Here is a 54,515-nt window from a genome sequence, read left to right as displayed (position 1 = left end):
CCGCGTAGTTCGACGCTTCGGCGTAGGCGGTCATTCCCTCATTGGCGCGAATCACCCGCAGGTGCTGCTGTGGCTGTTCGAAAAAGCGCGTCACTTGCAGGCCCATGGCCATGGCCAGTGACCACAAGGTCTCGATGCTGGGGTTACCGATGCCGGACTCCAATTGCGATAGCGTCGATTTCGCCACACTGGCCCGTTTGGCCAACTCCGTCACAGACAGGCCCGCCAGCTGTCGTTCGCGCTTGATTGCCAATGCCAACAGGTCGATGCGGCTGAGCGGATTGCTGGCTGGTTGGTTCGTTATGTCATTCATTTGTTCTTTAAATCATCCTTAAATGGGTTGACGACCTGAAATGGCTTGTTCAGTATGTTGGTCGTTAGTTCATTATATTGATCTGTTCGTCAGCCGTTGGGCCAGCATGAAGATGGCTTAGGTTACGTCATCACCCGCAGCAAGGAAGCCGTATAGATGAAGCCAGACGCCCGTGGCGCTGTAGAAATGATATTGGCCATGATGATCTCCGGCACAGTGGGCTGGTTTGTCGTCATGTCCGGGCAATCGCCACAAGCCGTCGTATTTTGGCGCTGCCTGTTCGGCGCCTTGGCAATGCTGGTTGCGTGCCTGGCGCTGGGTGTTTTCCGGCGCTCGCGGCTGGGCCTGCGGCAGTTCGCCCTGGTCTGTCTGGGGGGCGTGGCGCTGATGCTCAACTGGGTGCTGCTGTTCAGTGCCTACGGTCATTCTTCGATTGCCATCGCGACGGTGGTCTATCACATCCAGCCCTTCATGCTGGTTGGCCTGGGCGTAGTGTTCTTCGCCGAGCGGCTGAGCGCGGCAAAAGTGGGCTGGTTGTTATTGGCCTTTGCCGGCCTGGTGCTGATCGTCGTGGCCAGGCGCAGTGGTCAGGCTGTGGGCTCCGATTACCTGGTGGGTATCTGCCTGGCACTGGCCTCGGCGTTCTTCTATGCCGTGGCGGCGGCCATCACCAAGCGCTTGAAAGCATTGCCCGCGCACCTGATCGTGCTGATCCAGATGGTGGTCGGGGTGTTGTTGCTCGCCCCCTTCGTGGACGTAACCGCGGTCGACATGAAGGTCGATGCGTGGAGCTACCTGGTGATCATCGGGGTGGTACATACCGGCGTCATGTCGACGCTGCTCTACAGCGCTATCCAGAAGATTCCCACGGCGTTGGTGGGGGCGCTGTCCTACATCTATCCGATCGTTGCAATCCTGGTCGACTGGATTGCCTTCGGCCGCCCCTTGGGGATCCTGCAGATGGCTGGCGCCGCCGCCATCCTGCTGGCCGCAGCGGGCATGAATTTCGGCTGGACACTGGCGCGGCATGGCGCCGACCTGAGCAAGTCTTCATCTAATCAAGGGAGTTGATCGTGGCTGTGATCCTGTGTGGTCTTGGTGGCTGCCTGCCGCCCCAGGCAATTGACAATCAGCAGATTTCCAACGGGCTGGATACCACCCCCGAGTGGATCGAATCGCGTACCGGCATTCGTGAGCGGCGCATGGTCAGCGCCGGCATTGGCGTGCGCGAACTGGCCATTAAGGCGGGCGCACGGGCCATCGCTTCGGCGGGTGGCCCTCGCATCGATGCGCTGGTGGTCGCCACCACCTCCCCGGAGCGGATCTGTCCGGCCGTGGCGCCGGAAGTGGCCGCAGCGCTGGAGCTCGGAGACATCGCCGCCTACGACATGACCTCCGCCTGCAGCGGTTTCGTCTATGGCCTGGCGACGGCTGCCGGGCTGATCGCTGCCGGCATTGCCGACACGGTCCTGCTCATCGGCGCCGAAGCCTTCACCACCTTCGTCAATCCGCACGACCGCAGCACGCGGCCGATTTTCGGCGATGGCGCCGGTGCCGTGGTGCTGCGCCGCGGTGAGGCCGACGAGGTCGGCGCGCTTGGCTGCTTCGACCTGGGCAGCGACGGTGGCCGTTCCGACCTGCTGGCGATTCCTGCCGGCGGTTCGCGGCAACGTGCGGCCAGTGCCGGGCTTGGCCATGACGCGGTGGCGGCGAGTGAGTTTTTCCTGCACATGGAAGGTCGCGCCGTCTACGAGCAGGCCGTTGCGCGCATGGCGGCCTCGGCCCAGGCCGTGCTCGACCGCTCGCAGTGGTCGATGGCGCAGGTCGACTGGTTCGTCGGCCATCAGGCCAACGTGCGCATCCTGCAGACCGTTGCCTTCGAGCTGGGCCTCGAACCCGACAAGGTCGCCGTCAACATCGAGCGCCTGGGCAACACCCTTACCGCCTCGATCCCCTTGCTGCTCAACGACCTTGCCCTGCGCGGCGACTTGCAGGCCGGCCAGCGCGTACTGGTGAGCGCCTTCGGCGCGGGCCTGTCGTGGGGCTCGACGGTTTTGCGCTGGCCGCAGCTGACTACCCGCGACAGCGAGTGGCAGGACTGATCCCGCTTTTTCCAACCCTAGCACCACCACAAAACAGGAGTCATGTGATGACCGTTAGCAATGAAGCAATCGCCCAGGCTATTTCCGTGCGTTTCAACATCGAGGAAAGCCGCATCGTACCGCAAGCTTCCCTGGAGGACCTGGGCTTCGACTCGCTGTCGCAAGTCGACCTGGCGCAGTTGCTGCGCAAGAAACTGGGGGTGCAGATCAGCGATGCCCAGCTGTCGGATGTCGCCACGGTGGGTGACGTCCTGGCGCTGGTCAACGGTAAAGCGTGATGAGCGCTGATTCGGTGGTGGTCACCGGGATTGGCCTGGTGACACCGGCGGGTATCGGGGTCGAGGAAAACTGGCAGCGGATCCTCGCCGGCCAGACTACGGCGGTTACGGACAAGACCCTCGAAGGGCTGCCGGTGGAGATTTCCTGCCGGGTGCCGAGCTTCGACACGGCGCTGCTGGGGCTGAAAAATCCCTGGCAGTGGGATCGCTATGCCCAGTTCGCCTTGCTCGCGGCGCGTCAGGCGCTGGCCGATGCTGGCCTTGAACCCAGGCAGTGGCGCGATGAAAGCCGCGTGGCGGTGATCATCGGTTCGGGGGCTGGCGGCACGGCCACCCTCGAACAGCAGCATGCGCTGCTGTTGAGTGAAGGCGCCGACGAAGTCTCGTCGCTGACCTTGCCCATGGGCCTGCTGAACATGGCCGCCGGGCAGGTGGCCATCGAATTGGGTGCCCGTGGCCCGTGCCTGGCTCCGTGCTCTGCTTGCGCGTCGGGTGCGTCGGCCCTGGGCATGGCCAAGGACCTGATCGACCGCGGGGTGTGCGACATTGTCGTCGCCGGCGGTGCCGAGGCGCCGATCACGCCGCTGTACGTGGCGGCGTTTTCCCGCATGCGTGCGCTGTCCGCCAACCCTGATGCGGCGACGGCATCGCGCCCGTTCGATGCGCAGCGTAACGGTTTCGTCATTGGAGAAGGCGCCGGGGTCTTCGTGCTCGAGTCTGCGGCGCATGCCCGGGCTCGCGGCGCCAGGAGCCGCGGGCGCCTGCTGGGCTATGGCGCGTCGGCCGACGCCCACCACGTCACCACGCCGCACCCGCAGGGGCTTGGGGCGCGCCTGGCGATGCAGGGGGCCCTGCGCGATGCGGGTATCGAGCCCGCCGAGGTCGACTACGTCAACGCCCATGGGACCTCGACGCCGGGTAATGACGTGGTCGAGTCGAAGGCCATCGCCGAGGTGTTCGGCAACCGCATGCCGGTCAGCTCGACCAAAGGCGTCACCGGCCACCTGCTGGGTGCCGCCGGCGCCATCGAGGCGGCTTACACGCTGCTGGCGCTGGAGCACGGGCAGCTGCCCGCCACGGCCAACCTGCGCAACCCCGACCCGCAGATCACGGTCGACCTGGTGCGTGGCGCACCGCGCGCGCAGCCGATCAAGGTAGCGCTTTCCAATTCATTCGGATTCGGCGGGCAGAACGTTTCACTGGTCTTCGCCGCCTGAAGACCGCCCGTTCATTGCAAGGACCAGCCATGACCCAATCAAGCACTGCGCAGGCGAGCGACGAGCTTCGCGACCTGCTGTTCGCCGGTACCTTTGAAAGCCATCATCGGAGCATCCGTGATGCGCTGTTCGATCCTGTCTTCGCCCCTCGGCAAGGCCTGAACATGGAGCAGGCCGGGCGCCTGGCCTATGCACGCAGCCGCCATGTGCATGGGGCACTGGAGCGCCCGCTGCAGATCCTGGCCAACCCGCGCCGGCTGTTCGCTCTGGCCGAATGGCCGAGCCTGCTGGACGTCGCCAGCTTTTCCTTGCTGATGGTCCACTACAATCTGTGCCTGGGCACCGTCTACGACCACGCAGCCGGGCGCGAAGACATCGCCGATCTCACCGAGGCGCTCGATTCGCTTTCATCGTTCGGCCCCTACATGGCCACCGAGCTGGGTTACGGCAACAACGTTGCGGCGCTGGAAACCGAAGCGGTATACGACGCGCACAGCCAGACCTTCACCCTCAACACCCCGGGCGTGCAGGCTCAGAAGTACATGTCCTACAGCGGCTTTGGCGACATTCCCAAGGTTGCCACGGTCATGGCCCGCCTGAAGATCGACGGCAAGGACCTGGGCGTGTTCCCGTTCCTGGTCAGGCTGTCGACCGAGGCCGGGCTGTGCCCCGGGATCCGTGCTGCACTGTGCCCCGAAAAACCCGTGCAAGGGTTGGACAACGGCCTGACCTGGTTCGACAACGTGCAGGTTCCGCGTAGCGCGCTGTTGCACGGGGACATGGGGCACTTTGCCGAGGATGGCCGCTTCCTGCTCGGTGCCGGCAATGCCCGCGCCCGCTTCCTGCGCGCCATGTCGAGGATCGTTCCCGGCCGCCTGTGCGTGGCCAGTGCCGGCCTTGGTGCCAGCCGCGCCAGCCTCTACATCGCCTTGCGCTATGGCCAGCAGCGCCTGACCAACGCGCCGGGGACCAATGCCATGCCGGTCATCGAATACCGCAGCTACCAGCGTCCGATGTTCTCGGGCCTGGCCAGTGCCTATGCGATGACGCTGCTGCTCAACGAAGCCAAGGCACGCTTCCTGGCCTGTGAGGGTGAGCCCACGGCCGAGGTGGTCAGCCTGATCAACATCACCAAGGCCCTGGCCACCTGGGACGCCACCGAGGTGATCGCCGAGTGCCGCGAGCGCTGTGGCGCCCAGGGCATCTTCAGCGCCAACCGTATCGCCGACTACGGCTCGCTGCTGCAAGGCCTGGTGACGGCCGAGGGCGACAACCTGGTGCTGCTGGGCACCGTTGCCGGTCAACTGCTGGCTCAGGACTGGCAGGGCGAGGAGCCGGCGCGGCCGGGACGGGTGAGCAACTTGGCCGAGCCGGAGTGGCTGATCGCGGCATTGGCCTACCGTGAGCACCAGCTGTGGCAGAGCATTCGCGAGGAGATGGGCGCCGATGAGCGCGGCTACTTCGAGGTCTGGAACGACGCCATGAACCCGGGCCTGGAGCTTGCCCGCCTGCGCGGTGAGCGGATCGCCCTGGAGCAGTTGTACAACGCCAGTCTGCATGCCCGCCAGGACCAGGCCAAAGCTGCGCTAGCGGCGCTGGCAAGCCTCTACGGGCTCAACCTGCTGCAGCGTGACGCGGCCTGGTTCCTGGCCCACGACCGGATCGATGCCAGCCAGACGCTGTCGCTCGATGGCTTGATCGACCGCCAGTGTGCGGTGATCCGCCCGCATGTGGTGACGTTGATCGATGGCTTCGCCCTGTCACCCGAGCTGCTGCGCGCGCCGATCGCGCAGGACGATTACATCCAGGCATTCTGCAAAGAGGTCAATGCCAATGTCGACTGATACCCGCCGCCCAGGCACGGCGCCGCTGCCTGCCAATGTACACACCTATCGATGCCCGGTGCGCTGGTCCGACATGGATGTCTATGGCGTGGTCAACAATGTTTCGTTCCTGCGTCTGCTCGAAGAGGCCCGGGTGGATTTCATCTGGCGTCTGGGCGCCGAGCAGGGCGACGCGTTCTTCAGTGGCGGTTCGGTGGTGGTGCGCCATGCCATCGAATACAAGCGCCCGCTGGTACATCGGCATGAGCCTGTGGATATCCACATGTGGGTGTCGGACATCCGGGCGGCGGCGGTCACCATCGAGTACCAGGTGCGCGATGGCGAAACCCTGTGCGCCCAGGCCAGCACCACCATGGCACCGTTCAATTACGAAGGGCGCTATCCGCGCACCATGAGCGATGAGGAAACCGCGTTTTTCGAGCGTTTCCTCGACCCGCGCAAGGCGGTCGCATGAGCGGGGTCATGGTATGCGCCTGCTGAGAGTCGGGGTCGCCGGCCAGGAGCGACCCTGTGCGCTGGCCGGCGATGGTTCGGTGCGTGATCTGGGCAGCTGGGTCGACGACTGGGCAGGGTCAGCGCTGGAGATTGACGCGCAGCGCGAGCTGGCCGGACGCTTCGCGCGTCTCTGGCAAAGCCTGCCGCTGGTGGACGTGCAGCGCGAGCGTATCGGCCCTGCGCTGCGCCCGGGGCAGATCTTGTCCATTGGTCTGAACTATCACCGGCATGCCGGTGCCGGACGAGCCGATCGTGTCGAGCAAATCGGTGCATGCCCTGGGTGGTCCTTACGACGTGCTGCAGTTGCCGCGCGAGGGCAGCAAGACCGACTGGGAGGTGGAGCTGGGGGTGGTGATTGGCTGCCGCACGCAGTACCTGGCCAGCCCCGAACAGGCGCGTGCCTGCATCCTGGGGTACTGCACCGGCAATGACCTGTCCGAGCGTAGCTGGTTGCTCGAACGGGGTGGGCAATGGATCAAAGGCAAGTCCTTCGATGGTTTCGCACCGTTGGGCCCTTACCTGGTCACGGCCGATGAAGTGCCAGCGCCGCAGCGGCTGGAGCTAGTGTGCAAGGTCAACGGTGTGGTCATGCAGCAGGACAGCACCGAGGACATGATTTTCGACGTCGATCGGCTGGTGCATTACCTGAGCCAGTTCATGACCCTGCACCCCGGCGACGTGATCCTCACCGGTAGCCCCGGCGGCATGGCCCTGGGGCGGCCCGACCAGCCGTTCCTGCGCGAGGGTGATGTGGTCGAGGCCGAAGTGGTCGGCCTCGGCGCCCAGCGCCAGGTGTGCCGTGCGCCGCACGGCTGAACGTATACAAGGAGTTGAGATGAGCCTGTCTGCCAAGGTGTGTGCCAATACAGCGCTGCGTGAAGCGCCCCCCCGTCTGATCGCGGCGCTGGCACAGCGTTTCGGCGAGCGGTTTTCCACCGCACGTGCGGTCAGGGAGCAACATGGCCGTGACGAGTCGGCCTATGTCGATGCGCCGCTGCCACAGGGCGTGGTGTTTGCCCGCAACAGGGACGATATCGTTGACACCGTGCGCCTGGTGGGCGCCGATGGGGTGCCATTGATTCCCTATGGGGCGGGTTCATCGGTCGAGGGGCACTTGCTTGCGGTGCAGGGCGGCATCAGCCTCGACCTCAGCCAGATGGACCGGATTCTGGCGATTCACCCAGAAGACATGACCGTGACCGTGCAGCCCGGGGTCACCCGCAGCCAGCTCGATGAAGCACTCAAGGGCAGCGGCCTGTTCTTTCCCATCGATCCGGGCGCCGATGCGTCGCTGGGCGGCATGTGCGCCACCGGTGCCAGCGGGACCAATGCGGTGCGCTACGGCACCATGAAGGAGAATGTCCTGGCGCTGGAGGTGGTCACTGCCCAGGGTGAGGTGATCCGTACCGGTACCCGGGCCAGGAAGAGTAGCGCCGGCTACGACCTCACCCACCTGATGGTGGGCAGTGAAGGCACGCTGGGCATCATCAGCGAAGCGACCTTGCGGCTGCACCCGGTGCCGGAGTCTATCAGCGCAGCGGTGTGCTCGTTCGACACCCTCGACCAAGCGGTCAATACGGCGATCCAGGTCATCCAGTGCGCGATTCCGGTGGCGCGCATCGAACTCATCGATGGCAACACCGTGCGCATGGTCAATGGCCACAGCAAACTGGCGCTGCCCGAGTCACCCATGCTGCTGATGGAATTCCATGGCAGTGCCACTGGCGTTCGTGAGCAGGCCGAGGCGGTGCAAGCCATCGCCTCCGAATGGGGTGGGCAGGCGTTCCAGTGGGCGACTCAGGCCGAAGACCGGCGCCGCCTGTGGACGGCCCGGCATCATGCCTATTTCGCTGCGATTCAGTCGTACCCCGGCTGCCGGGCGATCAGTACCGATACCTGCGTACCCATCAGTTGCCTGGCCGAGTGCCTGCTCGACTCGATTGCCGAGGTGGACGCCACCGGGCTGCCGTATTTCCTCGTGGGTCACGTGGGCGATGGCAACTTCCACTTCGGTTACCTGGTGGACCCTGAAGACAGACGGCAATGGGAGCAGGCCGAGTCGCTGAACGATCGCCTGGTGGCACGGGCGATCCGCCTCGGCGGGACCTGCACCGGCGAGCATGGCATCGGCCTGCACAAGCAGGGGTACCTACTCGATGAGGCCGGTGAGGGGAGCGTGGCGATGATGCGCGCGATCAAGCGCACCCTCGACCCGCACAACATCCTCAACCCCGGTAAGATCTTTACTTTCGACTGAACCGCCAAGGAAGGTACGCCAATGAACCAACTCTCTACCTGCGCCCCGCGCACACTGCTGGTCACCGGCGGCTCGCGCGGTCTCGGCGCCGCCATGGTGATGGAGCTTGCGGCACGTGGCCACAACGTCTGCTTCACCTACCTCAATAGCCGTGAACAGGCCGAGCATCTGGCCGCCTCGTTCAAGCCAGGCCAAGTGATGCCGGTGTGCGCCGACGCCCGTGACCCCAGTGCCATCGAGCAGGCCGTGAAATGCTGCGTCGAGTACTTCGGCAGGCTCGATGGGCTGGTCAACAACGCCGGGATCACCCAGGACCGCAACGCCTTGGCGATGTCGGCCGAGCAATGGCATGGCGTGATCGATGGCAACCTGCACAGCGCCTTTCATGCCTGCAAAGCGGTATTGCCCCTGTTCGTTGAACAGGGGCATGGCGCAATCGTCAACATAGCCTCGGTGTCGGGGCTGATCGGTGTGCCGGGTCAGGCCAACTATTGCGCCAGCAAGGCCGGGCTGATCGGCATGACTCGTTCGTTTGCGGTCGAGTTCGCGTCGCGCGGCGTGCGCTGCAACGCCGTGGCGCCCGGCTTCATCGACACCGACATGACCCGCAAGCTGAACGAGCGCAGGGTGGCCCAGATGCTCGAACGCATCCCGATGCGCCGTTTCGGTGATGGTCAGGAGGTGGCCAAGGTAGTGGCCTTCCTGCTGTCCGATGATGCGGCCTACATGACGGGCCAGGTGCTGGCGGTGGACGGTGGCCTGGTGGCCTGAGGCCTTTCGCCGCGTTTTGCGATTACCCCCTTGTGGAGATTGTCGAAATGACCCTGGATGCCAGTCTCACCGGCCTGCGCACGGAAGCCGCGCTGCTGTTGCCCGCCGACATCGACCCTGAAGAAACCTCCGAATGGCTTGAAGCGTTCGATGGCGTGGTCCGCCATGTGGGCGTGGCACGCGCCCGCTATCTACTTCACCGCCTGATCGGTCAGGGCTTGCAGCACGGTATCGAGCCGGCTGCGGCGATGCGAACCGCTTACCGCAATACCGTGCACCACCTCCAGCAACCAGCGTTTGCCGGTGACTTGGCGCTGGAGGCCGAACTGGCGGCGCTCGTGCGTTGGAATGCACTGGCCATGGTGGTTCAGGCCAATCGCCGGGAGGGCACACTGGGTGGCCATATCTCCAGTTATGCCTCGGCTGCGGACTTGTTCGAAGTGGGCTTCAACCACTTCTTCCGCGCCGGGCCACCCGGCAGCGGCAACGACCTGGTGTTCTTTCAGGCGCACTCGGCACCGGGGATCTATGCCCGAGCCTTCCTCGAGGGGCGGCTGACCGAGCGGCAGCTGGCCAACTACCGCCGTGAGGCCGGCGGCGATGGGCTGAGTTCCTATCCGCATCCGTGGTCGATGCCCGAGTTCTGGCAGTTCCCCACCGGTTCCATGGGGCTGGGGCCGATCACCGCGATTCACCAGGCGCGTTTCATCCGCTACCTGCAGCTCCGCGGCTTGGCCGAGCCATCGGGGCGTCGCGTCTGGGGCATCTTCGGCGATGGCGAAATGGACGAGCCCGAATCGCTGGCCGCACTGGGGCTGGCCGCGCGCGAAGGGTTGGACAACCTCACCTTTGTGATCAACTGCAACCTGCAGCGGCTCGATGGCCCCGTGCGCGGCAATGGCAAGGTGATCCAAGAGCTGGAAGGGGTGTTCCGTGCCGCCGGCTGGAATGTGCTGAAAGTGCTCTGGGGTAGCGAGTGGGACGCACTGCTGGACCAAGACCCGCAAGGGCTGCTGCAGCACTGCCTGGAACGGGCGGTCGATGGCGAATACCAGTCGCTTTCGACGCTGGACGGCGCGGCGCTGCGCCAACGCTTCTTCGGCCAGCATCCGCAGCTGTTGCAGCAGGTTGCCCATCTGGATGATCGACAGCTCGAACGAATGCGCCGGGGGGGCCACGACCCGTTGAAGATCCATGCCGCCTTCAGCGCCGCCGTGGCCTGCCAGGGGCGCCCGACGGTGATCCTGACCAAGACCGAAAAGGGCTACGGCATGGGCCGCTGGGGGCAGGGCAAGATGACCGCCCATCAGCAGAAGCAGCTTGATGATGAGGCCTTGCTGGCATTTCGTGACCGCTTCGCATTGCCATTGACTGACGACGATGCGCGCAGCGCACGACTGTTCAAACCGCATGCCGACAGCGCGCCGATGCGTTATCTGCATGCTCGGCGCCAGGCGCTGGGGGGTTATCTGCCCAATCGCAGCTGCCAGGCAGCAAGGCTGTCGCCGCCTGCTGCCGACAGCTTTGCCGCGTTTGCCCGGCAGAGTGACGGCAAGCCGATGTCCACCACCCTGGCGTTCGTGCGCATGCTCGGTGCGCTGCTGCGTTCGGCGCCGCTGGGCAAACGTATCGTGCCCATCGTCGCCGACGAAGCACGTACCTTCGGGATGGCCAACCTGTTCCACAAGCATGGCATCTACGCACCCGGGGGCCAGCTGTACGCGCCGGAGGACCAGGACTCGATCGTGTCGTACCGGGAAGCGCAGGACGGCCAGATTCTTGAGGAAGGCATTACCGAGGCGGGCGCAATGGCCTCGTGGATCGCCGCTGGCACGGCCTACAGCAACCACGGCCTGGCCATGCTCCCGGTGTACATCTTCTACTCCATGTTCGGTTTCCAGCGTGTGGGCGACCTCATCTGGGCCGCTGCCGACCAGCGCAGCCGTGGTTTCCTGATCGGCGCCACCTCGGGGCGAACTACCCTTGCCGGGGAAGGCCTGCAACACCAGGACGGTTCCAGCCTCCTGGTTGCATCCACCGTACCCAATTGCATAGCTTACGACCTGGCATTTGCCGGAGAGCTGGCGGTCATCGTCGAGGACGGCCTGCAACGCATGCTGCAAGCGCAGGAAGACGTGTTCTACTACCTCACGGTGACCAACGAAAACTACCAGCAGCGACCATTGCCCGCCGGTGCCGAAACCGATGTGCTCAAGGGCATGTACCTGCTCGAGAGCCACGATGCCTCAGCCGGTGCGCCCGAGGTGCGCTTGCTGGGCAGCGGTGCCATCCTCAATGAAGTGCTGGCAGCGGGGCAGGCGCTCAATGCGGGTTGGGGGATCAAGGTGCAGGTATGGAGCGTCACCAGCTTCAGCGAGCTGGAGCGTGACGCCCGGTCTGCAGAGCAGGCACGCCTGGCGGGAGCGGTGGGGCGGCCAACCCATGTGCAACGCTGTTTGCCGGGCCCCTCGCCGGTGGTCGCCGCCACCGACTACGTGAGGGCCTGGCCGCAGCTCATCGCCCCTTATGTGCAGGCACCGTTCAAGGTGCTGGGTACCGATGGCTTTGGCCGCTCCGACACCCGGCGCACGTTGCGCCGGGTGTTCGAAGTGGACTGCCAGGCGATCTGCCTGAGTGCCTTGCAGGCGCTGGTGGACCAGGGACGTCTGGCCTCTTCGGTGCTCGGCGAGGCCCGGGCGCGCTTGGCTGGCGCGGATGAGCCCGATGACTGACGGCAAGAGGGGTTGCCCGTGAGCCTGGTTCTGCTCATGGGCATTTATCATGGGGCATGCCTGTTTTGGCAAATGCTGCCTATCGGCCTTGACGACCTGCAGGCCTGGCTGGTCGCCGGAAATTTGGGCGCACAGCAGTGCCCGCGGATCAACTGCGGGCCGTTCTGAAGGAATGCCCTGAAATAAACCGCTTGGCCCGGCGTCCTGGCGGAAATCAGACTCCCTTCTATTTATGCCAGCGCCGAGCCACCTCCATGATCGACACCGCGCCGCCCCCGGAGCCCGGCCTGCCGCGCTCTACCGCCAGCATCGCAGCTAGCTGGAAAGCGGCGCGCGGCTGGCGCCAGGCGATTTTGGCACGGGCCATTCGACCATCACGCGACTGGCCCACATTCCCGTTGCGCGGGCCAAGCTTGACGCGGAATTCGTTGCCCATTCTGCGGCTGGGCTGACGCTCTATGGTGCTTACCGGCTTTTTCTCTGTGTATGGCGCAGCTTGCGGGCTGGACAAATTTCTGCAGGGATTGTGTAAAGCTTGGGTTCTGCACTGAACCTGTGCGAGCTGGCTTGCCGGCGAACACCGGCGCAGCCGGTGCCATGCACCGCGTTGCTTTCTTTGCGGGCATGCCCGCTCCGACAGGTTTTATTGTAGGGTCACCGGCTTCATGTCATCCGGTAGTTGCCGAATAGCCGCCTCGATCCGCGCGATCGGTGCCGCGAGTTCGTCCGCTTCCTTGTCCTTGCCCTCCCTTCTCAGGCGATCGCGCTCAAGGCGCAGGTTAAGCAAATTTTGCTGCAGTTTCAGGGCCGAGGCATTGAACGGGTCCATGCTTTTCTCATGCTGTAGGCTTCCATGCCGTTGTAGGAAGACAGGACCGTAACAGCCCGAATTTGCGGGAGATACTGATGTTTCATACAGGAAAATCCCGCCGACTCGAATTCTCCTACATCGTGCGGTAAAAAATCCTACAAGTCGCGTTTCAAATCGTGTCTTTCCAACCCTCCTCAACACCCCGTGGTAGGTGGCCGCAAGTGGTTTTCGATAATGCACGCCCTCAACGCTGCTCAATCCAGCGCCTGCCGTGCTTTTCGAAATCTTATGTAGCAATTGCCGCCCTGGAAGCTACAGGTGATCCGCATCCACCAGCGCCTGGGTGAACGCCTGCGGCAGGTTGTGGCCGATGCCTCCGCTGATCAGCCGGTACTCTTACTTGCCGGTAGAGCGATCAGTACCTGCTCCGTGGGCAGGATGCGCGCGTAATCCAGAGCCAGGTTGCTCAATGACAGCGCATGTACATCCTCCGCGGGCCAAAGCCGGCCTTGCAGGTCGTGCTGGTCAAAGGTGAAGCAGGCATCTTCAACCACCACCACATCGAAACCGAGATTGCCCGCCGAGCGTGCGCTGGATTCCACGGAATTGTTGGTAATTACCCCGGCGATGACCAGTTCGTTGATACCGCGTGCGTGGAGCCAGCGCTCCAGGCCGGAGTTGGCGAAGGCATCGGGCACCTGTTTGTCGAACACGGTTTCGCTGGCCAGTGGGGTGAATGCGGGCTGGAATTCGCAACCCGACTGGCCGGGCCAGAACACCGAGTCCACCGAGCGGGACAGGTGGCGCACATGGACCACCGGGCGCCCTGACTGACGCCACGCAGCCAGCAGATCGCCTATACGCAGTTCGGCCTCAGGGTTGTTGCGCCGGCCCAGGCGCGGGTGGTGGATGCCAGCTTGAAGGTCAATCAACAACAGGGCAGCGTTGGTAGCTAGAGGGGTCATGACGGGATGGCACTCCTTGGCAAGTTCGAGCGCTTGACCCTAGCAGAGCGTGGATGATTGCAAAAATTGCTGTCACGCGTAAGGGCCAGGTGCGCCGCACTTGTGGGAGATGGCCCAGTGCGCTGTCGCGTAGATAACTGAAATTTCAAGCAATCCGCGTACCCTGTGGGAGCGGCTTTAGCCGCGAAGAATCCAACGCGGTGTATGGCACCGGCTGCGCCGGTGTTCGCGGCTGAAGCCGCTCCCACAGGGCCCCTGCTAATTCAATGAGTTATGTGCAGTTCTATGGGGGCGGCACCTTGTGTCGCGAAAGGGGCGCGCAGCGGCCCCAGGGGTTCGATGCATCCCTCAAGATTGCCGGGGCCGCCTTGCGGCCCTTTCGCGACGCAAAGCTGCTGCCACAAAAAACGGGCGCTCTGCATCTGATCCGCTTTTTTTCCACAAACCTGAATCTGTAACCGTATCAGCCCAAGCCCGACAATATGCCCATTCCCGCATCACACTTGTAGAGGTTCCAATGGGCAAGCTCGCGCTGTTCCTGGGTGGTTTTCTGCTGCTGACCATTCTGATTGGTATTCTTGGCACCATTCCGCCAAGCTGACGTTCATCACACATATTCCCCGCGGCCTGCCTGTCCTCCGGGCGGGCCCATTTCTCTTGGTTGTTGGCCGATCCACCCTACCGATTTGTACGATAAGTCATTCTTTGCACTGGGAAATCTGTCCACAAAAAACGTGGGTAGGTCTGTGGATAAAGTGCTGCAAGCCAAGCCCATGGCGGGCTCTGTTAAATTGAGCAGAATTTGAACAGCCGTTTCAGGGGGGGGGTTCAGTAGGCCAGGCCGGCGCGGCGCAGGGCCGCCAGCAGGTCGCGCACCCGTGCCGGCAGTTCGCCGGCGGGGTAGACGGCGTGCATCTGCGGGTCCTGGCCGTTGCTGGCGGTCAGGCGGTATTGCGGGCATACCCGCACCAGCCGCCCGGCCTTGACCTGCGCTTCGCCGACCCAGGCGGCCAGGCGGGCGATGCCGGCGCCGGCCAGGGTGCTGTGGTACACCGCGTCGCCTGAGTCCAGGCGCAGCCTGGGCCGGGGCCGCAGGCTGGTGATCTGGCCATCGCGGCAGAAGTGCCAGGCCTTGAGGATGCGCGGCGCGGTGTGCAGGATCAGCGCGTGCCCTTCGAGGTCCTCGGGTTGTTGTGGCGTGCCGGCCAGGGCCAGGTATTCAGGGCTCGCATACAGGTGGCGCCGGTAATCCCACAGCGGGTAGCCGATCAGCTCGCTCGACTGCGGGAAGGCCCCGCGCACCACGAAATCGAACTTGCCTTGCAGCGGGTCCAGGGCCCCGTCACTGTACTGCACGTCCAGGGTTACCTGGGGGTGACAGCGGGAAAACTCGGCAAGCACCTGGGGTAGCACATGTTCACCCAGCACCTGCGGCACGGCGAAGCGGATCCAGCCTTGTGCACTGCCGCTGAGCGCGGCCAGTTCGTCGGCGGCATCACGTTGCACATCCAGCAAGCGTTCGGCGTGGGGCAGCAGGCGCTCGCCGGCTTCGGTCAGGGTCACGGCGTTGGCGTTGCGGTTGAGCAGTTTGCTCCCGGCGTTGTCTTCCAGGGTTTGTACCGCGCGGGTTACCGCGCTAGGCGAGCGCCCCAGGGCGCGGGCGGCGGCGACGAAGCTACGCTTGTGCGCGACGCTGACGAATGCCTGGATTTCCCGCAGCATGTCCAATGCCATTGCCTGCTCCTCGTTGCAGTTTTCGCAATATGGCATTTCAACACAAGCGCGGTACTTTGATTAGCCTGGCAGGCGTCTTCACTGCCAGGAACCGCGTCATGATGGATATCGCTGTGCTTTCCGTGTTCGCCTTCGCCGCCGGGCTGATCGACGCCGCTGTGGGGGGCGGCGGGCTGATCCAGATCCCGGCCTTGTTCAATGTGCTGCCCACCGCGCAACCGGCGGCATTGCTTGGCAGCAACAAGCTGGCGTCGGTGTGTGGCACGGCTTTCGCGGCGCGTTCGTTCATCCGCAGGGTGACGCTGGACTGGGGGTTGATCGTGCCGGCGGCGCTCAGTGCCTTCGCCATGTCGTTCGCCGGTGCCGCCACGGTGTCGCTGGTGCCGCCTAGCGTGATGCGCCCGGCAGTGCTGGTGCTGATCGTGCTGATGGCCATCTACACCTTCTGCAAGAAGGACTTCGGCACGCTGCACAAACCCGCAAAGATCGGCCGCAAGGAACAGTGCCTGGCGGTGCTGATCGGTGGTGCGATCGGCTTTTACGATGGCCTGTTCGGGCCGGGTACCGGCAGCTTCCTGATCTTCCTGTTCATCCGCTTCTTTGCCCTGGACTTCCTGCACGCCTCGGCATCGGCCAAGGTGGTGAACATCGCCACCAACCTGGCGGCGCTGGTGTTCTTCGTGCCATCGGGCAACGTGCTGTACGCCATCGCCTTGCCCATGGCGGTGTGCAACATCCTCGGCGCGCTGACTGGTACCTGGCTGGCGGTGCGCAAGGGCGCGGGCTTTGTGCGCGGGCTGTTCCTGGTGCTGTTGTGCGTGCTGATCGCCAAGTTGACGTGGGACTTGCTGGCCGGCTAGCTCACATCACCTGGCGTTGCGCTTCGGCCTGCTCGACGCGGTTGCGGCCATGGGCCTTGGCCCGGTATAGCGCTTGGTCGGCGCGCGCCAGCAGTTCGTCGAGGGTGGGGGCCGGCATGTCGGCGGCACAACCGGCCAGGCCGATACTGACGGTAATCTGCAGGTGCTGGTCGGCCTGCGCCACATGCAGGTCCTGTACGGCGCGGCGCAGGCGTTCGGCAGTGAACTTGGCCCGGTCTGGCGCCAGGCCCGGGAGGACCACGACGAATTCCTCGCCGCCCAGGCGGGCGAACAGTTCGCCATCGTGCAACTGGTCCTGCAGGATGCCGGCGAACTGGCGCAGCACCTGGTCACCGACCGCATGGCCGTGGGCATCATTGATCGACTTGAAGTGGTCGATGTCCAGCATCATCAGGGTCAGCGGCAGCGCCTGGGCGTGTTGCTGGCGGCTGTCCAGCAGCGCGTTGGCGCGGCGGCTGAAAGCACTGCGGGTGAGCACGCCGGTGAGGTGGTCGATGGTGGCCTGATGCGCCAGGCGGGCCATCAGGCTGCGGTTGGCCTGGCTGACGCAGGCCACCACCAGCGGGCCGAGCACCAGCATGGCGATGCCCAGGCGCGCCGACAGCAGGGTGGTCACCCCGGGCTCGCTCTGCGGCACGCTGAAATGCATGAGGTTTTGCGCCACCGCCACAATCAGCGTGCTGCCGGCGGTAAGTGTCAGCAGTGAGACCAGGAACGGGGAGTAGGTCCAGGCACACCACAGCAGCGCGGCAATCGGGAAGGCAATGGCCCCGGGGCCGCCGAAGGCAATGCTGAACGCCAGCGAGGCCAGCAGTACCAGCAACGGCGCCAGGCGGATGGCCTGGGCGCCACCGCGTACCAGGGCTCGTGCCGAGGGCGCCGTCAGCAGCATTGGCAGCACCAGCACGCTGGTGGAGAACTGTTCACTGAACCAGGCCAGCCAGGTGGCGCGCAAGGACTGTTCGAACCATGGCGCGGCCATTACCGCCGCCATGCTGGCCGCCACTACTGCCGCGGCGGCACAGGCGCCGAACACGCTGAGCACGCCGTGGGGGGTGCGCATGCGCCGGTGCAGGCGCGGCAAGCGCGAGAGCAGCAGCCAGAGGGTGGCCACCACGCCCAGGTTGCACAGGTTGAACCACAGGGCGGGTACCCAGGCGCTGCCGCACAGCAGGTCGGCGCCGACCATGGCCAGCCAGACCAGGGCAAAGCCCGTCAGCGTGGCCTGGCGGGGGTAGCGCAGCAGCACGCCGGCCAGTACCGCGTTGACCGGCCAGAACAGCGACAGCGATTCGATCGGGCGGGCCAGGATGCCGCCCAGGGTGAGGGCAAAGGTCAGACCGAGCAGAACGACATAGTGCAACACGCGCGATTGGGCTGGAAAAACCATGGGCTCGACCGGCAAAGCGGAAACGAAATCCAGGACAACGGCTTGAAGCACCTGGGGCAATTGCGCATAAGTGTGTTTCGTCAAGGTACTTGATGTCAATCTGCCGCGATCGGTCGGGATAATGCCAAATTGCCTTCATTGGTTGCCAATCACCTCACAGCCCGAAGAACCGCGGCACCATCAACACGGTCACCAGCATCACCAACACGGTGAACGGTACGCCGACTTTGACGAAGTCGGCGAAGCGGTATTGTCCCGGGCCCAGTACCAGCGTGTTGACCGGCGATGACACCGGCGTCATGAACGCCGCCGAGGCGGCCAGCGCCACGGTCATGGCGAACGGGTAGGGCGACATGCCCAGCTGCGCGGCGGTGCTGACCGCCACTGGGGCCATCAGTACCGCGGTGGCCGTGTTGGAGATGAACAGGCCGATCACCGCCGTGACCGCGAACAGGCAGGCAAGAATGGCGCTGGGGCCGGCACCGCCCAGCACGCTGACCAGGCCACCCACCGCCAGGTCGATGCCGCCGGTTTTCTGCAATGCCTGGGCAAACGGCAGCATGCCGACGATCAGTACCAGGCTTTGCCAGTGGATGGCGCGGTAGGCGCTGTTCATGTCGATGCAGCGGCCTGCACCCATCAGCAGGCAGCCGATCAGCGCGGCAATGACGTTGGGTACCGCGCCGCTGACCATCAGCCCGACCATCACCGCCAGGCTCAGTAGCGCCTGTGGTGCGCGGGTGCGGGCGGGGGCGACCAGGTCGATTTCCGCGGGCAGGCTCAGTACCAGGAAGTCCTTGGGTTTGCTTTGCAACTGGCGCACGGCTTTCCATGGGCCTACTACCAGCAGGGTGTCGCCCAGGCGCAGCTTTTCTTCCACCAGTTGTGCTTCGATCGCCGCCTGCTCGCGGCGCAAGCCGACCACGTTGAGGTCGAAGCGAGTGCGGAAGGCCAGTTCGAGGATGCTCTTGCCGAGCAGTTTTGAACCTGGTGGCAGCGAGACCTCGGCCATGCCCAGCTCCTGGGACTGGTCGATGAAGTAGGCGGCCTTGAAGTGCAGCGGCTCCAGTTGCATGGTCTGGCACAGGCTGCGCAGGTCGTCGTGGTTGGCGAACAGGTCGAGCAGCAGCACGTCGCCCTGGTGCAGTACGGTGCTGGAGTCGGCGGCGATCACCCGTGTGGTGAACTTGTGCTGGCGCTCGATGCCGATCACGTTGGCGCCATGCCGGGTGCGCAGTTCCAGCTCGCCCAAGGTGTGGCCGATCAGCGGCGAGTGGGGGCGGATGCGCAGACGCCGCTCACGGCCGTTGAGCTTGTAGTCCAACACCAGGTCCAGCAGGGTGCGGCGGCTCTCCACACGGCCGTCCTTGCGCACTTCGCCATTCAGCCAGTGCCGGGTCAACAGCATGTAGCCGATGCCCAGCACCAGCACCACCAGGCCAAACGGGGTGAAGCTGAAGAAGCTGAAGCCGGCTTCGCCATGGCGCACCAGTTCGCTGTGCACCACCACGTTGGGCGGCGTGGCCACCAGGCTGAGCATGCCGCTGATCAGGCCGGCGAAAGCCAGCGGCATCATCAGGCGGCTGGGCGAAAGCTGCAGGCGCGCGGCGATGCTCAGCACCACCGGAATGAAAATGGCCACCACACCGGTGGAGCTCATCATCGAACCCAGCCCCGCCACAGCCACCATCAGCAGCACCAGCAGGCGGGCCTCGCTGTTGCCGGCCCGCTCGCTCATCCATTCGCCGATGCGGTAGGCAATGCCGGTGCGCACCAGGCCTTCACCGATCACGAACAGGGCAGCGATCAGCACCACGTTGGGGTCACTGAAGCCGGCCAGCGCCTGCTCCACGGTGAGGATGCCCGATAGCGGCAGGGCGAGGATCACCAGTAGCGCGACCACGTCCATGCGTGGGCGGTTGATGACGAACAGCACGATGACGATGGCCAGCAGGCCGAGGACCCAGAGCAGCTCTTGGTTCATGGGGAGGGGGTGTTCCTTCACACGGGGCACGATAGACAGTAGCAGCCAGTGTGCCGGATTGCGGTGAAGGGGGTGTTGATGTACTGCAGGGTTTGCAAAACAAAAGGGGCCGCATTGCGGCCCCTTGGTCACCGGGATCAGTGACGGTGACGGTGACGACGGTGCTTGCCGTCGTTGTCGCCCAGGTGGTTGCCGATGGCCCCACCGGCCGCACCGCCCAGGCCGGCACCTACGGTGGAGCCGGTCTTGCCACCCACCGCGCCGCCCAGCAGCGAACCGCCGGCCGAACCCAGGCCACCGCCGATGGCGGCTTCGGTACGGTTGCCCTTGCGTGCACCTACCGCACTGCCGGCTGCGCCGCCGAGGCCGGCGCCAATGGCCGCCCCCGTTTTGCCGCCGATCTGTTGACCGACAACGTTACCCAGAACACCACCCAGGCCACCGCCAATGGCGGCGGTACCGTCACCGGCGAAAGCGCCCTGGCACAGCAGCAGGCCGAGGGCAAGGGAAGGCAGAGTCAGACGCATGATACGAACCTCAAAGGAATCATCAGGTTAAGGTGCCGCGCAATGGGCGACGGCTCAGGGTTGAAAAGACGCTTTAGCGGTAGTAGCGGTCACCACGGTAGCGACGATAGTCATCATCATCGTCGTCGCGGTCATGCCGATGGTGGTGGCGATGGTCACGGTCACGGTCACGCCAGCCATCGTCGTCGTCATGGTAGCGATGGCTATGGCACCCTGCGGTGAGCAGGACAACGGCAATTAGCGAAAGGCTTGCAAGACGGGTCATCACGATATAGGTCCTTGATCCGCAAAGGTTTACGGCACACCTTCTGAGACTGGAAAGGATCCATTTGGTTTCGCTGGCAGGCAAAAATTTGTCGTGCCAGCGATGAGCGGCATGCCTTGTCCGCGACAGCCACCTGCGCGCGACAATTCACTCGCGATGCTTGCCAGTGCTAGAGTCGCCTTCTTTTTACCCTGAGGATGGAACATGCGTGCGATTCTGCCGATGGCCGCGGCGCTGATGCTGGTCGGTTGTGCTTCTGCGACCATGGAAACGGCCCGCAGCGGCAAGCCGACTGCGCAGCTCGACTCGCACAAGGCGCCGGAACTGGTGGCCCAGTGCATCCAGTTCAGCTGGCAGGAAGAGAAGGTGTTCGGCGATGATGCCAGTGGCTACCTGGAACCACGCAAACAGGGTGGGTTCACGGTGTATACCCGTGAGGCCGAGGCGTTCGTGGACGTGTACCCGCAGGCGGGTGGGGCGCGGGTGGATTACTACGCGCAGAAGAGCGACGGCGTGGCGCTACAACGCCGGGCGGCTGCGGCGACCTGCCTGTAACGGCAAGACACATTTCCCTGTGGGAGCTGGCCCAGCCCTTTGGGCTGCGCTGTCGCATAGAGAACTGAATTCGCAAGCGGTCCGTGCATCCTGTGGGAGCGGCTTTAGCCGCGAAGAATCCAACGCGGTGCATGGCACCGGCTGCGCCGGTGTTCGCGGCTAAAGCCGCTCCCACAGGGGCCCTGCTAATTCAACGAGTTATGTGCAGTTCTATGAGGGCGGGTTCACCCGCGAATGCGTCGGTACATTCAACACCGCATTCGCGGGTAAACCCGCTCACAGTGACCGCATCAGCTTTACAATTTTTAGCAAGGCTTTTGTGTCGCAGGAAGATTGGCGGAGGCTAGCATGAGCCCCCACGAATCAAGGAAGACACCATGGACCGCTCACTGCGACTCAACCGCGCCAGCTGGGATGAACGTGCTCCGCTGCATGCTGCTTCCAACGACTACGAAGTCGAACGGCTCATCCAGCAACCCGAACACCTTTCCCAAACCGTACGCTTCGACTTGCCATTGCTTGGTGATATCGACGGGCTCAACGCCGTCCACCTGCAGTGCCACATCGGCACCGACACCCTCTCGCTGGCACGGCTTGGCGCCAAGGTCTGTGGCCTGGATTATTCCGTGGCTTCGCTGGCCGAGGCGCGGGTGCTGGCCGAGCGCTGTGCCACCCCCATCGCGTATGTCGAGGCCGACGTCTACGCCGCCGACAAGGTGCTGTCGGCCGGCACGTTCGACCTGATCTACACCGGCATCGGCGCGCTCTGCTGGCTGCCCCGCATCGAGCCGTGGGCGCGTACTGTCGCGAACCTGCTGAAACCGGGTGGACGGCTGTTCCTGCGTGACGGGCACCCGATGCTGATGGCGGTCAATGAAGACCATCAGGACCGCCTGCAACTCGAATACCCGTATTTCGAGCACGAAGAGCCGACGGTGTGGCACACCGACCAGACCTATGTTGAAACCGAGCAACGCCTTTCCCACACCGAAACCCACGAGTGGAACCACGGCCTGGGCGAAGTGATCAGTGCCTTGCTGGCCCACGGTCTGAAGCTGACCGCGCTGGTCGAGCACCAGAGCATCCCCTGGGAGGCGCTGCCTGGGCAGATGGTCAAGGGCGACGACGGTGAATATCGCCTGCGCGAGCAGCCCGCACGCCTGCCCCTGAGCTACACCCTGGTGGCAGTAAAAGCCTGATCAGGACAGATAGCCGCCGTCGACATTGAGTGCGGTACCGGTGGTGTAGCTGGAGGCATCGCTGGCCAGGTACAACACGGCGCCGGCCATTTCCGTGGGGTCGGCCACGCGCTTGAGCGGGATCTGCTGCAGCGCGGCGTTGAGGATGGCGTCGTTCTTCACCAGTGCCGAGGCGAACTTGGTGTCGGTCAGGCCCGGCAACAGGGCGTTGCAGCGGATACCGAATTGCGCGCATTCCTTGGCGAAGACCTTGGTCATGTTGATCACCGCCGCCTTGGTCACCGAATAGATGCCCTGGAACAGGCCGGGCGAAACCCCGTTGATCGATGCCACGTTGATGATGCTGCCGCCACCCTGCTCGCGCATCAGCTTGCCGGCCTCTACCGACATGAAGAAGTAGCCACGGATGTTCACGTCCACGGTCTTCTGGAAAGCCCCAGGGTCGGTATCCAGCACGTTGCAGAACTGCGGGTTGGTGGCGGCGTTGTTGACCAGGATGTCCAGCCGCCCGAACTGCTCGCGGATGCCGGCGAACACCTGCTGGATCTGCTCCAGTTCACCGATGTGGCAGGCCACCGCCGTGGCCTTGCCACCGGCGGCGATGATGGCATCGGCCACCTGCCGGCAACCGTCGAGCTTGCGGCTGGACACGATCACATGGGCACCTTGCTGGGCCAACAGGTGGGCGATGGCCTCGCCGATGCCACGGCTGGCGCCGGAAACGAAGGCAATCTTGCCGTCGAGGTCGAACAGGTGGGTCTTGGACATGCTGTTTTCCTTGTTATCCGTCGTCGAGGTCGGGGCTCAGAGGCTGGACTTGGCGATGACCTGCAAGGTCATCTGCTCCAGCAAGCGGTTCATGTGGATGAACTGGGCGAAGCGCTTGTCCTGGGTCTGGCCGTGGTAATAGCGGTAGTAGATCTGCTGGACGATGCCGGCCAGGCGGAACAGGCCATAGCAATAGTAGTAATCGAAGTTGTCCAGGCGGATGCCGGCGCGCTCGGCGTAGTAATCGACGAACTGGCGGCGGCTGAGCATGCCCGGGGCGTTGCTCGGCTGGCGGCGCATCAGTTGCACCGGCGCCGGGTCGCCGGCCTCGATCCAGTAGGCCAGGCTGTTGCCCAGGTCCATCAGCGGGTCGCCGAGGGTAGCCATTTCCCAGTCCAGCACACCGATGATGCGCATGGGGTTGTCGGCATCGAGGATCACGTTGTCGAAACGGTAGTCGTTGTGCACGATGCCGGGCCGCGGGTGGTCGGCGGGCATTTTCTCGTGCAGCCAGGCGCTCACCTGTTCCCAGCGCGGGGCGTCCGGGGTCAGGGCCTTTTCATAACGGCTGGTCCAGCCCTCGATCTGGCGCTGCACATAGCCTTCCGGTTTGCCCAGGTCGGCCAGGCCGCAGGCGTTGTAGTCCACCTGGTGCAACTCCACCAGGCGGTCGATGAAACTCTTGCACAAGGCCTCGGTGCGGTTGGCGTCGAGGTCCAGTTCGGCCGGGATGTCCGAGCGCAGGATGATGCCCTTGACCCGCTCCATCACGTAGAACTCGCCGCCGATCAGGCTGCTGTCGGTGCAGTGCACGTAGGCCTTGGGGCAGTAGGGGAAGCCGCTGTTCAGCTGGTTGAGGATGCGAAACTCGCGGCCCATGTCGTGGGCCGATTTGGCCTTCTGCCCGAACGGCGGGCGGCGCAGCACGAAGTCGCGGCCCGGATAGCTGACCAGGTAGGTAAGGTTGGAGGCGCCGCCAGGGAACTGGCTGATGCTCGGCAGGCCATTCAGGCCGGGGATGTTGGCCTTGAGGTAAGGGTCGATGACGGCCGCGTCGAGTTCTTCGCCGGGGCGTACCTGGGTGGACTGGTCGGTGAGCGTCATGCGTTTTCCTTATTCTCGATCGCAAGGACTATTGGCTAATCTAATGGTCAGCCGGGTGTGGGACAAGCGTGCCAGGTGCCATATAGGTGAGGGTGTTGCTGCCCGATCAACTGCCTTGATGAAGCGACTGGCCCTATCGCCGGCAAGCCAGCTCCCACAGGTACGGCGGCGTTCTGCAGGCAGGTGCTGACCCTGTGGGAGCTGGCTTGCCGGCGATAGGGCCCGAACAGGCGGGCAAAAAAAAAACCGAAGCCGGTCAGGCTTCGGTTTTTCGATCATCCGTTATCCCCAGCCCTCAGGACGGGAACAGCTCGCTGAGCTTCATCGACAGCATCATGTCGCCTTCAACGCGCAGCTTGCCGCCCATGAACGCCTGCATGCCGTCGGTTTCGCCGCTGACGATACCCTTCAGGGTTTCGCTGTCCATCACCAGGGTACAGTTGGCATCCGGGTTTTCGCCTTCCTGCAGGTCGCAGGTACCGTCCTTGACGATCAGCGCGTAGTGCTTGCCTTCGTCGGTGATGTTGAAGCCGAACACCAGGTCCAGGCCGGCGGCAGCGGATGGGTTGAACTTCTCTTGCATCTTTTTGACGGCATCAGCTACGGAGGTCATGGCGCATTCCTTATAGAGTGATTTACACGTCCCCGCAGGGACACAACAGGCCGGGCTCATCGATAGGTGACAAGCTCCGGCGCCCTCAACAGCTGCACATGGGCCTGGCTGTTGAAGGAAGCCAGTGTCACGTCGCGGCCGCGGAACTTCAGCTGGCTGAGCGACGTGTTGATGATTTGCCAGTTCAGCGCGAACGCCTGGCTGGGGGTAATACGGGTAACCAGGTGGAGCAGGGCGGCAATGGTGCCGCCCGAGGTGAAAATGGCGATATTGTCACCGCTAGCGGCGGCATCGAGTACGCGCTGCAGGCCGCCTTGCACGCGGGCGGTGAACGCCTGCCAGGTCTCCAGGCCACTGTCGGCATGTTCGCCATCGTGCCAACGCTGCACCATCAGTGCGAACAGACGCTGGAACTCGCTGCGGTGCTGCGCGCCATTGCGCAGGATGTGCAGGGCGTCGGGCTCTTGCGGCAGCAGCCCAGGCAACAGGGCACGGATCACACCATCGGCATCGAACTCATTGAACGCAGCATCGGTCTCGACAGCCGGCACCGGGCTGCCGTTGGCGTGCAATGCTTGCAGGGCCAGGCGCGCGGTATCCTGCTGGCGGCGCAGGTCGCCTGCCACGCAGCGGTCCAGCCGTACCCCGAGCTGGGCCAGGTGCTCACCCAGGGCCTGGCTCTGGCGCACGCCCACGGGCGAGAGCACATCGTAGTCAGCGGCACCGAAGGAGGCTTGGCCATGTCGGATCAGGTAGAGGTTTCCCACGAAAGGTTCCGGCCTGTTGGAGGTTGCTGCGAGGTTAGGATGCGGCACACGGGCTGTCAACGAAAAACATACAAGCGTTTGAAAAGGTTGTTTGAAAGGTGTTGCCGGCGTTTACAGCGGCTGGCAGCACCTCAGGCGCAACGGTATGCTTGCTACAGTTACGCGCCGTAGTGGCGCAGGTCTTTAAGGAGTCAACGTGGAGTTTCTTGCTGAATACGCAAGCTTTCTCGCCAAAACCGCCACCCTGGTCATCGCCATCCTGATAGTGCTGTCGGCCATCGCCGGGCTGCGCGGCAAGGGGCGGCGCAAATCGGGTGGGCAATTGCAGGTCACCCGCCTGAACGAGTTCTACAAGGACCTGCGCGAGCGTCTTGAATCAGGCCTGCTCGACAAGGCCCAGCTCAAGGCCTTGCGCAAGCAGCAGGCCAAGGCGGAAAAACAGCAGAAGAAGGGTAAGGCCGAGGAGAAGGGCCGGGTCTTCGTGCTGGACTTCGATGGCGACATCAAAGCCTCTGCCACCGAAAGCCTGCGCAACGAAATCACTGCGCTACTGACCCTGGCCACCCCGCGTGACGAAGTGGTGCTGCGCCTTGAAAGCGGTGGCGGCCTGGTGCACAGCTACGGCCTGGCCGCATCGCAACTGGCGCGCCTTCGCCAGGCCGGCATCCCGTTGACGGTGTGCATCGACAAGGTGGCTGCCAGCGGCGGTTACATGATGGCCTGCATCGGCGAGAAGATCGTCAGCGCGCCGTTCGCTGTACTGGGCTCCATTGGCGTGGTGGCGCAGTTGCCCAACGTCAACCGCCTGCTGAAGAAGCACGACATCGATTTCGAAGTGCTGACCGCCGGTGAGTACAAGCGCACCCTGACCGTGTTCGGCGAGAACACCGAGAAGGGCCGGGAGAAGTTCCAGGAAGACCTGGACATCACCCACCAGCTGTTCAAGGACTTCGTCGCCCGCTATCGCCCGCAGTTGCACATCGACGAAGTGGCCACCGGCGAAGTCTGGCTGGGTGTCGCAGCACTCAACCGCAAGCTGGTGGACGAGCTGCAGACCAGCGACGAGTACCTCAGCGAGCGTGCGCGCAACGCCAACCTGTTCCACCTGCACTATGCCGAGCGCAAGAGCCTGCAGGAGCGAATCGGCATGGCTGCCAGTGGCACGGTGGAGAACACCGTGGTGGGCTTGTGGAGTAAACTCGGCCGCCTGCGCTAACACCTTGAACCCGTTGAAATTTTTTTTTGTTCAGGGGGTTGCAAGGTTAAAGGAATGAAGACATAATGGCGCCCATCGAAACGCAGGAAACTTTGAAAAAGGTTCAGCGTTTCAAGGAGATAGCGAAGCGAAAGCTGCTAGATCCAACCTTTGAGGCCGAGTAGCAAAGTGGTTATGCTCCGGATTGCAAATCCGTCTACGCCGGTTCGATTCCGACCTCGGCCTCCACCATTCGAAAGCCCCGCAGATTAACGTCTGCGGGGTTTTTCTTTGCGCCCTAGAAAATACCGAAGTCCCAAAACTATTGGCAGACAGTCCCAAAACTTACTCATTTGGAAGGCTTGGCGATGGCGCCGACGCGTCGGTAAACGCGCTCAGTGATTCCCTCTTTCGAGTGACCAAGAAGCACGCTCGCATCGCTCAGGTCGTTGATTTCGGAAGCCGCTTTCGGTCGAATATCGCGGAACTGGAACTGGGCGATTCGGTTGGCCAGGTCCGGCTTCTTCTCCATTTCGGCTTTCGCCCTGGCGGCCTCGCGGGCATCTGACCACCGGTTGCGCAGCATCGGCCAACTCATGCGCTTGCCGTGCTCGTTGAGGATGAAGAACGGCGACAGGTGCTCGCTGGTCCTGCGCATGATTCGCTCGAGCAGCTGGCCCAGACTGTTCTTCACCCCGCCCACTTCCAAGACGATCCTCAATCGCTTGCCGGTCTTGCCTTGGCTGGGAGAGCAGGGCGATCTCCCTGTTTGCCCTGGTCTTGGCCGACCGCGAATCGCGGTACTGCGCGATCATTGCCGGCGTGATGGCATCGATTGGCGCCGAGTCGAACACGGTTCGCAGCTGCTTGAGCTCATAGATGTTGTCCTTTTGGGTCCTGGCGGCCTTGCCCGGGATGATCTTCAGCAGGTACTCGTCGAAGATTCCCTTCATTGTGGTCAGCTCTTTCGGTACCGACTTGGCCTCCAGTTCCGCCCACTTCAGCTTGGCCTTCACCAAGTCATTGCCGAGGAAGATGTCCTTGCCTGACTTGTCTCTGTAGTACAGCGCCTCCCACACCTTGCCGTTGGCTTTTGGTCTCTTGCGGCGATACATACCTGGCGGCAGGTCGCGATTCTCGGTCTTCCTTGGGCGCATTTCACTTCACTCGGGAAAAATCAGGGGTCCAGGCTGGCGCCGGTGGCGGGGCTGCAGTGACTGGAACAGTGTCGATCACTACGCCGCTGAGCTTCTGGCGGGCGTATTGGCGGCCTACTAGTGGCCGGCCGCCGCGGCTCTCGACAAAGTGCCAACCTTTTTCAGTGAGCCAGCGGCGCTGCCACGCCCGGGGTTTGTAGCCGGTGATCGCCACCAGCTCTTCGTCCGAAAGTGCGCGGCTGCCATTTCGATCATCGACAAGGAACTGGTTTTATGAGGCTGGTGCTGAATTGGCATACCTGCGGGAGCGGAATGGGCCTTATTCAGGCCGCAAGCCGCGTATTACGTGGTCTGTCCTGTGGGAGCGGGCTGGTGCTGGCCCTGGGGCTGGCCGGATGCTCCGGCAAGGTAGAACCGCAGGTCCAGTACGTGCGCGTCGAAGTGCCGGTGCAGGTGCCGTGCCGAGCGCCGGAAGTAGCGGTACCGCCATGGGCTGCTGCCGGCCTGCATAAGGACGACAGTCTGGAAGTTAAAATTAGAGCTTTGCTTGCCGAGCGGCGGCAGCGCATTGGCTATGAAAAGCAATTGCTCGCAGCCAATAAGATATGTCGATGAGGTACTACCTCTATGGGTTATATTGCGGAATCTTAAAGTGTACAAATTCATCCGAAGATTTAATGTGCTCTTCCAGTTTAGGACCGCTTAGTTCCATTTTTCGAAGGTGAATTTCTCCACGTTCGAGCTTGTGTTTGGCGATACTTCGAGCGCTGAGTGTCACAGCCTGCAAATCGTCGAGATTTTCCAACGATGGTATGGCGCTGTAGCGAGAATGAAAAAGCACGGTGGGCTCTCTTTTTCTTGGGTCTAAAGGGTCAAAAAGGGCTAGAGATTTTCCTCTCTCAAGGTCGTTTTTTCCGCCATGAGCAATCCAGTCATTCCGCAGGCGCCATATTTTTTTATGAAGTTCCTTCAGTGGTGGTAATCCAGGGGGGGTCTATTTTGTTAAAATCGCTAACATCCAGTTTTACATCGCGCTCATTGGCTGCGGTAAAGCATTTTGCGTATGTTATAATGGCAGAGGAATATAGTGACCAAAGTATGATGTGGTTGTGGTCGGTAATATTGAATCCCTGTGGGGTTGGCCCAAGAAGAGTTTTGATTAACAGAGGTCCGGCGGTGTTAATTGAGGCTTCAACCAAATCTAGATCCTTGATGATCATCTGCAAACCTGCGCAGGTTTTGCCAATTTTTGTCGAGGTAAGATCTACTACAGGGCAGCTTCTGTTTGTGTAAATGTATCGTGTGAGTACTTCTCCGCCGACATTTTCGCTGGCTGTTTGTATTTCGTTCTGGCTGAATTGCGGAAGCATGGGGACGTCCTAATTGGTTGCTCGCTTGGCAAAAAAGAAGTGTCTCTGACAAACTGATCGTTATCAGTGAATTATACTGTATCAAGATGGTGGTTCCATTGAACAAGCGCACCTTTATCGGAATAGTCAAGGCCGGCGAGCCGCTGGTTCAGCAGGCCATCGACGCCATGCGGGAGTACCACCAGGCCAAGGACCGTGGCGCGCCGCCTGAAGAAATCGAGCGCCTGCGTCTGTTGGCCGAGTCGCTGTTTTAGGTGGTATCCGATTACCAGCTTCGGGTCATCGCCAAAGCGCGCGGGAAGGAGTTGCCGCTTCTTCATTGAAGCGGCTCAATCAGCTCGGCGCCTTGGTTGCGCACATTGCCAACGGCCGTGCTAACCCGGTACCACTCGAAGGCATCGGCCGGTTCGCCCAGGTTGAGCACCAGTTGCTCGGCATGCTCGCTTGGCATTCCTGCTCCAATCCACTCGTAGGCCAGTTCTGGCGACAATACGACAGGCCTGCGGTCATGCACATCGACCATGCCACCTTGGGCATCGGCGGTGATAATGACGAACCCGTCATGCTCGCCGCCGGTGAACTGTCCGATGCTGGCGCATAGGGCAGGGCAGCCGTCACGGCGCCGGATGTAGTACGGCTGCTTCTTCGGGCCACCTTCATCGACCCATTCATACCAGCCGTCGATGGGCGTGATGGCCCGGTGCGGCCAGATCGCTCGAAAGAATGGGCCGTGCGCTACCTTCTCGACCCGGGCATTGATCGGCGCAGCACGGTCGGTCGCCCAATGCGGTCGCCATCCCCACCTCACCAGGTCTGCCCGCGGGCCTGCATCATCAACCCGCAGCACTGCCACCGGCGTGGTCGGCGCGACGTTGTACCGGCCAAGCGGCTGGTCGCCGACGTTGTTCCGCCATGCCTCGGGCAGGCTCAGGGTTTCAACGAAGTCATGTATGCCTCGGTACTGGCTCAGCCTTCCACACATGCGCCGCCCTCCTGCCAGAGCAAACAAGCATAGTCCGCCGAGCGGTACTGGCGGGTTTGCGTTTTTCGATGCCGAAATACTGTATCTATATACAGTATTAGGTGCAGCATGTACTTCCTCCTCGTTCGTCGCCGCGTGAATGGCGTGGCCATCCCTTCGAATCAGATCGGGAAGATCCAGCCCCTGCGGGCCGACATCCACGTCGGTGATCACCACAGTGAGCCGTTGGGCCGGGTGTCGACCCAGGCGTGGGTGTTCAACCCTTCACCCGGGGCCGACATCATCCCCCGGCTGCACGACGCCAAGGTCAACGGCATGGCCCAGCTTGGTATCAACATCAACGGGATAGAAGAGATCGACGGTGTGTTGTATGCGCAGTCGTGGTGGTGCAGAAAGGAATGATGGGCGGGCTACCACAGGCCTGGGTGTCCGAACTGGACGACCAGGTGGCCCTGCTCGAGGATCCCGATGGGCGCGCGGCAGTGCTCAGTGAGATGGCCTATGCCGCTCGCCGCCGCCGGGAGGTCGATGATGGCGATCTGGTCGACATGCTGGAGATCGTCGAGTCAGCAAGGTTGTGGGCGCATGAGGAGTCATCTTGGCTTCTTGCTGCGAACAATGGCTATGGGGCGAAAGCAGCCGGTCGCCATTTACGACAATCGACGCTTAGCAGACCCTGAGTGCCGGGTACTTACCGGCCCATCGCCGGCAAGCCCGGCCCTACATCCGCAGCGCAGGCGAATAAGCTGGTTCCTTGTCATATGGACAGGAGGTCCTGGCACCTGCGTCATCGCTAATTCACTCTGGGGTACATATGGAAACCGAACTCCGCACCGGTGCACACGGTGACTACCGCACGCTTGACTGGAACAGTGGATGCGACGTCAACTTGGGCACTTTCGTTCGCCAACTTCCTCAGGTCGTAATGGGCCGCTATGTAGCAATTGCTTGGTCCGATAGCGCGCGATATAACCTTAGCGCTGCTGAGATTGAGCTCGGCTGGGAATGTGTTGGTGACCTAGTGCTCAGTCCGCTGATCACGGATATCGCTCAACTACCCACGCCTGGCTTTGATGAGTGGTACATCTTCGAGCGGACGCCAAACTGGACGAAGCTCTCGAAATTCAGAAGCGCTATTGCGTTTCAACCTTTCGCCGATGGCGTCGAGGCCGACGAGTTCTGGTCGCAAATTGAAGAACTGCAACCTGAGCACGCCCTATTAGGCGCATGCCCAAGCCTGCTTCTGATCACTCGAGACGAAGCTATTTACGAACGCACCCTGGAGCTCTGTACCGCCTAAGCGTTTCCCATAGACGGATGGTGTAGTGGTGGGCGCTCAAACCCGATCTGGTCGCGCTTATGCCTGAACTGGAGAAAGGGTACGTCCGGCCGATACAGGCTTTCTGTAAGTGGAACTCAAATAGGGATAGATGATGCTTGACAAGGATGGGTACGATTTAGTGTGCACGAGCGCTGTCGATGTCGGGGAGGCCCAGCGAGCGCGCCTGAACAGCGTGGTAATCGATGGGCTTGGCGCATCCGTTGGCGAAATGTTTCGCGGCTTTGCCGCATCCTTTCCTCATACCGTTGCGGCTATCGAGCGGGAATATGCGGTGGCGATAGTGCTGTGCAGGCGTTTTCAGGGTACTTGGATAGCGTCGCTTGCGGCTGAAGGGCGCGCGCTAAACCTATTCTTCTACCCGATACCCGAAACACTTGTAGCAGAGGGGGCAGAGTTCGAAAGAAAATGTGCGATGCTGCCGCCCCGTTGGAAGGAGCTGTATCGCTATTTCGATTCTTTTATGCTGACCGAGGATTCCTATCTGTCCATTGATTGGACCAACACCCCGTTTTCCTACAGCGGACGTCTGTCAATCGAACGCTATCGAGTGTTGCGTGGGGTGAAGAAGGCCGTGATCAGGGATTTCGTCAAAGGCATCCAGGCGAACTCCGAGCACTATTTGCGTTGCTGGCTGTTGACTGATGCGGGCGATGCCCTGTTTCTTGACGAAGAAAAGCGCGACGGGAAGGTCTATCACGTCAAGGACGATAACTTTGCCGATTACCGGGTGCTCAATGATCCGGAAACTGTGCTGGACCACTACTTGGCGCACTACGTGACGACGCAGTCACAAAAAGGATTTGACTTCAGGACGTAAAGGGGTTGGGAGTAGGTCGGCAGAGCGCCGAAGGAGGGCGAAAAACGATTCCAAAACTGAAATGGCTACCCTTGCAGTATGCGGCCTGTAGCCGTGCCGTTTCGTCTTTGTTTTGGAATCGATTTTGCCTTGCGGGATGCATGGATTGGCTGTTTACCACACGGTCTTGAAATCCGTTGAGCCGCACCTGGTGTACGCCTGGATTTCCACCTGAAGTCTTGGGCCAATTCTTGGGCCAATGAATGCGTTTTGGTGCGGTGTGGGGAGGCTGAAGCCCGCGAAAACAGGCACTGTACACCGCTCTAAACCGCGAAAATAATCGCATGGTAATGTGGGCTACAGAGACCTAGTTAATGCCGATCATGGCCGGCCCTACACCGGAGCTGGAGGAATGATTCGTCCGGCCGATACAGGCTTTCGGAAGATTGAACTCAAATAGGGATAGATGATGCTTGACAAGGATGGATACGATTTAGTGTGCACGAGCGCAGCCCATGTTGGCGAAGCCCAGCGGCCGCACTTGAGCAGCGTAGTGATCGATAACCTCGGCGCCTCCGTTGATGAAATGTTTCCTGGCTTTGCTGCCGCCTTTCCTCGTACCGTGGCGGCGATCGAGCGTGAGTATGCTGTGCCGATAGTACTGTTCGAGAATTATAGGGGTACTTGGATAGCATCGCTGGCGGCTGAAGGGCGAACACTGAACCTGTTCTTCTACCTGGCGCCCGAAACGCTTGCAACAGAGGGGCCTACATTCGAGCGAAACTGTGCGATGCTGCCGCCCCGTTGGAAAGAGCTGTATCGCTATTTCTGGTCTTTTATGTTGACCGAGCGCTCCTATCTGTCCATGGATTGGACCAACTCCCCGTTCTCTTACAGCGGACGCTTGTCAATCGAACGCTATCGAGTGCTACGTGGGGTGAAGAAGGCCGTGATCAGGGATTTCGTCAAAAGCATCCAGGCGAGTTCTGAGCACTACCTGCGTTGCTGGCTGCTGACTGATGCGGGGGATGCCCTTTTCCTTGACGAAGGCAAGTGCGACGGGAAGGTCTACCACGTCAAGAATGGTAACTTTGCCGATTACCGTCTGCTCGATGATCCAGAAGCAGTGCTGGACAATTATCTGGCGCACTACGTGACGACGCAATCGCCAGAGGCGTTTGATTTCAGGGCGTAAGGGGTTGGGAGTAGGTCGTCAGAACGCCGGAGATAGGCGGCAGGAAGCGTGGGACAATTCTGGGACATTGAATGTCCCAAACGATGATGAATCAAGATGCAGGAAAATGAGGGAAACCCCAATAGATACAAGGGGTTGATCTATTTTCCCCAACAAAATAGCAGGTTGAGACCGGATTGCAAATCCGTCTACGCCGGTTCGATTCCGACCTCGGCCTCCACCATTCGAAAGCCCCGCAGATTAACGTCTGCGGGGCTTTTCTTTATGGGCCGGAAAAGGCGAGAGTTCCGAAACTTTGAGGGGGAGTTCCGAAACTTCAGCTTTTCGAGGCTTGGTGATGGCGTACGACCGTAGTCGCGAGCGGTGTATCTCGTGGTGATGCTCGCTCAGTCGATTGAGCCTGGCGGGCAGTGCCGTAGGGGCAGGCGCCGATCGGGAACGGCTTGGCCAGGGCGTGCCGCACCGTCGCGATGATGCGCAGTGCCCAACCATCACCGAGTCGGCGACCTGTTCGGTCCCGGCCAGCTTCACCTACCGCGGTGTCGCGGACCAACCGCCCGCTGGGGCATAACCAACCGCCGCCCGCCAGTACACTCCGCTTCCTCGGCTATTTTCGCCTTGCCTGGCCTTCGTCTCAAGACTGTTCGTACAGAGCCTGATCACTCACCAACTGGATTATGGTTTTGCCCTTGCCGCGACCTTCCGCGACCTGGCGAAATGCGTCGTTGACCTCATCCAGTGTGAACTGTTGCTGATCCACTCGGACCGCCAGTTGTCCCGCATTTGCCAGTACGGCAGCCTCACGCAAGATGGCCCCGTGGTGTTCGCGCCCATTGCCGGTGAGCAACGGCGTCAGGGTGAACACGCCCGAATAGGTGGCGTTCTTGAACGATAGCGGCGCAAGGCTGTGCTGGCCCCAACCCAGGCAACTGAGTACGTGCCCGGTATAGGGCTTCACGGCCGTGAATGACGCATCCAGTGTGCTGCCTCCCACGGTGTCATAGACGATGTCGAAACCTTCCCCGGCCGTATATTGCTCGACATAGGCATCCACGCTCTGCGCCTGGTAGTCGATCGCCGTGGCCCCCAGCGAGCGAATGAAGTCGAGACTGGCCGCCGAACCGCTGGCGTAGACTTTGGCACCACGGGCCTTGGCCAGCTGCACAGCCATTTGGCCGACCCCACCTGCGCCGCCATGGATCAGTACTTTGTGGCCGGCGTGGACGTTGGCGCGATCCACCAAACCTTCCCAGGCGGTGATAAATGCCAAAGGCAGAGCGGCCGCCTCGCGCATGCCGAGTGCGTGCGGCTTTGGCGCAATCAGCCGGGCATCGACGGCGATGTACTCGGCCATGGTGCCTTGGGCCCCGCCGATACCACCGGCCATGCCAAAGACCTCCTGGCCAGGCGTGAAGCCCTCGGCCGCCTCACCCAGCTCGACGACCGTGCCGGCCAGATCCAGGCCGAGCACCGCCGGCAGCGCCTGACGGGCGTGCGCCCCGGCACCGGTGGCTATCTTGGTATCGAGCGGGTTGACCCCAGCGGCGTGAACCCTGACGAGAACCTGCCCCGTACCAGGAACTGGTCGAGCAATGCGGCGCACGACCAGTGGGGCCTGGGCGGACTCGGCGATAGCGGCAAGCATGGTCTGACTCATGACGGGAACCTCAGGTTGAGTGGATGCTGACAGGTTGCTCCGTCTCTTCCATTCCGATAAGAAGCTAAATTTGCATATCAGTTATTCCCCCAAGAGGCCCAGTGGCGATGGACCTGTTCGACAGCATGCGCATCTTCGTGCGCGTCGTGGAGTGATCGATTTTCTGCGGGAGCACCTGCAAGGCTTTCCACACGGAGCATAGGCTCGCGCTCATTGGCGTAATCGGGATGGCTTTGGGTTAGGCATCGTGCCGTGTCTGCTGCAGCCATTGCCTCGGGCTTGCGCCCACCTTGCGACGAAAGATGCGGGCCAGCGCAGACGGACTTTCGTAGCCGACTTCATCGGCAATCAATGCCATGGGGCGGCCTTCCCGCAGACGTTTCTGCGTCAGGCTGATCCGCCAGTTCGCCAGGTAATCCGCAGGGGTGACCCCCACAGTCTCGCGAAAGTGCGCAGCAAAGCTCGCACGCGACATGCTTGAGCGATCCGCCAACTCCGCCACGGACCAATTGCGCTGTGGCTCGTTGTGGATACTCACGAGCGCGCGGGACAGCTGAGCGTGGGCCAACCCTGCCATCATCCCCGAGGCAATACTGCGGTCGCCATGAGCCAAGTGACCATCTATACCACTCAGCACTGCCCTTACTGCGTGAGCGCCAAGCGGCTACTCTCGAACAAGGGAGTCATTCCCCTCGAATTCGATATTGAAGATTCTCCGCAATATCTAGCGGAAATGCTGCAGCGATCCCGGCGCAGAACCGTCCCGCAGATTTTTGTGGGTGATGTGCATGTCGGCGGTTTTGATGATCTGGCAAGCCTTGACCGTACGGGCGGACTCGAGGCGTTGCTTGGTGCCAAACGCCAGGGTCAACTGCTGCCTTGACAACGACGTTGATCAGCACGGTAAAACTGCCGAATGGCCATGGTAACGCCGAGGAACAGGGTTGCTGTCCCCAACGCTTCCAATGGCGATGGCCAGCGATGCTGAATCAGCAGACCAAAGGTGGTGGCGTAGAGCGTTTCGCTGGCGATCAACTGCCCGCCCAGCGCTAGAGGAATGCTCCGCGTCGCGATGGACCAAGCCCAGGCACCGCCGAGGGTTGCCCCCAGTCCCTGTACCAGTCCACATAAAAGCACTGCCGAGGTTCCGTCAAGAGTGCCGCCGTGGCTCACGAAGCTGGAAAGTTTCAGGGACAGCCCCACGGGTAGGAAGGCGACCATTTCGATGCTGCACATCAGGATAAGCAGTGCCGACCAGAGCAGCGGATCCATGCCCGGTCGCGTGCTGAGAGCGCGCTCGTTGAGCAAGCCGAAGGCAGTCCAGAATCCGATCGCCAGCAGGGAAAGCAAGATGCCCACCAGCACCATGATAGCGGGCTGTGAAGCCTGCCCATTGGCGCGCTCGAAACTGCTGGCGTTGACCATCATGATGCCCAGCGCGCCTAACAGCAGTGGGGCGGCAATACTGCGCCAGGGTATCGCCTGGCTGCGCAGATTGCCGGCGATGGCCAGGACTATGGGTACGCAACCCAGCATGACCGGTGGAATGACCGGCCCAGCGGCGATAACGGCACTGGTGATCAGGAAGAAATAGCCGATGTAGCCCAGGAAGCCCAGCAGGCCGACCGTCAGCCAGTCGTCCAGGGTCAGAGTCGTCACCTGTCGACGGAACCGGACCAGCACACCAAGCGCTCCTAGGCCGGCAAACGCATAACTGACTACCGCCAGGTCAAAGGTGCTGTATTCCCCGATCAGGCTCGGCAACAGATAGAGCAACGACCAGGAAAAGGTGGCTGCGATGGCCGCGATCAATCCTGCTTTCATGTGCGCTGCTCTTCGTGAGGCTGGCAGTGCAGCCATTGCCTGGCCATCTGCCGGGCCGTATCGAAAACTGCAGTCGAATCGCCGCGTGCGGCACTGATGAAGCTGCCCTCCAGCAGAAGAAACAGGCTATCGGCGATATGCTGTGGGGCGTTGAACTTAGCCAGCCTGGCCAGTGAAACCAGTTGCTCGCGTACGCCTGCTTTGTGCCGCTCTGCAGCAAGGAATACCGGGTGACTGAATGAGGAGAACTCGGCGGCACTGTTGACGAACAGGCAACCGCGATGGCTGTCGCGCTCGACATAGCCTTGGTATAGATCGAAGAACGCCAGAAGTGCCTCCAGTGGATCGGGCAAAGCGCTGCGCAGCTGCTCGACCCTCGCTCGCCAAATGCGATCACGCTCTTCCAGGCAAGCAACGATCAAGGAGTCCTTGGATGGAAAGTGGCCGTAAAGCGTCATCTTGGTGACGCCAGCCCGAGCGGCAATGGCCGCTACGCCCGTCACGTGCAGCCCTTGGCTGAGAAACAGCTCCAGGGCGGCGTGGATAAGTCTCTGGCGAGTTTCTTCCATGGCGGTCGGCCTTCGCAATGAGTGGGGATTCGACTATACCGACCGGTAAGTATTCATCACGCACAAAAGCGACTATTCCAGAAGCACCAGCGACACAAGCCACAGCGGCGGTCGTTCTGCCAAAGAACGGATTATCCGAAGTGCTGACAAGGAAAGGCCTTGGTCGTAAGTGGGTTCCACGGTAAAGACATTGGCCGAGAACATCGCTTGCCAAGCTTGCTGAAACGTTTCTCTTTGTCTATAAAAAGGCACAACTCCAAGAAAGGCTACTGCCATGCCCCTCCTCAAACTCTTCGTTGCCCTCGGCGCCCTCTCCGCGGCCAGCCACGCCATGGCCTGGGATTACGTTCTGCTCGACACCGACAAAGCCGCCCAGAACTGGCAGATCACCAGCCAGCAACTTGGCGTAAAAACCGACAAGCCCTTCAGCGTTACCCTGCGCACCTTGCACGGAGGTCGGCAAGAGGGTGTCAGCATTGTCGACATCGATAACGGCACGATGAAGCTTTCGGTAGTGCCCACTCGCGGAATGAACGTCTTGCAGGCTTCGGTCGGCAATGTGCGCATGGGCTGGGATTCGCCGGTCAAGGAAGTGGTCAACCCGTCCTTCATCGAACTCAACGGGCGCAATGGTCTAGGCTGGCTGGAAGGTTTCAACGAACTGGTCACCCGCTGCGGTTACGAATGGGTTGGCCACCCCGGCGTCGACAACGGTGAACTGCTGACCCTGCACGGTCGGGCCGCCAACATTCCTGCGAACAAAGTCACCCTGCACATCGATGAGAAACCACCGTACGCCATCACCTTGCGTGGTGAACTGAAAGAGCAGGCGTTCAAGAAGGTCGACTTCTCCGTCATGACCGAAGTGGTCACCGAACCTGGCAGCGCGGTGTTCGTCCTCAATGACACCCTGACCAACAATGGCGACTATCCGAAGGAATACCAGGCGCTGTATCACAGTAACTTCAGCACCCCGTTCCTGGAGCAGGGCGCTCGTTTCGCCGCGCCGGTGAAACAGGTGTCGCCGTTCAACGACAAGGCCAAGGGCGATCTGCCCGATTGGCAAACCTACCGCGCGCCCACCAAGGACTATGACGAAACGGTTTATAACGTGGTGCCGTATGCGGATGCCCAGGGCAATACCTTGGCCGTGTTGCACAACAAGGCTGGCAGCCTGGGCGTTTCGGTCGGTTTCAATACTCGGACACTGCCTGTATTTTCCCTGTGGAAAAATACCGATACCCAAGGCCAGGGCTATGTCACGGGGCTGGAGCCAGGGACGAGTTTTTCCTACAACCGCCGTTACCAGCGGCCACTGAACCTGGTGCCGACAATCGGACCGAAGGAACACCGGCAGTTCCATATTCGCTACAGCTTGTTGGCGGACAAGGTGGCGGTGGACAAGGCCTTGAAGCAGGTGAGCGAGATTCAGGGTGGGCGCGAAACCGAAGTGCGGCAAACGCCATTGGTTGATCTGACCAAGGGGTAATGCCGGCCAGAGCATGTCGGCCGATGTTGCAAAGCATCGGCCAGTTGTTCCTGTCTGATCTCGTTGACTTATTCAAAATCGAAGCCGAGGGCTCCCAGATTGAGCTCATCGACGCGGGTCCAAGTGATTCGAACCGGTTCATTTACTGGCCGAAGCCATCAGAACACCAAAACCGAAGAAGGTAATGCCGGAGAGCTTGCCGACGACTCGCGCACCGCGGTTGGTCGACAGCCAGCCCCTGGCGCCATTGGCCATTAGGGCATAGCCGGTGTGTACCAGCACGACCAGCAACGCGTAGGATGAAACCAGCAGGAAAAACTGACTGTAGTAGTTGTCCTGCGGGCTGATGAATTGTGGGAACACGGCCAGGAAGAAGAAACCAGCCTTGGGATTCAGCAACTGGATCGACAATGCTTCGACGAAGCGCCGCCAGGGTTGCATGGCGGTCACGGTGAGCTCCGGGATGAAACGCTGGGTACGCCACATCTTCACCCCCAGGTACAAGAGGTACAACGCGCCGACGTACTTGAGCACGGTGAACGCCATTGCCGAGGTTGCCAGGAGCAACCCCACGCTGCTGGCCGAGAGCCCGGCGACGATGAAAGCACCCAAGGCGATGCCAAAGATCCCCGGCAGCGCACCGCTCCAGCCGTGGCGCAGGGCATTGGAGAGGGTCAGAACCACCCCGGGACCGGGGCTTGACACGGTGAAAGTCGCAAGGATAAGGAACAGTCCATAACTAGCCATGCAAAATGCCTCCTGGCATTAAAGTCAACGAAGTCCGGTTAGCAAAGCAGATGATTGTGGCACCCATGGACGACGACTGGAACAAGTAGAGCGGCTTTCAGGGTGGCGTGAAACACCGCCGCTGACAAACCGCTATAGGGGGGGCTGCTATCGACCCAGGCTGTGTGAAAACTCCAAGCGGACTCCGGCTGATTAAGAAACAGCCTAAAAATCGCGTTCCTGCGTGAATTCTGGGTCAGTTGAGTAGCCGAGCTTATCCAGAACTCGCATAGAAGCGCGTTGTCCCACTTGGCCTTAGCGTTTTCACACAGCCTGGACCCATTGCAGCCGGTCAGCACGCGCCAGGTGCCGACCATCAACGGAATGGATGATCGTCAGTAGCGAAAAGATTGTTCCAGAAATTCGGTGATCAGCGAGGCCGTCTGCGCCTGTATCAGTGCGCGTGGTCGAGCGTTGATGCCGTCCTGGCAAATGATGCCATCGCCAGGTGCATCTTCTTCAAGCAATGCCGTCGCGCCAGGTTTGCACATCGACAAGAAGCTGAAGTGGCTGGCGTCCTCGATCTCGACATACCGACTCGTCGCTGGGGGCAAACGCTTGGCTAGGGCGGCGGATTCCAGCTGTGCAGGGAGATCTTCAGATGCTGCGCCTGCCGCGATCACCAGAGTCGGTACTGGCAACGCTACCAGGCTTTCATCGGTCAGGCCGCGTGAAAGGCCCAGATCCAGGGTAACAATGGCAGTGACACGGTTGTCGCGCAGATCGTCGCCCAGTCGAGCTTTCGAAACCGGTGCGCTGTCGGGATTGATCTGCTTGTAAACGCTGCAACTGGATAGCTTGGGATGGGTGATGCAGTCCTGGGCGAAACGCTTGGGATCGAAACGGGCACCGGCGATTTCCAGCGCGGTCCAGCCACCCAGTGAATGGCCAACCACTGCAATCTGACGCTTGGCTACCAGTCCAAACCGATCCGGCTGGGCCACGACTGCATCGATGGCCCGTTGCAGGTCGATGGGGCGCTGCCACAACTGTGCCGCGGCTTCAGGACGGCGATCGCGGGTGGTGGTGCCGGGGTGGTTGACTGCCGCCACGATGTAGCCCTGGTGAGCCAGTGCACTGGCCAACCATGACTGGTTCCCCCAGTTGCCGCGAAAGCCATGGGAAAGTACCACCAATGGAAGCGCATCTGTGGCCGGGGGCGCATCGCGGACGGCGAGGTCACCGGCGAATACCTGGGTCTCTGCGATCAACTGTGGTGTAGCGGTGGTGGTACTCGGGTACCAGACTACCAACTCCAGCGGGCGGCCATTTTGCGCGTCCGGCAACGTCGAGACCTGGAAGCCGATGGTCTTGTAGCCTGCGAATGCGGATATGTTCAGGCAGAAACAGAGCAAGAAGCCGAATACTGTTTTCATCGGTTTATCTTCCTTGATGGGGCAGCGTCGATTGGGCGCGACCTGATGCGCGGAGAACATATCAGCCATCGTGCCCGCACACACGATCATTTTGAATCCCTCCTGATTTCATGTGTGCTGCGGGGGTGTAGAGTACAGAACTGCGGCGCAGGCGGAACCGAAAGGGTTGGCGGGCGAGCCACGAAGGGCCGAGAGCGGCGGGATGAAGTGACTGCTTTCGACCCAGGCGCATAGAAGCGCGTTGTCCGACTTGGCCTTAGCGTTTTCACACAGCCTGGACCCAGAGCAGACATTGAGATGACTCGTTTCGTGAGTGCGACGCGCATTCTGTGGGAGCGGCTTTAGCCGCGAACACCGGCGCAGCCGGTGCCATGCACCGCGTTGGATTCTTCGCGGCTAAAGCCGCTCCCACAGGATGCACGGACCGCTTGCGAATTCAGTTCTCTATGCGACAGCGCAGCCCAAAGGGCTGGGCCATCTCCCACAGAGGCTAGCGTGGCGCGCAAGTCGAAGATGGAATATCCGATCCGCTTCGCGCATGGCTAGCGCGTCGGCATCTGGGTCAGCCGTTGCGGGCGCGCAGCGCCTGCGCCTGGCCCAGGCGGTACTGATTGTCGCCGCTGCGCTTGGCCTCATACATCGCCAGATCGGCAACATGGATCAGTTGGTCGCGGGTCTGCGCGTGATCGGGGAAGAGGGCGATGCCCAGGCTGACTCCGACCCGCTGCAGCGTGTCGCCCAGGCGGATTGGTGCGTCCAGCGGCACCAGCAACCTCTGCGCGATCACCCGGGCCTCGTCCTCGGGTGCACGCTCGGCCGATAAGCCCTCCAGCACGGTGACGAACTCGTCGCCACCCAGGCGCGCCACGCTGTCCGAGTTACGCAGCGCATCGTGCAGGCGGGTCGCGGTGGTCCGCAGTACCTGATCGCCCGCAGCGTGGCCAAGGCTGTCGTTGATCGCCTTGAAACCATTGAGGTCGATGAACACCAGTGCAATACGGTTGTGGTTGCGCCGGGCCAAAGCCAGGGCACCCTCAAGGCGCTCCTCGAACACCAGGCGGTTGGGCAGGCCGGTCAGCGGGTCATGGTGGGCCAGGCGGTGTAACTGGTTGGCCCAGGCTTTCTCCTCGGTGATATCACGCACCACGCCCATCATCTTGATGGGCGTGCCAAGTTCGTCCTTGACCACGTTGCCGGTCTCGCGTAGCCAGTGCAGCGTACCGTCTGGCCAGACCACCCGATATTCCTCGTCGTGGTTCTCGCCAGTTTCGATGCAGCGCAATTCGCCGGCGCGCACACGGGCGCGATCGTCCGGATGAACCGCGTTGCAGAACAGCTCGTAGCTCGGTGTCACTTCGTTGACCGAATAGCCGAACATGCCGTAGATGGCGTCGGACCAGTACAGATGGTTAGTGTCGATGTCCCAGTCCCAGGTACCGATGCGGGCGAAATACTGGCTGCGCTGGAAGCGTTCAGCATCGACCAGGATCGGCCGGATCAGCAGCCATTGCCTGGCATTGGCCGTGCCTTGCTGGCTGATGTGTAGCGCGCGCCGCTGGCCATCGTCCCCCGTAACCTGCACCGAGCCGGATGGCGCAGCCAACTGCGGCAGACGTTCTCGCAGGCGCAGGCCCTGTAGCGGAGTGCTGGAACAGCCAAGCAGTTCGGCCGCGGCCGGGTTGTGCCAACATACCCGGCCATCACGGGCGAGTTGCAACACGCCCACGTCCATCTCCGCCAGCAGGGCACAGTGGCGCTGACGCTGACGATGCAGCAGCCGCAGCAGAGTGAGGCTGGGCAGGGTGGCGAGCAGGACGACGAACAGGGCAATCATCGGGCAGCGACTGATCCAGGAGGCTAGGCATTGCCTGCATTATGCCTATCTTCTAATGGCAGTTCGCCTGCAAAGGCTATCAGCCTCGTCATTCGCCGCTTGTCACGGCTAGTCCTGGCGCAGTGCGACCTGTCGGCCGCAGCGGGCACTACCAAACGCTAGCCTTCAGGCGGGGATATCCCGCAAACGAATTCATCCGATCCCAGGCGGTGCGAGCCGAACTCCACAACGTAGCCAACACCGCGGCGCTCCGCCTCGGCCCTGGCAGTCTTCTGGTCGGCATAGACATCGACGAAATGCCAGGGATGCCGGTCTCTCAGCACCCCCCATCCGAGCACCCAGCCGTCATTGTCCGGATCGGGTGGCAGGTTTTTCGCCAAGCTGCGGATGCCCATACATTCACCCCGATGTGCTAGTCAGTCTTCTGCTGCATGAAGCATAGCGTCTACCCGAAACTAGAGCCCAAGGCGCGCCGCTTGGTTCGCTTTATCAGGGGGCGCAAGCCACTTTTGCCCCCCGCAGCTTGAATGCAGCAGGGTAGCGTGCGCTGCACCCACAGCCAGCGCACATGGGTCATCAACCTTCGAACTGGATCACCATCCGCCCTTTGATCTTGCCCTCCAGCATCTCCTCAAAGATCTGGTTGATATCCTCGATCGGCCGCAGGGTCACCTTCGGCACCACTTTTCCTTCCGCCGCAAACTGGAAAGCTTCCTGCAGATCCTGCCGGGTGCCGACCAGCGAGCCGATCACCTCGATACCGTCCAGCACCAGGCGAGGGATATTCAGGTTCATGGCTTCCGATGGCAGCCCGACAGCAACCAGCCGCCCGCCGGCGCGCAGGGCGTCGACGGCTGAGTTGAACGCAGCCTTGGCGACGGCGGTAACCACGGCGGCATGGGCGCCACCGGTCTTGGCCTGGATAACCTTGGCGGCATCCTCGGTGCGTGAATTGATGACCAGGTCGGCGCCCATCTCGCTGGCGAAGCGCAGTTGCTCTTGGTTGACGTCGATGGCGATCACTTTGGCGTTGAAGACGTTCTTGGCATATTGCAGGGCCAGGTTGCCCAGGCCGCCAAGGCCGTAGATGGCGATCCATTGGCCGGGGCGGATGTTGGAGATCTTCACCGCCTTGTAGGTGGTCACGCCGGCGCAGGTAATACTGCTGGCAGCAGCGGAGTCGAGCCCGTCAGGCACTTTGACCGAGTAGTCGGCCTTGACGATGCAGGCTTCGGCCATACCGCCGTCCACGGTGTAGCCGGAGTTCTTCACTTCGCGGCACAGGGTTTCGTTGCCGCTGTTGCAATACTCGCAATGCCCGCAGCCCTGGTAGAACCAGGCTACGCTGGCGCGGTCACCCGGTTTGAGCGAGGTGACGCCAGGTCCTACTTCCTGGACCACGCCGATGCCTTCATGGCCTAGCACTACACCGGTCTTGTCACCGAAATCGCCATTTTTCACATGCAGGTCGGTGTGGCACACACCGCAGCATTGCATCTTCAGCAGCGCTTCACCGTGTTTCAAGGGGCGCAGGGTTTTCTCCACCACCTCCACGCGACGGCCTGGTGCAACAACAGCAGCTTTCATATGAGCCTCCGTGTCTATCCGAATGAGCTTGAGTAATCGCCGGGTCAGCATAGCCCTTGCCTGGTGGGGCAAAACTGCTTCAGGTCATGGTCTGGGGTGGGGGCTTGTACGCAGGTACCTGCCCTGCGTATGCCTGTCAGGCAAAAAGAAAAGCCCGCGGCAATAATGCGGCGGGCTGCAAGAACATAAGGAGCAGGGTCAGTGTGCCCATCCGGATGTCAGCATTTCGTGAAGGTCAGGTCATGAGGTTGTCATGTGCCTGTCCTGAGTTTTGAGGTGGCGCTCGATCTCCCGGGTGCCACACAACCCACATAATAAAAAAGCCCGCCATGAAGACGGGCAAGCAACGTTTGAAGGGAGAGCCTGCAGGTTGGACCCGGCCGGTTAACCGAGCATTAAGCGGTAACGCATTGACCTGCGCAGCTGATCGGCCTATACAGGCCTGCCACTAGCCCAGGAGCCAGCATGCGCGACGAAGACGACCTGCACGAACCCGAGCACGATCACCTGCTTGACCACGAATTCCTCTACGACGATGTGGAACCCGAAGCGGATGCCCAGGGCGCCGAGGACGAGGTGGAGGAAGACGAGGAAACGCTGGATGACCTCGATGACGAGGAGCGCGATCACCCGGCCTGGTTTGACGACTGCGAAGACGACTGACTCAGCGCCCGTCCACCGAAAAACGCCCGGGGCCGCACACTGCCAGTACCAGCAGGCCGCCCATGATGCTGAGGTTCTTCAGGAACTGGGTCATGTTGGCGCTGCGCTCAGGGTCGACCATGTTCCAGAACGGGTGGCCCAGCAGCGCCGTGCCCAGTACGAACAGCGCGAACAGGAAGGCCAGCGGCCGCGTATAGAAGCCGAGGATCAGCAGGATGCCGACGACCAACTCCATCAGCACGGCAATTGCCGCTGCCAGCATGGGGGCAGGGGCGCCCAGTGAGGTCATGTAGCCGACCGTGCCTTCGAACCCGGTCAGTTTGCCCCAGCCGGACAAGACGAACAGGCTCATCAGCAGCACGCGGGCAATCAGGATCATGATGTCGCGTTGACCATCGAACAGGGAGTAGCGCATGGCGGCGTTCCAGTGGACGGGTACACGCTCCACTCTAGCAGTTGCGCCAAGGATTGCTGGTGGGCAGCAAAAAGGCGCCGCAAGGGCGCCTTTTCAAAGAAGTTTGGTGCGAGTGGCGGGACTCGAACCCGCAAGGCTCACGCCGACAGATTTTAAGTCTGCTGTGTATACCAATTCCACCACACTCGCACGCTTGAAGGGGTCGCATCGACCAGCTCGCTTCTAAGCAGAAGGGCTTTGCAATCAAGCGCGCTTTATAACCCATTGTTATAGTTGAGTCAACCGCAGCACCTATGATCAACAGAGTGAAGGGTCGATGGAATGGGCAATTGAAACCTTGCTGTCATTACGCCACTATTGCCCACTTTATTGGATCCAAAGAGTGTGCGGTGATGACTCGGTCCGCTGCTACCGGGCGTATGGTGCGCCCACGGCTGCTCTGGCGACTGTTGTTCGTGCAGGTAGTCGTGTTGGCGACGTTTCTCTACCTCAGCCTGATCAGCCTGGGCGGTTACCTGCTAATGCTGGGGTTCGATGCCGAACACCCTCAACCGCAGCGGCTGATGGCCCTGGCCGGTGGCGGGCTTATCATGCTGGTCGGCTTGTGGCTGCTGAAAGTTGCGATGCCGCGGCGCATCAGCCCGGTGCTGGTTGAACCTGAGCGCTGAACCTCGCCGGTCACACGGGGTCAATCACGCAGGGCTAACCACGCGGGTGCTCGAAGGCTCGCACGTTCGGCCAGGCTTATTCTTCCCTCCTGTTGTGCCGGTGGAGCTCGCATGGTTTCAGTTGACTGCCTCGATCATCCCGTCATGCCCGCTCACCGCTATGAACAGCTGGTTCAGTCGGTGGTGGATTACGCCATCTACATGATCGACCCGTCCGGCCATGTGGTGTCGTGGAATGCAGGCGCGCAACGTATCAAGGGTTACCGTGCCGATGAAGTGGTCGGCCAGCATTTCTCGTTGTTCTTCACGTCGCAGGATTGCGCCGAGGGCCGCCCGGAGCGCTTGCTGCGTCAGGCGCTGGAACAGGGCGTGGCGCAGGATGAAGGCTGGCGGGTGCGCAAGGACGGCACGCAGTTCTGGGCCTTGTCCGCGCTGGACGTGATCCGCGATGAGCATGGCCAGATCGTCGGCCTGGCCAAGGTGACCCGGGACATCACCGACCGTCGCGAGTCGGCGCTGCAACTGGACGCGGTGCGCGCCCAGCTATTCCAGGCACAGAAGCTGGAGGCACTTGGCCTGTTGACCGGTGGCCTGGCGCATGACTTCAACAACATGTTGACCATCATCATCAGCTCGGCGCGCCTGGCGCTGGCCACCCAGGACCCGGCACGCGCCCAGCGCATGCTGCAGCACATTCTCGATGCCGGGCAGCGTGGCACCGAACTGACCCAGCAGTTGCTCAGCTTTGCCCGCCACCGCAAGCTTGATGTGGCCTGCGTCGCCCCGGCGAGCCTTGTTGCCGCCACCCGTGGTCTACTGGAGCATGCGCTGCCTGGTTCGATTGACCTGAAGGTACTGTTGCAACCGGACCTGCCTCTGATCAAGGTGGATGCCGGGCAATTGCAGATGGTGCTGCTCAATCTGTTGTTCAATGCCCGCGATGCCATCACCGGGCAGGGCCGGATCGTCCTGACGGTCGGCGTGGTCGAGCTGGCCGGCGAGGTGCAAGGGCTGCACGGCGGGTTTGTGCGTTTCGAGGTGGCAGACAGCGGCGAGGGTATCGCGCCAGCGGTACTGCCGCGGATCTTCGAGCCGTTTTTCACCACCAAGCCCTTTGGCAAGGGTACCGGCCTGGGCCTTAGCCAGGTGTATGGTTTTGCCCGGCAGAGCGGTGGCGCCATCTGTGTCGACAGTGAGCCCGGCCGGGGAACTTGCATGCAGCTTTACTTGCCAATCTATCAGAACCAGGCGGACAGCCAACTCAACAGGTAGACACCATGGCACAGGCACTCAGGCGGCTGGTGACGGGGATCGAAGGGCTCGATGCGTTGCTCCAGGGTGGCCTGGTGGCCGGCGCGTCCTACATCATCCAGGGCCCGCCGGGGGCCGGCAAGACCATCCTCGCCAACCAGCTGGCCTGCGGGCATGTGCGCGGCGGTGGCCGGGTGCTGGTGGCCACCTTGCTGAGCGAGTCGCACGAGCGGCTGTTCCAGTACCTGGCAACCCTGGAGTTCTTCGACCCGGCGCTGGTCGGCGACCCGATCCAGTTCGTCAGTGCCTTCGACACCCTGGAGCAGGAGGGCCTGGACGCCGTGGTACGGCTGCTGCGCCAGGAAATCGCCCGGCAGCAGGCCAGCCTGCTGATCGTCGATGGAGTGCTCAATGCCCGGGTGCGTGCGGAAACCGCGCTGGACACCAAGAAATTTGTCTCCGAACTGCAGGGCCATGCGGCCTTTGCCGGTTGCACCGTGCTGTTGCTGACCAGCGCCCGGCTGGAAGAGGGTAGCCCGGAGCACACCATGGTCGACGGCGTGATCGAACTGGGCGAGCAACTGTTCGGCAGCCGTGCCGTGCGCCATATCCAGCTGCGCAAGACGCGGGGCAGTGCGGCGTTGTCGGGACGCCATGAATGCCTCATCGATGCAGCCGGCATGCATGTCTACCCGCGCCTGGAGTCGCTGTTCAGCCACCCCAGCCAGGCGGGCAGCGCCATTCTGGAGCGCATCAGCAGTGGCGTGGCTACCCTGGACGAAATGCTCGGTGGCGGCCTGGCCACGGGCTCGGTCAGCTTGCTGATCGGGCCCTCGGGTATTGGCAAGACGTCATTGGGTCTGGCCTTTCTCGGCGCCAGCAGCCCGCAGGCACCGGGGCTGCATTTCGGCTTCTACGAAACGCCGGAGCGCCTGCGTATCAAGGCCGCGTCGTTGGGTTACGACTTCGCCGCGATGGAGCAGGACGCTAGCCTGCAGCTGTGCTGGCAGCCGACCACCGAGGGCCTGCTGGACCAGGTTGGTGCGCGCCTGCTCGAACGTGTCGAGGCGCAAGGCAGCAAGCGCGTGCTGATCGACAGCCTGGGGGCGTTCAGCCGCCTGGCCACCGACCCGGCGCGGCTCAATGCGTTTTTCCGCGCCCTGGCCGGCGAGTTGCGCGCGCGCGATGTCAGCGTGGTACTGACTTGGGAAATGCGTGACATCTTTGGCGCGGAAATCAGCGCTCCGGCCCCGGACCTGTCGAGTATCGTCGACAACCTGATGCTGATGCGCTTCGTCGAGCTGGATTCGCAGCTGCGGCGCATGCTGTCGATCCTCAAGGTGCGTGACAGCCACCATGACCCTGCCTTGCACGAGCTGCTGATCGGGCCGCAGGGCATTACCCTGCGCAAGGCGTTCGAAGGCGCCTGCGGTGTGCTCTCGGGGACGCCGATGCCGCAGGGGAGCGGGTGACGGGACGGGCCGATGAACACCATCCTGATCGTTGATGATGAGTACCTGATTGCCGACATCCTCGGTTTTGCCCTGGAGGACGAAGGTTTCCTGGTGGAAAAGGCGAGCAACGGCTGCAAGGCGCTGGAGGCGCTGAAGGAAAAGCGCGTTCAGCTGGTTATCACCGACTACATGATGCCGCTGCTCAACGGTGAGGAACTGGTGCGCTCGATGCGTGAAGACCCGGCCTTGAGCGAGTTGCCGGTCATCCTCATGAGTGGCGCGCAGGCCAACCAGGGATGCCCGGAGCTGTTCGCCGCGGTGTTCGACAAACCGTTCGACATGGACTGTATGATCGCCAAGGTGCGCGAACTGCTGGGCACCTGAGGCGCGGGGCGATCAAGCGCGTCCGTGCGGCTTGAGGCAGGTCGCTCAGTGCGAGTCGTCGTGCTTTTCCGGGGCCGGGCTGCCGGCCTGGATACGCTTGAAGATCTCTTCGCGATGGACCTGGACGTCTTTCGGTGCATCGATACCGATCCTCACTTGCATCCCTTTGACGCCCAGAATGGTGACTTTGATGTCGTCGTTGATGACGATGCTTTCGCCAACCTTGCGGGTGAGTATCAGCATGTAGTTCTCCTTGGTGATGTAAAAGTCCGTCGGGCTAGTTGCCACGGCGGCGGGAGCTTGTCCCTCTTCCTTCTCATTAAAGACGCTTTCGGCGGATAGTAATTCCCCGACAGACAAATTCTGTTGCGTGTCTTCAGTTGCAGGTGCCGAAGCAAACCGCCAGCGGTTTGTCGGCCAAGGTGCTCGGTGGCAAGAATAGGGGGCTTGGCGGCCAATGGGAAATTTCTTCGCATCATGGGCGGAATAGACCTGGTTAATGGTCATCCTGTTCCTCGAGTGCCTGAAGAAATAACAGCAAGGCCACTTCTTCGCGGTCCAGGCCTTTGCGTGCACGGTTTTTCGGCAAGTTGGCCAGACGCCCCAAGGCGTAGTGTTCAAGTACAGCCGGGTGGATGTAGCAGCGCCTGCACACCGCTGGCGTGTTACCCAGGCGTGTGGCTACCTGGCGAACGATCGCGGCGACCTGGCGTCTGGCTTCGCTCTCGGGCTCCCAGGCCAATGGCCTGAGCAGGTCCAGGGCCAGGCTGCTACCGGCCCAGGTGCGGTAGTCCTTGGCGGTGAAGTCGGCGCCGGTCAGTTGCTGCAGAAACTGGTTGACCTCGCTGGAGCCGACGCTGTGGCGCTGGCCGTCGTCGTCCAGGTACTGGAACAGCGCTTGCCCGGGCAACTCCATGCAGCGTTTGAGCAGGTTGGCCAGGCGCCGATCGTTGAGGCTGACGTTGTGCTCGACGCCGCGCTTGCCGCGGAACTGGAAGCGAATGCTGCTGCCCTTCACCTCGACGTGGCGGTTGCGCAGGGTGGTCAGGCCATAGGACTGGTTGTCACGCAGGTAGCGCTGGTTGCCGATGCGGATCAGCGTGTGGTCCAGCAGGCTGACCACCAGCGCCATCACCTTTTCCCGGTTCAGGCCCGGCCGGGCAAGGTGGGCTTGCAGCTGTTCGCGCAGTTTCGGCAGGGCCTGGGCAAACGCCAGCATGCGCCCGTACTTGTGCTGGTCGCGCATTTCGCGCCACTGCGCATGGTAGCGGTATTGCTTGCGGCCACGGGCATCGCGACCCGTCGCTTGCAGGTGGCCCTGCGGGTCGGCGCAGATCCACACATCGGTATAGGCCGGGGGGATCACCAGTGCGGCGATGCGGGCGAGGGTAGCGCTGTCGCGCACCCGCTGGCCGTTTGCATCCAGGTAGATGAAGCGGCCACGCCAGCGCCGCCGGGTCAGGCCCGGCAGGCTATCGTCGACGTAGTGCAGGGTAGGTGGCAGGGGGCAGTCGAGCATGGTTGGCAGGCCTCGATCAGGTCACTGATCAATGGACATCAGCTGCGGGGCCGATGCTCAGCCCAGCAACGCCACTGACTTGATCTGGGCAAACAGCACCTGGCCCGGGTGCAGGCCGAGCTGGTCTGCCGAGAAGCGGGTGATGCGCGCGAGCAAGGCGTTGCCGCCGGCATCCAGGCTGACCAGCACATGGGCCGGGTTGGCAGCCGGGCGGCTTTCGCGCACGCGCACCGGCAAGCGGTTGAGGATGCTCGAAGTACTGTCGGCTGCCAGGGCCAGGCTGACGTCGCGCGCCTGCACCTTGACCCGCAGGGAGCTGCCCATCACCTGGGCCGGGTGGGCGATGCGCAGCAGCGGCCCATCCTTGCCGGGCAGGCGCAGGTCGAGCAGGTCGTAGTGCGGGTCGTGCCCGACCACCAGGCCCTCGAACACCACGCCGGCATCCTCGCCCTGGGCCAGCGACAGGTCGAGGCGGGCCAGGGTTTCGCCGATCGGGCCGCTGGCCAACGCCTGGCCTTGCTCCAGCAACACCAGGTGGTCGGCCAGCCGCGCCACTTCGTCCTGGGCATGGCTGACATACACCAGCGGGATATCCAGTTCCTCGTGCAGGCGTTCCAGGTAGGGCAGGATTTCGCGCTTGCGCGGCCCGTCGAGGGCCGCCAGCGGCTCGTCCATCAACAACAGGCGCGGGCTGCTGAGCAGGGCGCGGGCAATGCCCACCCGCTGCGCCTCGCCACCGGACAAGGTTGCCGGCCGGCGTGCCAGCAAGTGGCCGATACCCAGTAGCTGGCACGCCTGTTCGAGGCTGACCTTGCGCTCGGCAGCAGCCACCCGCCGCCAGCCGAATTCCAGGTTGCCGCGTACCGACAGGTGCGGGAACAGGCTGGCTTCCTGGAATACATAGCCCACCGGGCGCAGGTGCGGTGCCTGGAAGTAGCCACGGGTGCTGTCCTCCCAGACTTCACCGTTGACTTCGATGTAGGCGCTGGCGGCCCGTTCCAGCCCGGCCAGGCAACGCAGGCAGCTGGTCTTGCCAGAGCCCGAGTGGCCGAACAGCGCGCTGATGCCGCGCCCGGGCAGGTGCAGGTCGACGTCCAGGGTGAAGTCGTCGCGCGCCAGTTTCAGGCGCGCCACAATCGATGTGCTCATTTCAGCTCCAGCCAGCTTTGCCGCGGCGTCCAGCGTACAGCAGGAGCAGCACCAGGAACGAGAACAGCAGCATGGCACCGGCCAGCCAGTGTGCTTGCGGATAGGCCATGGCCTCGACATGGTCGAAGATCTGCACCGAGACCACGCGTGTCTTGTCGGGGATGTTGCCGCCAATCATCAACACCACGCCGAACTCACCCACGGTATGGGCGAAACCGAGGATGCTGGCGGTAATGAAGCCTGGGCGGGCCAGGGGCAGCACTACGTGGACGAAGGTGTCCCAGGGGCTGGCGCGCAGCGTGGCGGCGACTTCCAGCGGGCGCTGGCCAATGGCGCCGAAGGCATTCTGCAATGGCTGGACAACGAAGGGCATGGAGTAGATCACCGAGCCGATCACCAGGCCGGTAAAGCTGAACACCACGCTGCCCAGGCCCAGCGCCTGGGTCGCCTGGCCCAGCCAGCCGTGCGGGCCGAGGGCGATCAGCAGATAGAAGCCGATCACCGTGGGGGGCAGCACCAGCGGCAAGGCCACCACCGCGCCCACCGGCCCGCGCAGCCACGAGCGCGTGCGCGCCAGCCACCAGGCGATGGGCGTGCCGACGATCAGCAGGATCAGGGTGGTCAGGCTGGCCAGTTTCACGGTCAGCCAGATGGCACCCAGGTCACTGGTGTCCAGGGGCATCAGATTTCGTAACCGTAGGCTTTGATCACTGCCGCGGCTTTCGGGCCTTTCAGGTAGTCGACCAGGGCCTTGGCGGCGGGGTTGTCCTTGCCTTTTTCGAGGACTACCGCGTCCTGGCGGATGGGCTCGTGCAGGGACGAGGGAACGATCCAGGCCGAACCGTTTTCGACCTTGCCGTCCTTGTAGATTTGCGACAGGGCGACAAAGCCCAGCTCGGCGTTGCCAGTGGAGACGAACTGGAACGCCTGGGTGATGTTCTGCCCTTCGACCAGCTTGGGCTTGATGGCTTCGCTCAGCTTCAGCTTGTCCAGCACCTGAGTGGCGGCCAGGCCGTAAGGTGCAGTTTTCGGGTTGGCGATGGACAGGTGCTTGAATGTGTTGTTCTTCAGCACTTCGCCGTTGGCGTCGATATAGCCGGGCTTGGCCGACCACAGGGCCAGGGTGCCGATGGCGTAGGTGAAACGCGAGCCCGGGACAATGGCCTTTTCCTGCTCGAGCTTGGCCGGGGTACTGTCGTCGGCAGCGAGGAATACCTCGAACGGCGCGCCGTTCTTGATCTGTGCGTAGAACTGGCCGGTGGCGCCGTAGGCGGCTACCAGCTTGTGGCCGGTATCTTTTTCGAAGTCCTTGCCGATGGCTTGGATGGGGGCCGTGAAGTTCGCTGCGACCGCGACCTGGACTTCACCGGCCCAGGCAGTGTTGAAGGCGAGCAGGCTGGCCAGGGTGGTGGCGGCCAGGCAGGAAGGGCGGATACGCATCAACACAGCTCCTCGGAGGTTATCGTTATATTCTTAACTATATAGCGATAGGCCGTGGGCCGGAAAGGGGGCCAAGTAAAGCGTAAGCAGGCCAGGCCTCTTCGCGGGTAAACCCGCTCCCACAGGGTCGCCACAATATTCGAATGCTGCGCAGTACCTGTGGGAGCGGGTTCACCCGCGAAGAGGCCAGACCTGCTTACGCAGATGCTTGTCGGCCGACCACGGCCAGCGCCTTTTCGGCAATCTCCCGGGTCAACTCGCCTGCCGGCATATGCCTCCCACAGGGTCGCCACAATATTCGAATGCTGCGCAGTACCTGTGGGAGCGGGTTTACCCGCGAAGAGGCCAGACCTGCTCAGGCAGATGCCTGTCGGCCGACCACGGCCAGCGCCTTTTCGGCAATCTCCCGGGTCAACTCGCCTGCCGGCATATGCCTCCCACAGGGTCGCCACAATATTCGAATGCTGCGCAGTACCTGTGGGAGCGGGTTTACCCGCGAAGAGGCCAGACCTGCTCAGGCAGATGCCTGTCGGCCGACCACGGCCAGCGCCTTTTCGGCAATCTCCCGGGTCAACTCGCCTGCCGGCATATGCCTCCCACAGGGNGGCCAGCGCCTTTTCGGCAATCTCCCGGGTCAACTCGCCTGCCGGCATATGCCTCCCACAGGGTCGCCACAATATTCGAATGCTGCGCAGTACCTGTGGGAGCGGGTTTACCCGCGAAGAGGCCAGACCTGCTTACGCAGATGCTTGTCGGCCGATCATGGCCAGCGCCTTTTCGGCAATCTCCCGGGTCAACTCGCCTGCCGGCATATGCCTCCCACAGGGTCGCCACAATATTC

The 54,515-nt window shown here is 62.2% G+C and carries 58 protein-coding genes, 2 tRNA genes and 4 pseudogenes (1 of these 64 running past the window's edge); 30 read left to right on the top strand and 34 right to left on the bottom strand.

Annotated features, from left to right (window positions below; translation table 11 throughout):
• Positions 1-313, bottom strand: partial view of a helix-turn-helix domain-containing protein gene (locus FQ664_RS18565; protein ID WP_144173975.1) — the 5' portion only. The gene continues 269 nt to the left of window position 1, outside the view; 313 of the gene's 582 nt are visible here — the first part of the coding sequence; it begins with the start codon at positions 311-313; the stop codon falls past the left edge of the window.
• Between the two features lie 156 nt (positions 314-469).
• Between FQ664_RS18565 and FQ664_RS18560 the strand changes: the two genes are divergently transcribed.
• The 6 genes from FQ664_RS18560 to FQ664_RS18535 are packed head-to-tail and all read left to right on the top strand — an operon-like array spanning position 470 to position 6,208.
• Positions 470-1,384, top strand: coding sequence for a DMT family transporter (locus FQ664_RS18560; RefSeq protein WP_144173974.1), 915 nt, complete (start codon positions 470-472; stop codon positions 1,382-1,384).
• A gap of 2 nt (positions 1,385-1,386) precedes the next feature.
• Positions 1,387-2,415 (top strand): beta-ketoacyl-ACP synthase 3, encoded by a 1,029-nt coding sequence (locus tag FQ664_RS18555; RefSeq protein WP_144173973.1) that lies wholly within the window; start codon positions 1,387-1,389, stop codon positions 2,413-2,415.
• Positions 2,416-2,462: 47 nt separating this feature from the next.
• A complete protein-coding gene (locus tag FQ664_RS18550) occupies positions 2,463-2,693 on the top strand; it encodes an acyl carrier protein (protein ID WP_144173972.1) in 231 nt (76 codons plus the stop codon).
• A complete protein-coding gene (locus tag FQ664_RS18545) occupies positions 2,693-3,910 on the top strand; it encodes a beta-ketoacyl-[acyl-carrier-protein] synthase family protein (RefSeq protein ID WP_144173970.1) in 1,218 nt (405 codons plus the stop codon). Before FQ664_RS18550 ends, FQ664_RS18545 begins: the two co-directional genes overlap by 1 nt.
• A gap of 29 nt (positions 3,911-3,939) precedes the next feature.
• The gene (locus FQ664_RS18540; protein ID WP_144173969.1) at positions 3,940-5,754 is read left to right on the top strand and encodes an acyl-CoA dehydrogenase family protein; all 1,815 of its coding nucleotides are present in this window, start codon (positions 3,940-3,942) and stop codon (positions 5,752-5,754) included.
• Positions 5,744-6,208: an acyl-CoA thioesterase gene (locus FQ664_RS18535; protein WP_144173968.1), complete on the top strand. Its 465-nt coding sequence runs from the start codon at positions 5,744-5,746 to the stop codon at positions 6,206-6,208. The genes FQ664_RS18540 and FQ664_RS18535 overlap by 11 nt, the downstream gene beginning before the upstream one ends.
• Positions 6,209-6,326: 118 nt before the next feature.
• On the opposite strand, the gene FQ664_RS27930 is transcribed toward FQ664_RS18535, so the two are convergent.
• Positions 6,327-6,512, bottom strand: coding sequence for a hypothetical protein (locus tag FQ664_RS27930; RefSeq protein WP_256676011.1), 186 nt, complete (start codon positions 6,510-6,512; stop codon positions 6,327-6,329).
• Between FQ664_RS27930 and FQ664_RS18530 the strand changes: the two genes are divergently transcribed.
• From FQ664_RS18530 to FQ664_RS27305, 5 genes are read left to right on the top strand one after another with little or no spacing between them, the layout of a single operon-like run.
• Entirely contained in the window at positions 6,502-7,065 is a 564-nt protein-coding gene (locus FQ664_RS18530; protein WP_256676010.1) for a fumarylacetoacetate hydrolase family protein, read from the top strand. The two genes, FQ664_RS27930 and FQ664_RS18530, sit on opposite strands and share 11 nt — an antisense overlap.
• Before the next feature lie 19 nt (positions 7,066-7,084).
• Entirely contained in the window at positions 7,085-8,506 is a 1,422-nt protein-coding gene (locus FQ664_RS18525; protein ID WP_144173967.1) for an FAD-binding oxidoreductase, read from the top strand.
• A 21-nt stretch (positions 8,507-8,527) separates the two neighbouring features.
• Entirely contained in the window at positions 8,528-9,277 is a 750-nt protein-coding gene (fabG, locus tag FQ664_RS18520; RefSeq protein WP_144173966.1) for a 3-oxoacyl-ACP reductase FabG, read from the top strand.
• Positions 9,278-9,324: 47 nt separating this feature from the next.
• Positions 9,325-12,009: a pyruvate dehydrogenase (acetyl-transferring), homodimeric type gene (aceE, locus tag FQ664_RS18515; protein WP_144173965.1), complete on the top strand. Its 2,685-nt coding sequence runs from the start codon at positions 9,325-9,327 to the stop codon at positions 12,007-12,009.
• 18 nt (positions 12,010-12,027) lie between these two features.
• Positions 12,028-12,177 (top strand): hypothetical protein, encoded by a 150-nt coding sequence (locus FQ664_RS27305; RefSeq protein WP_178091016.1) that lies wholly within the window; start codon positions 12,028-12,030, stop codon positions 12,175-12,177.
• A 475-nt stretch (positions 12,178-12,652) separates the two neighbouring features.
• Here the strand turns inward: FQ664_RS27305 and FQ664_RS18500 are convergent, their stop codons facing one another.
• The 3 genes from FQ664_RS18500 to FQ664_RS18485 form a co-directional block, all read right to left on the bottom strand.
• Positions 12,653-12,838: a hypothetical protein gene (locus FQ664_RS18500; protein ID WP_144173964.1), complete on the bottom strand. Its 186-nt coding sequence runs from the start codon at positions 12,836-12,838 to the stop codon at positions 12,653-12,655.
• A gap of 365 nt (positions 12,839-13,203) precedes the next feature.
• The gene (locus FQ664_RS18495) at positions 13,204-13,785 is read right to left on the bottom strand and encodes a cysteine hydrolase family protein (RefSeq protein WP_144173962.1); all 582 of its coding nucleotides are present in this window, start codon (positions 13,783-13,785) and stop codon (positions 13,204-13,206) included.
• 828 nt (positions 13,786-14,613) lie between these two features.
• Positions 14,614-15,519: a LysR family transcriptional regulator gene (locus FQ664_RS18485; protein ID WP_144173959.1), complete on the bottom strand. Its 906-nt coding sequence runs from the start codon at positions 15,517-15,519 to the stop codon at positions 14,614-14,616.
• A gap of 98 nt (positions 15,520-15,617) precedes the next feature.
• Between FQ664_RS18485 and FQ664_RS18480 the strand changes: the two genes are divergently transcribed.
• Entirely contained in the window at positions 15,618-16,379 is a 762-nt protein-coding gene (locus tag FQ664_RS18480) for a sulfite exporter TauE/SafE family protein (protein WP_144173957.1), read from the top strand.
• Between the two features lies 1 nt (position 16,380).
• Here the strand turns inward: FQ664_RS18480 and FQ664_RS18475 are convergent, their stop codons facing one another.
• The 4 genes from FQ664_RS18475 to FQ664_RS18460 all read right to left on the bottom strand — a co-directional run bounded on the left by FQ664_RS18475 (position 16,381) and on the right by FQ664_RS18460 (position 20,566).
• Positions 16,381-17,805 carry a GGDEF domain-containing protein gene (locus FQ664_RS18475; protein ID WP_144174153.1) on the bottom strand — a complete coding sequence of 475 codons (1,425 nt, stop codon included), beginning with the start codon at positions 17,803-17,805 and terminating at the stop codon, positions 16,381-16,383.
• Between the two features lie 139 nt (positions 17,806-17,944).
• Positions 17,945-19,774, bottom strand: a complete 1,830-nt coding sequence (locus FQ664_RS18470; RefSeq protein ID WP_144173955.1) for an SLC13 family permease — start codon at positions 19,772-19,774, stop codon at positions 17,945-17,947.
• Between the two features lie 137 nt (positions 19,775-19,911).
• Positions 19,912-20,301 carry a glycine zipper domain-containing protein gene (locus FQ664_RS18465; protein WP_144173953.1) on the bottom strand — a complete coding sequence of 130 codons (390 nt, stop codon included), beginning with the start codon at positions 20,299-20,301 and terminating at the stop codon, positions 19,912-19,914.
• Between the two features lie 73 nt (positions 20,302-20,374).
• On the bottom strand, positions 20,375-20,566 hold the full coding sequence (locus FQ664_RS18460) for a hypothetical protein (RefSeq protein WP_003257401.1): 192 nt from the start codon (positions 20,564-20,566) through the stop codon (positions 20,375-20,377).
• A gap of 204 nt (positions 20,567-20,770) precedes the next feature.
• On the opposite strand from FQ664_RS18460, the gene FQ664_RS18455 reads away from it, so the two are divergent.
• Together FQ664_RS18455 and FQ664_RS18450 are read left to right on the top strand one after the other, a co-directional pair.
• Positions 20,771-21,121, top strand: coding sequence for a hypothetical protein (locus FQ664_RS18455; RefSeq protein WP_144173951.1), 351 nt, complete (start codon positions 20,771-20,773; stop codon positions 21,119-21,121).
• A 377-nt stretch (positions 21,122-21,498) separates the two neighbouring features.
• Entirely contained in the window at positions 21,499-22,320 is an 822-nt protein-coding gene (locus FQ664_RS18450) for a class I SAM-dependent methyltransferase (protein ID WP_144173949.1), read from the top strand.
• On the opposite strand, the gene FQ664_RS18445 is transcribed toward FQ664_RS18450, so the two are convergent.
• From FQ664_RS18445 to FQ664_RS18430, 4 genes are all read right to left on the bottom strand, one after another.
• The gene (locus FQ664_RS18445) at positions 22,321-23,088 is read right to left on the bottom strand and encodes an SDR family oxidoreductase (RefSeq protein WP_144173948.1); all 768 of its coding nucleotides are present in this window, start codon (positions 23,086-23,088) and stop codon (positions 22,321-22,323) included.
• A 36-nt stretch (positions 23,089-23,124) separates the two neighbouring features.
• Entirely contained in the window at positions 23,125-24,192 is a 1,068-nt protein-coding gene (locus FQ664_RS18440; RefSeq protein WP_144173946.1) for a phosphotransferase family protein, read from the bottom strand.
• Positions 24,193-24,487: 295 nt separating this feature from the next.
• Complete coding sequence (locus FQ664_RS18435) at positions 24,488-24,805, bottom strand: SCP2 sterol-binding domain-containing protein (RefSeq protein ID WP_046614879.1); 318 nt, start codon at positions 24,803-24,805, stop codon at positions 24,488-24,490.
• 56 nt (positions 24,806-24,861) lie between these two features.
• Positions 24,862-25,572 carry a histidine phosphatase family protein gene (locus tag FQ664_RS18430; RefSeq protein ID WP_144173944.1) on the bottom strand — a complete coding sequence of 237 codons (711 nt, stop codon included), beginning with the start codon at positions 25,570-25,572 and terminating at the stop codon, positions 24,862-24,864.
• A 196-nt stretch (positions 25,573-25,768) separates the two neighbouring features.
• On the opposite strand from FQ664_RS18430, the gene sohB reads away from it, so the two are divergent.
• Together sohB and FQ664_RS18420 are read left to right on the top strand one after the other, a co-directional pair.
• Complete coding sequence (gene sohB, locus FQ664_RS18425) at positions 25,769-26,788, top strand: protease SohB (RefSeq protein ID WP_144173942.1); 1,020 nt, start codon at positions 25,769-25,771, stop codon at positions 26,786-26,788.
• Positions 26,789-26,942: 154 nt separating this feature from the next.
• Positions 26,943-27,016 (top strand) — tRNA-Cys (locus tag FQ664_RS18420).
• A gap of 100 nt (positions 27,017-27,116) precedes the next feature.
• On the opposite strand, the pseudogene FQ664_RS18415 reads toward FQ664_RS18420, so the two are convergent.
• Positions 27,117-27,924 (bottom strand): annotated as a pseudogene (locus FQ664_RS18415) (phage integrase Arm DNA-binding domain-containing protein).
• A gap of 1 nt (position 27,925) precedes the next feature.
• Positions 27,926-28,156: pseudogene (locus FQ664_RS18410) on the bottom strand (DUF4224 domain-containing protein); the annotation flags it as partial.
• Positions 28,157-28,197: 41 nt separating this feature from the next.
• Here FQ664_RS18410 and FQ664_RS18405 point away from each other — a divergent pair.
• Entirely contained in the window at positions 28,198-28,539 is a 342-nt protein-coding gene (locus FQ664_RS18405; RefSeq protein WP_144173940.1) for a hypothetical protein, read from the top strand.
• Positions 28,540-28,880: 341 nt separating this feature from the next.
• Here the strand turns inward: FQ664_RS18405 and FQ664_RS18400 are convergent, their stop codons facing one another.
• On the bottom strand, positions 28,881-29,294 hold the full coding sequence (locus FQ664_RS18400) for a hypothetical protein (protein ID WP_144173939.1): 414 nt from the start codon (positions 29,292-29,294) through the stop codon (positions 28,881-28,883).
• 98 nt (positions 29,295-29,392) lie between these two features.
• On the opposite strand from FQ664_RS18400, the pseudogene FQ664_RS27300 reads away from it, so the two are divergent.
• Positions 29,393-29,617, top strand: a pseudogene (locus FQ664_RS27300) (hypothetical protein).
• On the opposite strand, the gene FQ664_RS18395 reads toward FQ664_RS27300, so the two are convergent.
• A complete protein-coding gene (locus FQ664_RS18395) occupies positions 29,611-30,276 on the bottom strand; it encodes an SOS response-associated peptidase (RefSeq protein WP_144173937.1) in 666 nt (221 codons plus the stop codon). The pseudogene FQ664_RS27300 and the gene FQ664_RS18395 sit on opposite strands and share 7 nt — an antisense overlap.
• Before the next feature lie 108 nt (positions 30,277-30,384).
• On the opposite strand from FQ664_RS18395, the gene FQ664_RS18390 reads away from it, so the two are divergent.
• The 5 genes from FQ664_RS18390 to FQ664_RS18370 all read left to right on the top strand — a co-directional run bounded on the left by FQ664_RS18390 (position 30,385) and on the right by FQ664_RS18370 (position 33,609).
• A complete protein-coding gene (locus FQ664_RS18390; RefSeq protein ID WP_144173935.1) occupies positions 30,385-30,678 on the top strand; it encodes a hypothetical protein in 294 nt (97 codons plus the stop codon).
• On the top strand, positions 30,675-30,956 hold the full coding sequence (locus tag FQ664_RS18385; protein ID WP_256676022.1) for a hypothetical protein: 282 nt from the start codon (positions 30,675-30,677) through the stop codon (positions 30,954-30,956). The genes FQ664_RS18390 and FQ664_RS18385 overlap by 4 nt, the downstream gene beginning before the upstream one ends.
• Positions 30,957-31,090: 134 nt before the next feature.
• Entirely contained in the window at positions 31,091-31,576 is a 486-nt protein-coding gene (locus FQ664_RS18380) for a hypothetical protein (protein ID WP_144173933.1), read from the top strand.
• Positions 31,577-31,709: 133 nt separating this feature from the next.
• The gene (locus FQ664_RS18375) at positions 31,710-32,435 is read left to right on the top strand and encodes a hypothetical protein (RefSeq protein WP_144173931.1); all 726 of its coding nucleotides are present in this window, start codon (positions 31,710-31,712) and stop codon (positions 32,433-32,435) included.
• A gap of 448 nt (positions 32,436-32,883) precedes the next feature.
• Entirely contained in the window at positions 32,884-33,609 is a 726-nt protein-coding gene (locus tag FQ664_RS18370) for a hypothetical protein (RefSeq protein WP_144173929.1), read from the top strand.
• A gap of 634 nt (positions 33,610-34,243) precedes the next feature.
• Here FQ664_RS18370 and FQ664_RS18365 read toward each other — a convergent pair.
• Both FQ664_RS18365 and FQ664_RS18360 read right to left on the bottom strand, forming a co-directional pair.
• Positions 34,244-35,266: a zinc-dependent alcohol dehydrogenase family protein gene (locus FQ664_RS18365; protein ID WP_144173927.1), complete on the bottom strand. Its 1,023-nt coding sequence runs from the start codon at positions 35,264-35,266 to the stop codon at positions 34,244-34,246.
• A 238-nt stretch (positions 35,267-35,504) separates the two neighbouring features.
• A pseudogene (locus FQ664_RS18360) lies at positions 35,505-35,864 on the bottom strand (helix-turn-helix domain-containing protein); the annotation flags it as partial.
• Between the two features lie 6 nt (positions 35,865-35,870).
• Between FQ664_RS18360 and grxC the strand changes: the two are divergent.
• Positions 35,871-36,149: a glutaredoxin 3 gene (gene grxC / locus FQ664_RS18355; RefSeq protein WP_144173925.1), complete on the top strand. Its 279-nt coding sequence runs from the start codon at positions 35,871-35,873 to the stop codon at positions 36,147-36,149.
• Here grxC and FQ664_RS18350 read toward each other — a convergent pair.
• From FQ664_RS18350 to FQ664_RS18340, 3 genes are all read right to left on the bottom strand, one after another.
• Positions 36,134-37,090 carry a DMT family transporter gene (locus FQ664_RS18350; protein ID WP_144173924.1) on the bottom strand — a complete coding sequence of 319 codons (957 nt, stop codon included), beginning with the start codon at positions 37,088-37,090 and terminating at the stop codon, positions 36,134-36,136. The genes grxC and FQ664_RS18350 overlap by 16 nt on opposite strands.
• Positions 37,087-37,659 (bottom strand): TetR/AcrR family transcriptional regulator, encoded by a 573-nt coding sequence (locus tag FQ664_RS18345; RefSeq protein ID WP_144173922.1) that lies wholly within the window; start codon positions 37,657-37,659, stop codon positions 37,087-37,089. Before FQ664_RS18345 ends, FQ664_RS18350 begins: the two co-directional genes overlap by 4 nt.
• Before the next feature lie 72 nt (positions 37,660-37,731).
• Positions 37,732-37,935, bottom strand: a complete 204-nt coding sequence (locus FQ664_RS18340) for a hypothetical protein (RefSeq protein WP_144173920.1) — start codon at positions 37,933-37,935, stop codon at positions 37,732-37,734.
• On the opposite strand from FQ664_RS18340, the gene FQ664_RS18335 reads away from it, so the two are divergent.
• On the top strand, positions 37,934-39,148 hold the full coding sequence (locus tag FQ664_RS18335) for an aldose 1-epimerase family protein (protein WP_144173918.1): 1,215 nt from the start codon (positions 37,934-37,936) through the stop codon (positions 39,146-39,148). The two genes, FQ664_RS18340 and FQ664_RS18335, sit on opposite strands and share 2 nt — an antisense overlap.
• A gap of 138 nt (positions 39,149-39,286) precedes the next feature.
• Here FQ664_RS18335 and FQ664_RS18330 read toward each other — a convergent pair whose 3' ends face one another.
• The 5 genes from FQ664_RS18330 to adhP all read right to left on the bottom strand — a co-directional run bounded on the left by FQ664_RS18330 (position 39,287) and on the right by adhP (position 44,731).
• On the bottom strand, positions 39,287-39,895 hold the full coding sequence (locus FQ664_RS18330; protein WP_144173916.1) for a LysE family translocator: 609 nt from the start codon (positions 39,893-39,895) through the stop codon (positions 39,287-39,289).
• A 374-nt stretch (positions 39,896-40,269) separates the two neighbouring features.
• A complete protein-coding gene (locus FQ664_RS18325) occupies positions 40,270-41,310 on the bottom strand; it encodes an alpha/beta hydrolase family protein (protein ID WP_144174150.1) in 1,041 nt (346 codons plus the stop codon).
• Positions 41,311-41,872: 562 nt separating this feature from the next.
• On the bottom strand, positions 41,873-43,144 hold the full coding sequence (locus FQ664_RS18320) for a diguanylate cyclase domain-containing protein (protein WP_144173914.1): 1,272 nt from the start codon (positions 43,142-43,144) through the stop codon (positions 41,873-41,875).
• 158 nt (positions 43,145-43,302) lie between these two features.
• Positions 43,303-43,539, bottom strand: coding sequence for a hypothetical protein (locus tag FQ664_RS18315; protein WP_075045625.1), 237 nt, complete (start codon positions 43,537-43,539; stop codon positions 43,303-43,305).
• 181 nt (positions 43,540-43,720) lie between these two features.
• Positions 43,721-44,731: an alcohol dehydrogenase AdhP gene (gene adhP, locus FQ664_RS18310; RefSeq protein ID WP_144173912.1), complete on the bottom strand. Its 1,011-nt coding sequence runs from the start codon at positions 44,729-44,731 to the stop codon at positions 43,721-43,723.
• Between the two features lie 465 nt (positions 44,732-45,196).
• Here adhP and FQ664_RS18305 point away from each other — a divergent pair, with 465 nt between their 5' ends.
• A complete protein-coding gene (locus FQ664_RS18305) occupies positions 45,197-45,394 on the top strand; it encodes a hypothetical protein (RefSeq protein ID WP_070383709.1) in 198 nt (65 codons plus the stop codon).
• Between the two features lies 1 nt (position 45,395).
• Here the strand turns inward: FQ664_RS18305 and FQ664_RS18300 are convergent, their stop codons facing one another.
• Both FQ664_RS18300 and FQ664_RS18295 read right to left on the bottom strand, forming a co-directional pair.
• Positions 45,396-45,809 (bottom strand): DoxX family protein, encoded by a 414-nt coding sequence (locus tag FQ664_RS18300; protein WP_144173910.1) that lies wholly within the window; start codon positions 45,807-45,809, stop codon positions 45,396-45,398.
• A 104-nt stretch (positions 45,810-45,913) separates the two neighbouring features.
• Positions 45,914-45,998, bottom strand: a tRNA-Leu gene (locus tag FQ664_RS18295).
• A 203-nt stretch (positions 45,999-46,201) separates the two neighbouring features.
• Here FQ664_RS18295 and FQ664_RS18290 point away from each other — a divergent pair.
• From FQ664_RS18290 to FQ664_RS18275, 4 genes are all read left to right on the top strand, one after another.
• Entirely contained in the window at positions 46,202-46,477 is a 276-nt protein-coding gene (locus FQ664_RS18290) for a hypothetical protein (protein WP_144173908.1), read from the top strand.
• A gap of 111 nt (positions 46,478-46,588) precedes the next feature.
• A complete protein-coding gene (locus FQ664_RS18285; RefSeq protein ID WP_144173906.1) occupies positions 46,589-47,749 on the top strand; it encodes a two-component system sensor histidine kinase NtrB in 1,161 nt (386 codons plus the stop codon).
• A 5-nt stretch (positions 47,750-47,754) separates the two neighbouring features.
• Positions 47,755-49,200, top strand: coding sequence for an ATPase domain-containing protein (locus FQ664_RS18280; RefSeq protein WP_144173904.1), 1,446 nt, complete (start codon positions 47,755-47,757; stop codon positions 49,198-49,200).
• Between the two features lie 12 nt (positions 49,201-49,212).
• On the top strand, positions 49,213-49,566 hold the full coding sequence (locus tag FQ664_RS18275; protein WP_085622082.1) for a response regulator: 354 nt from the start codon (positions 49,213-49,215) through the stop codon (positions 49,564-49,566).
• Between the two features lie 45 nt (positions 49,567-49,611).
• Here FQ664_RS18275 and csrA read toward each other — a convergent pair whose 3' ends face one another.
• The 5 genes from csrA to modA form a co-directional block, all read right to left on the bottom strand.
• Positions 49,612-49,809 (bottom strand): carbon storage regulator CsrA, encoded by a 198-nt coding sequence (gene csrA / locus FQ664_RS18270; RefSeq protein WP_004375914.1) that lies wholly within the window; start codon positions 49,807-49,809, stop codon positions 49,612-49,614.
• 253 nt (positions 49,810-50,062) lie between these two features.
• Positions 50,063-51,085 carry a DNA topoisomerase IB gene (locus FQ664_RS18265; protein ID WP_144173902.1) on the bottom strand — a complete coding sequence of 341 codons (1,023 nt, stop codon included), beginning with the start codon at positions 51,083-51,085 and terminating at the stop codon, positions 50,063-50,065.
• 57 nt (positions 51,086-51,142) lie between these two features.
• On the bottom strand, positions 51,143-52,234 hold the full coding sequence (modC, locus tag FQ664_RS18260) for a molybdenum ABC transporter ATP-binding protein (protein WP_144173900.1): 1,092 nt from the start codon (positions 52,232-52,234) through the stop codon (positions 51,143-51,145).
• A gap of 1 nt (position 52,235) precedes the next feature.
• Complete coding sequence (modB, locus tag FQ664_RS18255) at positions 52,236-52,916, bottom strand: molybdate ABC transporter permease subunit (RefSeq protein ID WP_144173898.1); 681 nt, start codon at positions 52,914-52,916, stop codon at positions 52,236-52,238.
• Positions 52,916-53,674: a molybdate ABC transporter substrate-binding protein gene (gene modA / locus FQ664_RS18250; protein ID WP_144173896.1), complete on the bottom strand. Its 759-nt coding sequence runs from the start codon at positions 53,672-53,674 to the stop codon at positions 52,916-52,918. Before modA ends, modB begins: the two co-directional genes overlap by 1 nt.
• Positions 53,675-54,515 lie beyond the last annotated feature (841 nt).

Origin of the sequence: Pseudomonas persica (assembly GCF_900291015.1) — a bacterium.
Lineage (GTDB): Bacteria > Pseudomonadota > Gammaproteobacteria > Pseudomonadales > Pseudomonadaceae > Aquipseudomonas.
Note: the sequence above shows the minus strand (reverse complement) of the source record. Positions and strands in the feature narration are given on the sequence as shown.

Coding starts and splice junctions, on each gene's coding strand:
- FQ664_RS18560 (WP_144173974.1), top strand. CDS start 470: ATGAAGCCAGACGCCCGTGGCGCTGTAGAAATGATATTGGCCATGATG.
- aceE (WP_144173965.1), top strand. CDS start 9,325: ATGACCCTGGATGCCAGTCTCACCGGCCTGCGCACGGAAGCCGCGCTG.
- FQ664_RS18285 (WP_144173906.1), top strand. CDS start 46,589: ATGGTTTCAGTTGACTGCCTCGATCATCCCGTCATGCCCGCTCACCGC.
- FQ664_RS18525 (WP_144173967.1), top strand. CDS start 7,085: ATGAGCCTGTCTGCCAAGGTGTGTGCCAATACAGCGCTGCGTGAAGCG.
- FQ664_RS18365 (WP_144173927.1), bottom strand. CDS start 35,266: ATGAGTCAGACCATGCTTGCCGCTATCGCCGAGTCCGCCCAGGCCCCA.
- FQ664_RS18350 (WP_144173924.1), bottom strand. CDS start 37,090: ATGAAAGCAGGATTGATCGCGGCCATCGCAGCCACCTTTTCCTGGTCG.
- FQ664_RS18480 (WP_144173957.1), top strand. CDS start 15,618: ATGATGGATATCGCTGTGCTTTCCGTGTTCGCCTTCGCCGCCGGGCTG.
- FQ664_RS18330 (WP_144173916.1), bottom strand. CDS start 39,895: ATGGCTAGTTATGGACTGTTCCTTATCCTTGCGACTTTCACCGTGTCA.
- FQ664_RS18550 (WP_144173972.1), top strand. CDS start 2,463: ATGACCGTTAGCAATGAAGCAATCGCCCAGGCTATTTCCGTGCGTTTC.
- FQ664_RS18275 (WP_085622082.1), top strand. CDS start 49,213: ATGAACACCATCCTGATCGTTGATGATGAGTACCTGATTGCCGACATC.
- FQ664_RS18290 (WP_144173908.1), top strand. CDS start 46,202: ATGACTCGGTCCGCTGCTACCGGGCGTATGGTGCGCCCACGGCTGCTC.
- FQ664_RS18535 (WP_144173968.1), top strand. CDS start 5,744: ATGTCGACTGATACCCGCCGCCCAGGCACGGCGCCGCTGCCTGCCAAT.
- FQ664_RS18545 (WP_144173970.1), top strand. CDS start 2,693: ATGAGCGCTGATTCGGTGGTGGTCACCGGGATTGGCCTGGTGACACCG.
- FQ664_RS18500 (WP_144173964.1), bottom strand. CDS start 12,838: ATGGACCCGTTCAATGCCTCGGCCCTGAAACTGCAGCAAAATTTGCTT.
- FQ664_RS18335 (WP_144173918.1), top strand. CDS start 37,934: ATGCCCCTCCTCAAACTCTTCGTTGCCCTCGGCGCCCTCTCCGCGGCC.
- FQ664_RS18485 (WP_144173959.1), bottom strand. CDS start 15,519: ATGGCATTGGACATGCTGCGGGAAATCCAGGCATTCGTCAGCGTCGCG.
- FQ664_RS18400 (WP_144173939.1), bottom strand. CDS start 29,294: ATGCTTCCGCAATTCAGCCAGAACGAAATACAAACAGCCAGCGAAAAT.
- FQ664_RS18345 (WP_144173922.1), bottom strand. CDS start 37,659: ATGGAAGAAACTCGCCAGAGACTTATCCACGCCGCCCTGGAGCTGTTT.
- FQ664_RS18455 (WP_144173951.1), top strand. CDS start 20,771: ATGCGTGCGATTCTGCCGATGGCCGCGGCGCTGATGCTGGTCGGTTGT.
- FQ664_RS18305 (WP_070383709.1), top strand. CDS start 45,197: ATGCGCGACGAAGACGACCTGCACGAACCCGAGCACGATCACCTGCTT.
- FQ664_RS18390 (WP_144173935.1), top strand. CDS start 30,385: ATGTACTTCCTCCTCGTTCGTCGCCGCGTGAATGGCGTGGCCATCCCT.
- FQ664_RS18495 (WP_144173962.1), bottom strand. CDS start 13,785: ATGACCCCTCTAGCTACCAACGCTGCCCTGTTGTTGATTGACCTTCAA.
- FQ664_RS18315 (WP_075045625.1), bottom strand. CDS start 43,539: ATGGGCATCCGCAGCTTGGCGAAAAACCTGCCACCCGATCCGGACAAT.
- FQ664_RS18540 (WP_144173969.1), top strand. CDS start 3,940: ATGACCCAATCAAGCACTGCGCAGGCGAGCGACGAGCTTCGCGACCTG.
- FQ664_RS18325 (WP_144174150.1), bottom strand. CDS start 41,310: ATGAAAACAGTATTCGGCTTCTTGCTCTGTTTCTGCCTGAACATATCC.
- FQ664_RS18385 (WP_256676022.1), top strand. CDS start 30,675: ATGATGGGCGGGCTACCACAGGCCTGGGTGTCCGAACTGGACGACCAG.
- FQ664_RS18440 (WP_144173946.1), bottom strand. CDS start 24,192: ATGACGCTCACCGACCAGTCCACCCAGGTACGCCCCGGCGAAGAACTC.
- modA (WP_144173896.1), bottom strand. CDS start 53,674: ATGCGTATCCGCCCTTCCTGCCTGGCCGCCACCACCCTGGCCAGCCTG.
- FQ664_RS18445 (WP_144173948.1), bottom strand. CDS start 23,088: ATGTCCAAGACCCACCTGTTCGACCTCGACGGCAAGATTGCCTTCGTT.
- FQ664_RS18300 (WP_144173910.1), bottom strand. CDS start 45,809: ATGCGCTACTCCCTGTTCGATGGTCAACGCGACATCATGATCCTGATT.
- FQ664_RS18395 (WP_144173937.1), bottom strand. CDS start 30,276: ATGTGTGGAAGGCTGAGCCAGTACCGAGGCATACATGACTTCGTTGAA.
- modC (WP_144173900.1), bottom strand. CDS start 52,234: ATGAGCACATCGATTGTGGCGCGCCTGAAACTGGCGCGCGACGACTTC.
- grxC (WP_144173925.1), top strand. CDS start 35,871: ATGAGCCAAGTGACCATCTATACCACTCAGCACTGCCCTTACTGCGTG.
- FQ664_RS18340 (WP_144173920.1), bottom strand. CDS start 37,935: ATGGCAGTAGCCTTTCTTGGAGTTGTGCCTTTTTATAGACAAAGAGAA.
- FQ664_RS18320 (WP_144173914.1), bottom strand. CDS start 43,144: ATGATTGCCCTGTTCGTCGTCCTGCTCGCCACCCTGCCCAGCCTCACT.
- FQ664_RS18265 (WP_144173902.1), bottom strand. CDS start 51,085: ATGCTCGACTGCCCCCTGCCACCTACCCTGCACTACGTCGACGATAGC.
- FQ664_RS18465 (WP_144173953.1), bottom strand. CDS start 20,301: ATGCGTCTGACTCTGCCTTCCCTTGCCCTCGGCCTGCTGCTGTGCCAG.
- FQ664_RS18375 (WP_144173931.1), top strand. CDS start 31,710: ATGCTTGACAAGGATGGGTACGATTTAGTGTGCACGAGCGCTGTCGAT.
- FQ664_RS18405 (WP_144173940.1), top strand. CDS start 28,198: ATGAGGCTGGTGCTGAATTGGCATACCTGCGGGAGCGGAATGGGCCTT.
- FQ664_RS18470 (WP_144173955.1), bottom strand. CDS start 19,774: ATGAACCAAGAGCTGCTCTGGGTCCTCGGCCTGCTGGCCATCGTCATC.
- FQ664_RS18450 (WP_144173949.1), top strand. CDS start 21,499: ATGGACCGCTCACTGCGACTCAACCGCGCCAGCTGGGATGAACGTGCT.
- FQ664_RS18370 (WP_144173929.1), top strand. CDS start 32,884: ATGCTTGACAAGGATGGATACGATTTAGTGTGCACGAGCGCAGCCCAT.
- csrA (WP_004375914.1), bottom strand. CDS start 49,809: ATGCTGATACTCACCCGCAAGGTTGGCGAAAGCATCGTCATCAACGAC.
- FQ664_RS18460 (WP_003257401.1), bottom strand. CDS start 20,566: ATGACCCGTCTTGCAAGCCTTTCGCTAATTGCCGTTGTCCTGCTCACC.
- FQ664_RS18380 (WP_144173933.1), top strand. CDS start 31,091: ATGGAAACCGAACTCCGCACCGGTGCACACGGTGACTACCGCACGCTT.
- adhP (WP_144173912.1), bottom strand. CDS start 44,731: ATGAAAGCTGCTGTTGTTGCACCAGGCCGTCGCGTGGAGGTGGTGGAG.
- FQ664_RS18280 (WP_144173904.1), top strand. CDS start 47,755: ATGGCACAGGCACTCAGGCGGCTGGTGACGGGGATCGAAGGGCTCGAT.
- fabG (WP_144173966.1), top strand. CDS start 8,528: ATGAACCAACTCTCTACCTGCGCCCCGCGCACACTGCTGGTCACCGGC.
- modB (WP_144173898.1), bottom strand. CDS start 52,916: ATGCCCCTGGACACCAGTGACCTGGGTGCCATCTGGCTGACCGTGAAA.
- FQ664_RS18435 (WP_046614879.1), bottom strand. CDS start 24,805: ATGACCTCCGTAGCTGATGCCGTCAAAAAGATGCAAGAGAAGTTCAAC.